Origin of the sequence: Borrelia sp. P9F1, from assembly GCF_030436115.1 — a bacterium.
In the GTDB taxonomy this organism is placed as follows: domain Bacteria; phylum Spirochaetota; class Spirochaetia; order Borreliales; family Borreliaceae; genus Borrelia.
Genome location: NZ_CP129407.1, coordinates 172,431 through 213,164, shown reverse-complemented (window position 1 = coordinate 213,164; position 40,734 = coordinate 172,431). Strand labels below are relative to the sequence as shown.

Genomic DNA, 40,734 nt, shown 5'->3' with positions numbered 1-40,734 from the left:
ACTATCTTTACTATCTTTACTATCTTTACTATCTTTACTATCTTTACTATCTTTAGGGATATGTTCATCTCTACTTTTTAGACTTTTGTCAAGTTCTTCTAGGTCTGCCTTTTTATCTCTTAAGAGGTTGATCATATAGAGAATATCGTCTTTTTTCTCGGTCTCGTATCTCAGGGTAATAAATTGTGAATAGTCGTGAATCGCCATAGTGTAGGAATCCCATGCATTTTTGTAATCTTTTTCCCTAAAATTGACTTTTCCTTGTTCAACATAAGAGTTCGCTCTGTTAAGCAGTGCCCTGTCGTAATTAGGCATATTTTTAACTGAATTGGAATAGTATTTGATTGCTAGATTGTAGTATCCCGCGCCCCTTTTAAACATTATGTTTCCAAGTTCAAAATATAGCTTATAGTCAATACTTCCTCCAACTGCAATTCCATCAAGCAAAGCACCCTCTGCCTCTGTTAATTGATTATTTTCTCTATAGGCTATCGCTAGAAAATAATATCCGTTTTGTGCTTTTGGATACTTCTTGATAGCATCACTGAGAATTTTTATTGCTGTTGAGTAGTTTTTATTTTTGATTTCTTCCTGCCCAATTCTAATCAACCTCTGAGCGTGTGCAAAGTTCGGGCTTAACAATGAGACTAGAAACAAAGCAAATATTATCGAGTCTTTGAGCAGTAAAAAATGAGTCTTCATATCTTTTATCATTAACATTGTATTATGTTAGTGTAAATATTGCTATATTTTATTTTGTTCCTGAGATAAATTTATTCTGACCTTTAGTTAAAAATGCAATGAATTTCATTATGTCTTCTTTTTGTACAGAAGGAATTACTTTCTCTTCTTTTAATTCATTTGGGTTTAAGTAATGGGCAACATAGCACAATGCGGGCAGTAATTTTTCATATCTAAACTCTTCTGAATTTAACAGTACTTCTAGTTGAATATTCTTACTTAAAATTTTAAATACTCTTGTTCTTAAAATTAATGATTTAATGAAAATGTATGATTTATAGTAGTCCAATTCCTGGTCAAGGGTCTTCTGCATTTTTATTATTTCATTAGGTATGGTAATTTTATTCTCATCAAGATGGATTAGCATTTCTGATATGAATTCAAAATGATTCTTATCAATATTTGGATAAAAAGATAAAAAGTATACAAGTATTTGATTCTGAATTTCAAAATCCTTGCTCCTAAAGAATGTTTTTATATCGTTTGAGAAATTTTTCTTGTCATCTTTATCTGCATAGATGTAGAACGCTATCCATCCATATGTGTCCATTTCTTTCGCATTGTCTTTTATGTAATCGATCACATTTTGCAAAAATATTCTCCTTATATTTTTATTTTGAAATGCTTTTGAGCTCTTGTAAGGGTTAAAGCCCATCTTTTCAAAAGATACAAAGAAGTCTTCTGCTTGAAATTTTGCTGTAATGATATCTTCTATTTTTTCATTTAAATTTAACAACCTATGTTTTGCTATGTATTCAATTGAAAAAATGAAATCTTCCCATTCGTTTGGTACTTTATCCTTAAAGAACCAATGCAAATATTTGTTTATTGCAATTTTTTTAAATGAATACAAATAAATTTTTAGTGTATTTTGAAAATCCTTGAGGGTATATTGTGCAAAATCGCTGAAAAAGTAATTGAAGTTGATATTTTTTCTAGACCCTTTATAAAAAATTTCATTAAGGCTTAAAGTTTTCATTGTAAGTAAGTATTTAAGAATCTCATCATACGTTAGGGTGAAAATTTCATCTATCGTGTGTCTATAATTTTTTGTTAAAATTTTGTTAAAAAGTGTTCTAGATAAGCATCCTACTGGCCAGTGTGTTAAGATGAGCAATTTTTGCAGCTTTATTACTCTACTTGCTTTTTTTGTTAGGCTAGACTTGAAGAGTCTTTGCTGTGTTTTGGTTTGCTTTAGGATGCGTTTAATTTTTTCTTTGTCTCTATTTCTTACAGCTACTAGTATATCTACTGTAGACTCTAAATTTTCTGCTTCTACGTTGCTTGAGAAGTTTAATATCAGTTGTTTGTATAATTCCCTTTTGCACGCTGTGTACTCTGGATTATTTTGTATTTCAATTAATTTGAAATAGTGAGTTGATTTTAATTTATATGTTATTCCAAGCCTTTTACTAATAAGATTTGTTTCTTTTCTTATTTGTAATGAATTTTTTTCCCTGATTATCCCTAACAACCAATCCTTAATTTTTGTGTTCTTATTTTCTTCATAGTAATATTCCTCAAGAGCACTGTCTATTTTGTCTTTTCCAAGTTCGTATTCTTTGCTTATTTTTATAAGACTTTTAATCTCTTCTTCACTTAACATGTAGAGCTTTGAAAAGATACTATACTTTAAAATCTTCTCTTCTATGTTTTCATCTATATATTTTCTTAATACACTGAGAGAGTCATAAAATTCTTGTCGTTTTGTTATTGCGCTCACTTAACCTCTACTAAATTCTTAATTATTTGTAGTAACTTGTCATCTCTTTTAGCAATTTTAATTATTGCCTCTAAATAACCTTCAATATCACCTGTATCAAGTCTCTCGCCTTCTATTTCTTTATACAGTACCTGCCCCTCAGACATCAGTTTTCTTAAAGCATAAATGTGATGATATTCTCCCCTTTGATGAATTTTAAATCCTTCTTCCAAGTATTTAAAAAAATCATGGGTATATAAAAATCTCCCAATGGAAGCTTTCTTGCTTGGTTCTTTTCCAATTTTTGGCTTTTCTATTATGTCTTTGACATGAATTTTGTCTTTGTCCAATGCTATTACCCCGTACCTGTTGATGTTTTTGGGATTTTCAATAATAGACAGTATATTTTTCCCAGTTTCTTTATGTAATTTTATGAGTTGCGCTGTTAGAGGAGGATTTCCAACGTGTAGATCATCGGGGTATGCAACTACTGTGGTTTCACCCCCAATCCAAGGTTTTGCATGCAGTAAAGCATGTCCTGTTCCCATCATCTCATTTTGCTTTACAAAGCTAATATTAACGTTCTTAAGTTCAATTATTTTTAGTAAGTCCTGTCTATTTTCTTTTTTAAATGTAGACTCAAGTTCAATTTCTCTGTCGAAATAATTATCTAAAACTTCCTTTCTTCTTGAAGTTATTATTAATATGTCTTTAATACCAGAATTAATAAATTCTTCAACAACGTAATCAATGGCCGGTCTGTTTAAAATGGGCAACATTTCCTTTGGAATAGTTTTTGTTATTGGTAAGAATCTTGTGCCATACCCAGCCGCTAAGATTACACCTTTCATACCATGTTCCTCTTAAAGGAAAATTATATCAAAATTCAAGTTTTAAATATTTAATATTTTTTTAAAATAATTTAGAATTAGTCCTCATGCATGTAAGTGCAGGCAAGTACAAGGGGAGAAAAGTTGCTTTTCCTAGGGCGGGCAGTGTGCGCCCTGTAATGGCTGTTGTTAGGGAGGCGCTGTTTTCCATTATTTTTAATCAGATTTTAGGTGCAAATTTTCTTGACGTGTTTGCGGGTACGGGCATAATGTCTCTTGAGGCTCTGAGTAGAGGTGCTCGGCTTGTTCACCTTGTCGATTGTAATAAGGCTTCTAGGAGCGTTTTGATTAAGAATTTTGGTTTCATAAGGGAACCTTACAAGTTTTTTTTTAATAAGGCCGAGTTTTTTATCAAAAGAAGCAATCTTTTCTATGACTTTATTTATCTCGATCCTCCTTTTAATTATATTTCTAAAGAAAATCTGCTTGAAGCAGTTTCAAGAAACGAGAGTTTAAATAAAAGTGTAAAGGTTATTATCCATTATCCTGCTAGGGAACACTTAAATGGCAGGGTTTTAAGTCTTTCCAGATACGATTCTAGGAGATACGGTGATTCAAAGATTGATTTTTTTAAGTTTGGTTCTTATTAATAATTTCAAGGTTGAATTGCAATATTGAAAAGATCAAATTCATGACTTCTGAGCTCCTCAATGTTGCGCCTTAATTCAAATTTATTGACGTTTTTGAGTGAACTTTTCTTCACTTCCCCTCTTCCTCCCTTAACGATTATCTCTTTGGAATCAAGGTTAAGCACCACATCTCCAATATCGTAACATTTATCCTTTTTTCTTATGACAGATAATATGGGCGTAACACCCACATTGTAATCGAAAACAACGACTTTAAATAAGGACTCATTGCAGTCTTTTGTGCATATGTCTAGAATTTCTCCATAGTCAAAGGGTGCAAGTATTTTCAGAAATATTTTCAACATCTCTATGTCAAATTTTTTGTTCTTCAAATATTCATCCGGTTTGCCAGTGTCCCAGTGATATTTTGAGCTATTTTGCAATAAAAATTCAACAGCTTCCAAAGGATTAACAGGTTCTTTTATTATAATAGGATTGACCATTTCATCATAAGTATCTATTAGACAAAAAATTCTAATAAGTTCATGAGTGAATCTTTTAATTTTTGTATCCAAATGATTTTTACTATCAAGATAGTTTCTTTGTCCGTTTATTATCATCTTTGTAATGGGAGAGATGTCTTCTCTCATTCTAAATAGATTTCTAGATACATTAATGCCTTTTTCTAAATTTTCCACTTTAAGCCTGTACTTTTCTTCTTCACCTTTATTTTTAAGGCTAATTTTGTCTTTCAAGTTTTGTAGTATGGTAGTATGCATGAGCCCCATTGGGTGCAAAAGCACACCAAGCGCGGCTTGTATTATTATGTTGTTATCATAGAAAAATTCTGTAAACTGTGTGTAGTGTCCTTTGTCGATAAAAAACTTTGTTGTTGAGCGAGGTGCATCTTTTGCTGCCCTCTCTTTATTTAAGAGTGCAATTGTCATTAAAAAATAGATCGTAGTATCAATCGCATGCAATAAAACAGAATCACCTGATGTTTTTACTTTTCCATTAAAAAATTTCCAATCTCTCCTGACTGAGTGTAGGTATAGTTTTTTGATCCTTTTCACATTAGAAAGACCATCTTTATTTCTAAACCTTTGAAGATCAAAGTAATCATATACCTCCAGCAGTAGTTTTTGAATGGATATTATTTTGTGTGTTGGTAAAATCTTAAAACTACCCTCAATGACTTCTTTAAAATAAATTGAATCGGGATCCTCTTCCATAAGAACATTCAGATTGATCAAACTCTTCTTGCCGGCAATCATGAACATCTTATCTTTTTCTGAGAAGGGTCTATATACGTCCTTTAAAGCTTGTACTAAATCTTCTTTTAAAAAATTTATTTCGTTTTCTAAGAGCTCCTCATTGACCATACTTACCAGTTTTTCATGTGGCATATTTGTATAGTTGTTAATTACGGGTATATGTGAAACACCCCCCTGTTTCAAAGCCTTAATGATCTTATCGTTTACCCGCGCACTCAGTTTAGACAAATTTCCGATATTCGAAAAAATAATATCGTCTTCCGTTAGGTCTTCTACCCTTTTTATTTCTTTGAGAATCATCCTGAGCCCTCTTAAGTAGAATTTAAATAGCAACCCCAAAAGAACAAACCCTCGAGGAACGATTTTAAGCTCCGCCGGCCCGTAGGCGACCCCGCACTACTGAAGAAAATCCAAAACTTCAAGACACAACCACTCTTATCTAACTACAATGTAACCAACAAAAGCAATGAGACATTGCCGCCGAGGAGAATCGAACTCCTGACACAAGGATTTTCAGTCCTATGCTCTACCAACTGAGCTACAGCGGCCACTCTTTTTACATAACATCACAATTTTTTCACAAACATTTTTTTTTGTCAATAAACACGAATAGGAAGGCTTAATTGCTATTTTTATGTTTAAAGTTGTATAATTGGCCCTATGTGTTTTGTTTAAGGATATAGGGTAGTTATTTGAGCAAGGTTTTTATTACGGATTTAGATGGTACGTTGCTTGATAGAAGGGGATCCTTATCAGATTTTTCTAGGAATAGTCTAAAGGAGCTTCTGAAGAGGGATGACTTTAATTTTACGGTTGCAACAGGTAGGGATTTTTATCTTATGAGGTCTCCTTTGAGGGGATTTGATTTTAAGATTCCTTTAATTAGTCATGATGGTGCTTATGTTACACTTGTTGATCAGGGTAGTCCTCTTTATGTAGAAGATATAAGTCGGGATTGTATCGATGATATTTATTCTTATTTTAAGCATAATGGGTTTTCTGTGTTTTTTAAAGTGATACAAAATGGAGAGGTGTTTAATGTTTATGATGGTATTAATAATTTCTTAGAGCATTGGTATGTTACATTTAAGCAAACTTTTTGTCGTTCAAATATTATCAAAATAGATAAGCTGAACGATATTGCTCTTTGTGATATTTTGTCTGTTACCATTATTGCTGCCCGAGAAAGAATTGAAGATATTTTTTTGAATATGAAGAATTATTCTGAACTTAAGGTATCTAGGTATGGAAGGATAGAATTTAATGACAAGATTAGTGTTATTGAAATACAAAGCGTTCATGCTGAGAAGATAAATGGGATTAAATTTTTAGCTGATTATTTGTCCATTTCTTACAAAGATATCGTTTATTTTGGGGATTCTGACAATGATATTTCTGTCTTTAACGAAAACGAAATTCACAAGGTAACACCTCAGAATGGTATTGAAGCACTCAAGGATAAGGCTTGTGAAGTAATAGATTACCATTATAATGATGCTGTATTGAAGTATATATTGAACAATTTTGAATAATGTGAGTTTTGTGATTGTTATTTAGGATGGATGAATTTTGTTTTTACGCCGTGGTCCTAAAATCGGGTGGGGTTTGTTTTGTCTCCTCCGTAGTGCTTGCGAAGTGACGGAGTGGCCATTGTCCGCTTTAGGCACAACACCCGAGGCACCTCCCGGCTATAGGCTTGAAGAGTTGCTGCAATAAGCTTTAATGTCTTTCTTAAATAAAACTTTTATTAAATCTAGTATATGTTTTACTTTCTGTTGTGCAAGTACCTGAAGAATTCCATATCTGTTGAAAATATTTTTCGTTTATCTTTAAGCACCATCTTGTAGCTTTCCAGTGCTTGCCAAAATCTGTAAAATTCAACGCTTTTTCCATATGCGTTTGCATAAATACGTGCAGCTTCACTATCGCCCTCGGCTTTAATTTTAGCTGCCTCAGCTTTTGCCTCACTTAATAATTTTAGTTTTTCTTTTTCAATGCTACCAAGTATTTCCGTTTTCTCAGCCATTCCCGTACTTCTTTGTTCCTCTGCAATCTGTTGCCTTTCTGAGATCATCCTGTTATGTACTGAATCGATTAAGCTTGGGTCGTAGCTAATCTTTCTAATAAGAACGTCAACAATTTCAATTCCAATATCTTGAGTATTTTTATTTGCAACTTGAATTATTTCATTTTCAATGGTTTTTCGTCCCTTTGTTATTTGATAGGTTGTGTCACTCTTGGCCTCTTGAGCCGTTAAAATTCCGTGAGATAATCGCTGAACTGGGTCATTTGAACTTCTAATCATTTCAAGTAAAGGATACTTAGCGATAACACCTCTAACAGCAGGTTCAATGGCAGCATCAATTCTTACATAAGCTCTATCCATTGTTTTAATGGATGTGTAGAATTTATTAATATCTGAAATTTTCCATCTAGCGGTTGTATCTATCCATATTAATTGCTTTTCCTCTCCACCCGTTGGGATTCTTTGGGGTTCTCCGTCCCATCTGAGTATGATTTTGGGAAATATTTGCACATGTTCAATAAATGGAATTTTATATTTAAGTCCTGCTGTGTTTTCGGTTCTATCGATTTTTCCAAGTCTTGTAGTGATTGAAATCTCGTTTTCTTTTAGAATATAAATCGGTTGCATTATGGAAAGTGATATTAAACCAAACAATAATGTAAATACAGCAGTTTTAGCAATAGAGAGTAAGAATTTTACCATATGTTTCATTTACTTTATCTCCTTGAATGGGAGGAAGTTTTTAAAATTTTTGTCGATTATTTCAATGTTATCTTTATTTTCAAGGATTTCCTTCATTGTTTCATTGTAGAGCCTCTCTCTTGTAATTTCTGGATCTTTAATATACGCATTTAAAATTGCGTTAAAGATTTCAGTATCGGCTAAGGCATTATTTATTCTGCTCTCTTTGTATCCTTTAGCTTCCTCTAGTACCTTAAGTGCTTCTCCTTTAATTTTTGGAACGATTTGATTAAATTCTTTCTTTCCCTCATTAATAAACTTATTTTTATCTTGTATCGCAATGTTAACGTCTTCAAATGCTTCATAAACCTTGCCCTTTGGTGGCATAGCATTTCTGATTTGTACCTGCACAATATCTATCCCTAAATTATACGTTTTAATAATTTCATTCATAGAGGATTTTACTCCTTCTGTAACACCAACTCTATTGTCATTAATTATCTCAAAAATAGTGTTGTCTCCAATTAACCTATTCATTGATGATTTCGCAATGTCTTTGATAGTTTCTTCCGGGTCCTGTACTTTAAACATGAAAGAATACGGATCGCTTATTTTATATTGTACCAGCCATTCAACATTTATTATGTTTAAATCCCCAGTAATAATTACTCCCTCATCCTCACCAACATTAATTCCTCTGTTATTGTCTGAATTAAATCCAAACTTAACCTCTTGTACTATCTTTACTGGTAAAATGAATTTTTCCTCAATTAGTGGAATTTTAATATGTATTCCCGATTCAAGCGTTCTGTTTAGTCTTCCAAGGCGAAGAACAATTGCTTCCTCCGATGGACCAACTAAGAAAACATTTGAGATGATTATTACTGCTATTATTATCAATATAATTAGTGCTACTGTATATTCGTATGTTTTATTGAAAAATTTTGGAATATTTAGCATTTTTATCCTCCTTTTATTTGTCTAGCAAGAAAAAAATCCACATCTTCTTCTTTATTTCTGTTTTTGATGTTAAGTGCTTAATAAAGCAAAGTTCACTATTTTCATTGAATTTTTGTTTTATTGGCAAATAAGCGACCTTTCCATTAAAGCCATGTTTCGTGTCTAATTCAGGTTTTGAAAAATCAAAAATCATTCTCCAAAGGTTTTTATGCACTTTCACTCCTTTTCAAATTTTTTAAAGGTTATTTTTTTAATCTTATGATTCCTTACTTCCTCTATTAAGTATTCTCCATGTTCTGTATTAACTTGTTCTCCCTCTTTAGGAATCTTGTCAAGTAAATCCATTATGTATCCACCAACTGTATTTATGTAGTCTTTGTGTTGAATTTTTATCCCAACAATTTCCTCAATCTCATCAAAGGTGGTCTCACCAAGTATTAGGTAAGTGTTTTCATCTTTTTTAATAATAAACTGTTTTTCTTCTTCTAAATCATATTCGTCAAATATTGCTCCAAATATTTTCTCTACTATATCCTCTATTGTAAGTATTCCCGAAAAACCTCCATATTCATCAATAACAATTGCCATTATTTTTTGTTTTTGTCTCATAATGGCTAGGGTATCTTTTATTCTCTTGTTTTGTTGTACAAAAACAGCGGGTTTTGCAAATTTTATGATGCTTTTCTCAAGTTCTTTTTTGCTTATCTCAATTAAATCTTTGGTTATTAAAATTCCTATTATTTGTTCTCTGTTATGGCCCCTATACACAGGAATTCTGGAATATCCTTCTTTTTTAATCATTTTAATCTTGTCTTTTAGTTTTGATGTGCTTGATAGGGAAAATACTTCTGTACGGTGAGTCATAACTTCCGATGCTCTGACCTCGCCTATGTTTAACATCTTTTGCATGAACATTCTAGCATCATTTTCTAGTATCCCTAAGTTTTCAGCTAAAGACAGCATGTTTTTTATGGTATCTTTATTCATTTTTTGACTTGTTTTTATTTTGCATAGGCTTAGTAAGATTTTAGTCATTTCGTTAATTACGTATATTATGGGTGTGAATACGAATGCCAATGTTTTAAGTAAGATTGAAGTCGACAAGGCTATGCCTTCGTTATTCAATATCGCAATCTGTTTAGGAAATATTTCAGAGAATATAAGGACTATTATTGTCACGATTCCCGTTGAAAAAGCGAGAGCATTGTCTCCGTACTTGTTAAGAACAAATTTTGTCGCAAGAACACTGGTTGTTATATTGGAAATATTGTTTCCAATCAAAATTGTTGTAACAAGTTTCGATGGAGTTTGAGCCAAGTGATACACAATTGCTCCTAACTTGCCTTTCTTCTTTATATCTTGGAGTTGCATTAAGCTCAATGAGGTATATGCCGTCTCTGATGCTGAGAAAACTGCTGAGAGTACTATAAATACGACTATTAATGATAAATCCAACATACCTGTTATTCTAGACTATCTCCGTGAAACACTGCATGGCTTTTATCGACTCTTAAAAGGCGCTGACCGGAATCGAACCGGCGAATCAAAGTTTTGCAGACTTCTCCCTTAGCCACTTGGGTACAGCGCCATTAAACACTAGTTAGTTTATTAAAAAATGGTTGAATTGTAAACAATATTTTTAGCCTGTATTAATAGGCTCAGCGGCTCTTAATATTTGTAAAGGCTTTCCTCTTGTGTTCTATATCAAAATGATTTTTATTCTTGTACAATCTAGAAGTATGAATAGAAAAAAGAGACTTCGTGGTATTTTATCTAGGTTGGATAAAAATTTGGTTAAAGAAATTAGAGGATCTTGTGATGTGGAAATAATGGGACTGGCATATGACTCAAGATGTGTGTTACCTAACTTTGTATTTTTTGCTCTCCCAGGGCTTCATTTTGATGGGCAGAAATTTATTGAGGCAGCGATTCAAAGGGGTAGTAATGTTATTGTGCATGCTAGTAATGTTGACTTTTGTGCTTCAAATGTAACATATATCAAAGTTGATTCTTGTAACATAAAGAGATTTATGTCAAATTTTTCCAGCATTTTTTATGATGAACCTTCAAAGAAGCTTAAGATTATTGGAGTGACAGGAACAGATGGCAAGAGTTCTGTTTGTTTTTATATATATACTCTTTTAAGGTCTATTGGGGCTAGGGTTGGATTTATTTCAACAGTATTTTTTGATGATGGAAGTGGAAGTTTGGTTAAAAATCCTTATAGGCAGTCGACTCCAGAATCAACAGAGATTCATTTTTTTCTCAGTAAGATGGTGGAGAATAATGTTCAGTATGCTATTGTCGAATCAACATCGCATGGACTTGATCTCAGAACGGCAAGGCTTATCGACGTTGAGTATTCTGTTGCTGTTTTAACTAATGTTAGTCACGAGCATCTTGAATTTCATGGCACGATGGAGAATTATTTGAGTGCTAAACTTAATCTTTTTTCTTCTGTTGCTGTTAGTAATGGGTTTGGTGTTGTCAATATTGATGATAAGAATTCTTCTCTATTTTTAAATTCTATTAAAAGATCTTATACGTACAGTTTAGAGAATGAAAGTGCTGATTTTTTTGTAAGTAAAATTATTGAGCAAATGGGTTTTACGGAGTTTGAATTTTTTAGTAAAAATATTAAATATGATGCCAGGGTTGATTTGACGGGTAGTTTCAACGTTGAGAATGTTATTGCTGCTCTAATTGTTGTAAGTCAGGTTGCAAGTGTTAGTGTATCAGAACTTATTGCTAGTCTTGTAAATATTAGGGGTCTTTGCGGTCGAATGGATAGTGTTGATTTTGGACAGAATTTTTCTTTAATTATTGATTATGCACATACTCCGGGTGCTTTTCTTAAACTTTTCCCTATATTTAAAAGACTTGCAAAAAATAGACTAATTGCTGTTTTTGGTTCTGCTGGAGAGAGAGATGTTTCAAAGAGAAAGTTGCAGGGAGAGATTGCAGATAGGCATGCGGATACAATAGTACTTTGTGATGAAGATCCAAGAGGTGAAGACAGCATGCAGATCATTAAAGATATTTCAGAAGGAATTCTAAATAAGACACAGGGTGAAAATTTATTTTTCATTCCTAATAGGAGAGATGCACTTAAGAAGGCAATAAGCCTTGCGTGTGCTGATGATTTGGTTGTTACTCTTGGGAAGGGGCATGAAGATTCGATAATATATGAGGATAAAAATATCCCTTGGGATGAAAAAGGTATCGTTAAAGATATTATTTTAAGTTTAATAAATAGGAGTTAATGTTGTGAAGAAAAATCTTATGTTGATATTTGGAGGAGTTTCTTTTGAACATGAAATTTCTTGTCGATCTGCATATGGAGTTTATACAGCTCTTAAGAGGTTAAATAAGTATAATATATTTTCAGTTTTTATTGATAAGAATACTGGAACTTGGTATTTATTGGACTTTGTACCCGATGCCCTTAAATTAATTAAAAAAGATAACTCTTCTGTTATTAGTTTAGTTCCTGGTAGTGGAATATTTGTAGGGGACAGAAACCTGGAAATTGATGTTGTATTTCCCATTATCCATGGGAGGACAGGTGAGGATGGCTCTATCCAGGGGCTTTTAAAAATAATGGATATTCCTTGTGTTGGGCCTGGTATTTTAGGAAGTGCTATTTCCAGTAATAAATATTTCTGTAAACTTTTTCTTAAAAGTTTTAATATTCCGCTAGTACCCTTTATTGGATTGAGAAAATATGATTATTTTCTAGATAAAGAAGAAGTTAAAAATAATATAAGACAAAATTTAAAATATCCTGTGATCATTAAGCCAGCTATACTGGGTTCTTCAATTGGAATTAATGTTGCATATGAAGATGATCAGATTGAGAAGTGTATAGAGGAAGCTTTCAAATATGATCTAACCATTATTATAGAGAAGTTTATGAGAGTTAGGGAGATTGAATGTTCTGTTATCGGGAATGATCAAATTAAGATATTTACTCCTGGAGAGGTTATTGTGCAGGATTTTGTATTTTATGACTATGATGCTAAGTATGCTACCATTCCTGGGAACTCTATTGTGTTTAATATCCCAGCTCATCTTGACACAAAGCATTTGCTAGACATTAAAGAGTATGCATTTTTGGTTTATAAATGTTTAGAACTCAGAGGGATGGCAAGGATTGATTTTTTTGTTGAAAAAGATACTGGGTTAATTTACGTCAATGAGATAAATACAATACCAGGATTTACGGATATTTCTATGTTTTCTAAAATGTGCGAACATGATGGAGTGGGTTATGAATGTTTGGTTGATAAACTAGTGGACTTTTCTTTTAATAGTTATGAAAAGAAAAAGAAAAGGATTGATTTTGAAAAGTTGGAAAACTAGTCTAGAATTTCAAGTTCTTCAAGCTTTCTATTTCTCTATCACCTTGGAGTTTAAAGAAAGTATCTGGATCGTGTTTTTCGGGTTTAGGAAGTGTACCTGAATACTTGATTGAATATGAGTAGTCTGCTTTTATGTTTTGATGCTCTTTTTTAGTTTCTTTGTCGTGGATCTTGACGTAATAATCGTTGGTGTCGAAATAGGCAAATGCGTCGTATTTAATGTCTTCTTGAGATTTGATTGTAAAAGCGATATTTATTGTATTTGATTTGATATTGCCTACTGTAAATATCACGTTATTAGACGCTATTTTATATGGTGTATTGCTTTGATATATGATAAGTTCGGACGCATTCTGTAAAGATAGATTGATTTGTTTTGCAACATTTTCAGTATTAATTTTTATTCCATATATACTTCTTTCAGCAATGTCTATCTTTTGAAAAGATACGTTTATCAAATCTTTTTGTATTTTAAATGCTTTTTCTACTTGTTTTTCGTCTTTATTTAGTTCTAGACTAAAACTCTTTGTTGATATTTGAATTGTATTTCTATTTTCTTTAAGATATTCTACATTAATTTTATTGATTTTTTCTGGAAAGCTTATTATTTGGTCTATCTTGATCGTTGAAATTGTACTTATGTTGTTTGAGATTATTATCGTAGCGATTATTAAGAAAAAGGTTATAGATACCATCTTTTCAGCCTTTTTAAATTCTTGTAGCATTGGTGGAGTCTTGTACTTTAAATGTTCTACGATATCAATAAGTATTGGTGAGAAAAGTGATATCGATATTAAGTAGCTCAGTGCCACGGGTCTTGAAATAAGAGAAGTTGTTTGTAAAGATGACGCTAGTATGAAGTTTAAGGTCCAAATAACAGCCACTATGACCTTTTTTGTAATGTTTCTTTTATTAGGGATAAGTAGTATTAATATATTTTTAAACAGTATAACTAAAATAAACTCTATCTTGATATATAGTAGCATAATAAGTTCAATAACAGAAATTGCTATTGCTAAATACTTAAGTTCTCTAAAATTTAGATATATTTTGAGTTTATATGTGAAGTAGGAAAGCAGGTTAAAACTAAATAAAGTTAGGAAAAAATTTACCAGATAGATCGGATTTATGATACTGTAATCTATTGCGCTTTCATATTCTGTGAGTATTCTATTTGTGATGGTGACCGAAATGTACGTGCTTAAGAATAATATAAAGAACAGCCTTATTATTTTGTAGTAGTTGTCTTTAATTCTTCTAATCATTACGCCATTTTTTGTAAATTTTCTGAGAAACATTAATATAATGGAATTGTAGATTGCGTATATCAGTACAATGAGAGCACTTTCGCTTATGATCAATTTTTTAACTGGAGTGTTTATGATAACATAGTGCAGGTGATTTACATTTTTGACATTTTGTTTGGATGTTATTGTTTCTTGAATTGATTTATAGATATCAGAAAGGTTATTATTCTTTGGGCGTGCTAATAAGGGGGCCTTTTCATTGTTGTTGATAATTAAAATCGGAATCTCTTCTTCTAGGTATAGGTTGTATATTTCGTTTATGTTCTTGTCACGGATTTTTGAAACAACAAAATTTGCTTTGTTGTTTTCAAATGCTCTAATGAGTACTTCTAGAAAATTTAGGTCTGTTTTTGAGTTTATTACGTTTGATTGATTCTTAAATTCTATTATATTGTTTTCTTTGGCGGCATTTAACATCAAGTATATTGTTCTTGTGTTTTTTGTAAGAGCATTGTTATTAAGAAGTAATCTACTGCTTATTGTCGACATTTCCTTATGTGAATCGTCTTCTATGAAGTATATGTTTAGGGTATTTTCAATCTTGATATTTTTTAGTTCGCTTAGCAATGTGATTGCAATTGCGATTGCAAGATTGTTTTGCAAATCATATTGTATTTCTAAGGGGACAATGATGTTATACATGATTTTACCACTTCCCTTTATTTGCGAGTGAATTGTTTTTTGCAAGTATCCAATAAATCCAATTTCTTGAAGTGAATGTTCTTTGTATCCAATCTTGTTTTCTGTTAAATGTTTTTTTATGTAGTCATAAGTACTTGTTATTTTTTCTGTAACTTCATTTAATTCATTGATTTTTTTAATATGTTCTTTTATTTGCTGACTATATGAATTTGTTTCGTTTGCTTTTATTGGTTTGTATGCAACAAACACGTGAAACAGAATTAAGAACAGTATCTTAATTCTCATAGTTTTTAATGTCTTCTTCTACTTGCATGATTTTAAGTATATTGGGGTTTCCTTTAAGAGATGAGAGAACCATTGCCACATTTTTTGCATTCGATGAGATAATTATGTTGCTTATGCCGTATCCGTTTCCGCAGTCTTCTATTTTTTCGCTAATAAGTCTTATATTAAAAGTCGTGAAAATATTATCTAGATAATTGAAAAGACCTTTTAAATTTTTTAAGAAAATTACAATATGATACACCTTCCTTGTTGGTGTTGCTTCCCATTCTACTTCAACAAGGTGGCTTTTTTTGTGATGTTTTGATGCTTGACAATTGTCGTTGTGTACTATGATTTCATCTTTTTGTATTATGCCAATAATATCTTCTCCTGTTGATGGATTGCATTCAGGAGATATGGTAATTCTTTTTATTCTAGATTTTGTTAAGGACTTAAAGAGACTAAAAAGTCTTTTCTGCTCTCTGGTCTCCCCAATAAGATATGCAATTATATTATTGTCTACAAATATTGTATCGTCATTCTTGTTAAGCCAAGATCGAATTTTTGAGCGTGCTTTTTTTGTTCTAACGCTAGTTAGCCAAATTACATCGGCTTTTGCTTCTGGCGAGGTGAATATTTCAACAATTTGCTCGTTTCTTAAAGGTTTTGTCAAAGAGCTAATCTTTCCGTTAATTTTTGCATAAAGTGCTTGGTTTCCAATATCTGTATGTATTGAGTATGCGAAGTCAATTGAATTTGATCCAAATGGAAGCTCTACTATTTCTCCTTCTGGTGTATATACATATATAAATGTGTTTAATAGTTCTTTGTGTATGTCATTCATTGAGTATTGATTTTTGTTTGCCGAATCTTGTTGCCATTTTTTTATGCGATTAATAAATGAAAGGTCATCAGCTTTAAGCTCAATTTGCTCTTTATAGATCCAGTGGGCGGCAACACCATATTTAGCAATTCTGTCCATTTCTTCTGTTCTGATTTGTATTTCAATCAATTGATTGTCCTCTGGTATTCTTACAGTGGTGTGCAAAGACTGATATTTATTATCTTTAGGTATTGCTATGTAATCTTTTAGTCTTCCGGGTATTGGTTTCCAGACTTTGTGTACAATCTCTAGTATTTCATAGCATTCTTTTTGTTGTCTACAGATTATCCTTATCCCCAAGGTATCGAAAATTTGAGAAAGGTTATTCGTTCTTGTTTTCATTTTTCTAAATATTGAATAAAAATGTTTAGATCGTACTGTAATCTCTGCTTCAATCCCAATTTTTTTAAGTTCCTTCTCGATTATCAATTTTCCTTTATATAATTTTTTTTCTCTCTCTATTTTTGTTTCAGCTAAAAAATTTTTTATCTCTTTATATTCTTTTGGATAAAGATATTTTAATGAAAGGTCTTCTAAATATACTTTAAGAGATGAAATGCCAAGCCTTTCTGCAATTGGCACATAAGTGGCAAGACAATCTTTTGCAATTCTCTCTCTTCTGTTTTTGGGTAAGTGGGAAAGGGTTGTCATGTTATGTAATTTATCTGCGAGTTTAATGATTATTATTCTAATGTCATGAGTCATTGCGAAAAACATTTTTGAAATTGTGTTCGCTTCTTTGATTGCCCTTGTTTTGTTGTGTAAATCATGAATTTTTGTTACACCATCAATTAAGCTTAAAATTTCTTCATCGAATTCTTTAATTATTTCTTCTTTAGAAACACTTGTATCTTCAAGTACATCGTGTAACAGTCCAGCTATTGTTGTTTTGAAATCCAATTGAAATTTTGCAAGAAATAATGCAACTGTTATTGGATGGATTACATAAGGAACTCCACTTTCTCTGTATTGTCCTTGGTGCAATTGTTCTGATATTTCAAGAGCCTTAAAAATTAATTTTTTTTGAATCTCATCCTTGTAGGCATCACTGATGGTATCTTTGAAGATGTTTTTTATTTTATCAAGATTATTGATTTTCATTAAATATGCAATTTCATAGGGTTGTATCATTTGTTATCCTCAGTACCAACGCTCTTTTCCTTGCTTCAATATCACGTAGAGTCTTGAGATATAAAAACCCTTCTCGTACCGCAAACTCTTTAATGGGTTCTATCTGCCATGGAGCTGATTCCATTATCAAGAGCCCATTCCTAGCAAGTCTATGTTTTGATTGTTGTATTATTTTTCTTGAAAGCTCAAGTCCATCCGTTCCAAAACCTAAAAGAGCCATTCTTGGTTCTCTTTCTGACTTTTCTTTTATCCTCAATTCATCTTCATTCAAATAAGGAGGGTTGGTAATTATTATTTCAAACCCTTTGCCTACACATTCTAGCAGATTTGAATGTATTATTTCTACATAATTCTTTAATTTTAGTCTTTTTGTATTTTTAAGTGCTACCTTTAGGGCCTCAATAGAGAAATCTGACAATGTTACCTTTTTCTTAAGACAATGCGCAAGTGTAAGACCAATGCATCCGCTTCCACAACATAGGTCTAGAATTTTATTTAAGTTATTCTTTTTAATTTGTATTAGGGCTTCTTCTACTAAACATTCTGTGTCTGCTCTAGGTATGAGTACATCTTTATTGATATAAAAATTTATCCCCATGAATTCTTTTATCTTAAGTATGTGGTGTATTGGAATTCCTGATTTTATATTATTTATTTGATTTAAAAATTTATATTCCGACTCCTTTGTTAAATTTTGATTTTTATTTGCAAGGATAACTTCCTTTCTAGTTTTTAAAATTTTTTCAAGTAGCAACAACGCCTCAAGAGTACTTACGTTATATTGCCTAGAACTCTTTATTGCTTCATTTATTGTCATTGAAAGGGGTTATATCGAATTGGCTTTTAATGCTCTTTCTTGAAGTTCCAAAGCTAGCATGTCAAGAAAAGAATCAAGATCTCCTTGCATAATTTCTTCCAATTTATAAAGACTAATATTTGCTCGGTGGTCTGTTACTCTGTTTTGTGGGAAATTATATGTTCTAATGCGTTCAGACCTATCACCTGAGCCTACTTGTTGCTTTCTCTCGCTTGAGCGCTGTTCTTGTTTCTTTATGTCTTCAAATTCGTAGAGTCTAGCCCTCAAAATTTTCATCGCTTGATCTTTATTTTTGTGTTGACTTCTCTCATTTTGGCATTGTACCACAATGTTTGTAGGTAGATGTGTAATCCTAACAGCAGAATCCGTTGTATTAACATGTTGGCCACCCGCACCAGAAGATCTGTAGACATCTATTCTCAAGTCTTTTTCATTAATTTCAATATCGGTGTCTTCAACCTCAGGAAGCACGGCAACGGTTGCAGCAGAGGTTTGAAGCCTCCCACTAGATTCGGTTATGGGTACTCTTTGAACTCTGTGGACTCCGCTTTCATGTTTGAGTTTTTTAAATACATCCTTACCCTTTATTTCAAAGCTTACTTCTTTAAATCCCCCAAGTTCTGTTTCATTAAAGTTAATAAGCTCTGTTTTCCATTTTTTCTTCTCAGAATACTTTGCATACATTTCGTAAAGATTGTTGGCAAAAAGAGCGGCCTCTTCCCCACCTGTACCAGCTCTAATCTCAATAATAATGTTTTTGCTGTCGTTTTCATCTTGAGGTAAGAGCAGTACTTTGATTTTATGCTCGGTCTCATCTTTTTCAAGATTTAAAGTGGTCAGTTCTTGTCTTACTAATTCCCTCATTTCTGAATTTTCTTCCTCAGAAAGGATTTTTTTATTTTCTTCAATGTGACGCAATATCTTTTTATATTTATCTTTTTGTTCTTTAATTTTTTCTAAATAGTTAAATTCTTTCACTACCTTTGCATATTCTTTTTGATTTTTAATTAAACTTGTATCTCGTAATCTATCTTCAAGCATTTTCATCCTGTTCTCAATCGAACCTAGTTTATTTAAAAACATCCCAATTTTTCTCCTAAGGGGGTAGTAACATTTTATCCTAATTTTAGATTTTTTGTTACAGCTGCCCCTAAATTTTATATAGGAGGGTTTTAGTTTAGATTTAGGTAAAATTTTTAGTGTGTAAATTTGAGTATATTTTTTTGATTTTTTATATAATGTGTATTATCAAGGTTTGGATATTAAAGATTTGATACCTTAGTGTTTATGTATAAATATTATGTGTAAATATGATTTGTGTGCTTTGGTAGCATACACGAAGTGAGTTGCATTATATCTTTAATAAACCAGTTGAAAGGGGTATTTATGTTGGAAAAGGAACTTCTAGGTGATCTTGAAGATATGTCGAAAGTTTCTGATAATAAGCTTCTTGATGTTACTGAGAAATCTAAGAGGGGATACCAGTTAATAAAGGAAGAGAGACTTGATGAGGCAGAGGCGTTGTTTAACGATATTTTAGAAAAGGATAATGATAACAATTATGCCCTTGTCGGCCTTGGGGATATTGAAAGGAAGAAAAGGAACTTTGATAAGGCGATAGCCTACTACCAAAGGTGCCTTTCTAAACACTTAAGTAATAATTATGCGCTTTTTGGTTTAGGGGATTGTTATAGAAGTTTAGATGACTATAAGAAGGCTACGGATATATGGGAAGAATATTTAAAGTACGATGCTGAAAATATTACTGTTTTAACGCGAGTTGCTGCCTCCTATCGAAAGTTAAAGAATTTTCAAAAATCTAGACAAGCATATTTAAGGGTAATAGAACTTGCTCCTGATAATGATTATGCTCTTGTTGGTATTGGGCATTTATATTACGACTTTAAAGAGTACAAGGAAGCATTGAAGTATTGGCTTAAGATGTATGAGATAAATCGGGTTAAGATTGATGTGCGTGTCTTAACTTCAATTGGTAATTGTTACAGAAAGTTAAAGGAATATAGCAAAGGAATTTATTTTTTTAAAAAAGCATTGGAAATTTCTCCAAATAATTTTTATGCTGTTTTTGGACTTGCTGATTGCTATAGGGGAAGTAAGGATTATAATGAGGCATTAAAATATTGGCTTGAAATAATAGAAAGAGATCCAAAGAACAACTTGGTTTTAACAAGAGTAGGGGACATATATCGATATTTGAAGGATTACGAAAAGTCACAGGAGTATTATAAAAAAGCTCTTGACGTTGATTTTGATATGTTTGCCATACTAGGGCTTGCTCTACTACAAAAGGAAAAGGGGCAATATGAAGAGGCATTGTCTGCTATTAAAAGTCTTATAAAAAATAATCCTAAAAATTCAATATTGTACGTTAATGCGGCCGAGTGCTATGAAGCAATGGGGCAAATTGAAAATGCTGTGGATATTTTATCAAAGTTTTTACAATTAGGAATGAAAAATGTTGCCATTATTGACTACATTGATAAGCTTAGAAAGAAGATGAACCTATGAATCTTGAGTTTGAAAGATCTATCTTTTTTAATAAGTTAGTAGATACGCATGTTCATTTTAATGAGCTTAGGAAGAATTCTGTAGACGTTCATTATGTTATTAATAAGTGCTTGAGTAGCGGGTTTTCTTATTTTCTTGATATCGGCCTACATCCTAGTGATTTTTATGAGAGAAAACAACTTTTAGATACTTATTCTAATATTTCGCTTACAGCTGGAATTCATCCTTTAAATGAGGCTTTAAAAGATGATTTTGAATTGCTTGATAATATTTTGGCAAATGAAAATGTTATTGCTGTTGGTGAGATTGGTCTTGATTATTTAAAATCAGATAATAAAAAAGAGCAGATTGAGACTTTAAATATTCAGTTAGATTTGGCTAGTAAATATAGAAAACCTGTTATTCTACATATTAGAGAGGCTTATGATGATGTTTACGACATTATTAAATCTTCCCAATTTTTAGGCAGGGGAATACTTCACTGTTATTCTGGTACTTATGAATATGCTGGTAAGTTTATTGATTTTGGGTTTAAAATATCTTTTGCGGGCAATTTAACTTTTAAAAACGCAGAACCTTTAAGGGAGGTTTTAAGAAAACTAAGCATTAATGATATTTTGATTGAAACAGACAGTCCATTTCTAGCGCCAGTACCTTTAAGGGGAAAGATGAATGCTCCTCTTTTTTTAGGATACATATGTTGTGAGGTCGCAAAAATTAAAAGTTGCGATGCAGAAAGTATTGCAACTATGTTGTATCACAACTTTGAAGATTTATTTAAAAATTCTTACCAATTGTCATCATAAGTAGTCGATGTATTTTGTTCATCAATCATTGCCTTTAGTTCGGATAGATATATGTATTGCGGTTCGTGGTTTATTCTGTGTTCAGGTATTATTTTTATTCTTATTAATTCCGAATCTTTAGTCTCTTTTTTAAATTTGTGTGTCTTTTGGACAAAACTTTTTGGCATATATGCGGTGAGTTTTTTCCATCCAAGAAAGTTAAGTTTAGAACTGCCGTCTTCTGCCTTAAATGGAATTGAGTGAAAAGTACCCGATGAGTCTTTTAATATTGCAAAAATTTCTGTGCTAGTTTCTCTTCCATCTACCCATAAAGAGATGCTTTTGACAATTCCAGGTATTATCATCTGCCTATCTGGTTCCAGATTCATTTCGCTATCGCTTCTAGAAGTAATGTACCTAAGCGCTACTACAAATTTTTTATCTTGAGTTGTACTGTTATTATTTTTAAACCTAACAAGCAGAGGATTAATCCTTTCAGTAAAAAATCTTAAATGAAAATCAAATGGATCTTCCATTGTAGAAAGAATATATTCTGTTTGTCCCTCTTTTTTATCGTTCTTTTGATCAGTATTTTGTGCGAATATGCAGGCACCACCCAAAGTAAGTAACACTACTAAAACCTTTATCATATTAAAACCCTTATAATTTGAAACTAAGTATTATTTGTTATATTAGGATAACAGATTTACATTATCTTTTGTATATGTTTAACTCATATTGAAAGTTTTTGTCGATTTTTTTTACAATGTCTGTCAGATCTAACTTATTAATTCCGATGATGTGTTTTAAATTAATTTTTTTAAAATCTTTCCCAGTATCTCCAATAAGCACAAATTCTATTTTTTTAAAAAAAGGTGAACTTGACAATCTTTTTAAGTAGATGTGACTATTTTTCATTGAAAATAGAATAACTATTTTTATTTCAGGAGTAATGAAATTTTTTAAGTACTGTATGTTTTCACTGTTGATTGTAGTGATGTTTATGCTTTGCTCTTTTGCACTTTTCTCTAGGTGTTCCGAGTCTTCGTTGCTTAAAGAGTTGTCTCTCATTATTAAAGAGGCTGTAGGGTGTGCTAGAGATTTGGTGAATATGAAATCAACAGCCTTTTTTAGTGAAAATTTGACATCAGAGAGCAAGAAAATTTTTTCCCTTATGCCATCTTTATTAAGAATTTCATTGGTTGTTTTGTGCGTTAATAGTATCTTCTCTACACTGACTAAGTTATCTTTAACCATTTCAATATCTTTTTCATTTATGAACAATATATCATCCTGTATGAATGGATCATCTTTAATTTTGAAGAAATGTGCAGTTGCATCTGAAAAAATGATTATATAGTCGAAATGTCCCCCTGAAATTTTATTTCCTTCACAGCAGAGAAATGAAAACAGAATGAATAATGTAATAAAAATAGTCTTTTTCTTTAGCATTTGTTTAAAGTTTCAGCGAGTTCTTGTTTAAAAATACAATTCCCATTAGTGCTATTGATATGACTAAAGAGTATAACTGCATATTAATCAAAATTAATACCTTCAAAAGCGTAATAGTTACTTCTAGCAATAGGAGGGGTATAAAAATAAGCTTATATCCGTTTATGTTACGCGTTACAGAAAGGCGTATTCCTTTCTCACATATTATCGCTGTAAACACTAATTCCACTATGTGTAAAGCAGGCATCTTGATGTACTCGTAGGTACCAAATATTTTACTATTCATAATAATTATTTCTAAATTTTTGGAAAATATAATTCCAAATGCAAAATATATTAAAAATATCGGGTTGTTCTTAATTTGTGAATTTGGATTAAATGTGGAGAAGAATACAAAAATTAATATTGGAAAGACATAATAATACAAATGTTCTTTGATAAATATTGAGATTGCTAAACTCAAGATTGTTCTATAGTTTATTTCCAATATTTTATACAAAATGAATTCTTCCGTCAGATATAGCGAGGAAAAAGCAGTCATGCCAAGTAAAGCTAGCATTGAATATGCATATTTTTGTTTAATTTTTCTCAACTGAGGATATTTTATTAACGTGTAAATTTTTAAAACCAAGGGTAGACTTACTAGTAAAAACACATTCATTACAAGTAAATTCTACTCTTAAATTATCCATTAATCAATTTAAATTATCCATTAATCAATTGATTTTGGATTGTTTGCAAAATACTTTTTGTTATTTTGTTTAAATGGAAATGTATTGTAATTTACTTTTTTATGAAGGTATATTAGAATTAATCAGTGATTAGTGTCATTTTAGGAGTATGTATTTTTAGATGATAAATAGGAGTTCCAATAGGGATAGAGTTAAAGCGGGAGATCGTGAGTTAAAAATTAACCATAAAATTAAGGCTAGTGAGGTGAGGGTTGTTTTTGAAGATGGGACTCAGTCTGTTTTACCAATTGATGAGGCCATTAGACGCGCTCGCGAGGCTGAGCTTGATTTGGTTGAAGTTTCTCCGAATGTGTTGCCTCCGGTGTGTAAGATAATTGATTATGGGAAGTATAAATTCCATCAGGAGAAGAGGCAAAAGGAACAGAAGAAGAGTCAAAGGGTAATTAAGCTTAAAGAGGTTAGGATGCAGCCGAAAATAGATACTCATGATCTTGATTTTAAGTCTAGGAATGTTTTGGGGTTTCTTAAAGAGGGTAATAAGGTAAAGGTTACTATAAGGTTTAGGGGTCGTGAGCTTGCACATACTCATTTGGGGTATGGGATTTTGGATAGTGTGCTTGAGAGGGTTGGGGATGTTAATTATAATTTAGAATCGCCAGCTAAGATGGAGGGCAAGACGATGTTTTTGGTTGTTGCACCTAAGTCTAGGAAGTAAGTGATAGGAGATATGAATGTCAAAGATGAAGACGCGTAAGAGTGCTAGTAAGAGATATTCTTTTACTGCTAAGGGAAAAGTGAAGTATAAGAAGCAAGATTTGAGGCATATCTTGACAAAGAAGTCCTCCAAGAGGAAGAGGCACTTGGGTAAATCGGGTGTGCTTTCGAGTTCTGAGGTTAAGAGGATTAAGACCTTGTTGCCTTATGCTTAATGTTTGATTTGAGGAGATTATATGGCTAGAGTTAAGAACGGGGCGGTTCATGTTGCCAGACGAAGGAGGATTCTAAAGCAAACCAAAGGGTTTTGGGGAACCAAGAAGAGTAATTACAAGAAGGCTAAGGATACTCTTCGCAAGGGGATGATGTATGCTACTAGGGATAGGAAGACTAGGAAGAGAGATTTTAGAAGTTTGTGGATTGCAAGAATTTCTGCTGCCCTGACAGGTATGGAGATTAGCTATTCTAGGTTTGTTGAAGGTTTAAGAAAGGCTGATATTAGGCTTAATAGAAAGATTTTGTCTAATTTGGCAATTGAGGATATGGAGACCTTTAAAAAGATAGTATACGAAGTAAAGAATTAAAGAAGTTCCTGAGGAGTTCAATTATAGGAATTAGAGTTATTTTTTGCGACATCTCACTAAAATTGGGAATTTGAGTATTTTTTTAATTGATGATCGCTTAATGCTAATCAGAGGTTAAGAATGAGAGTTCCATCTTGTAAAATAGCGCTAAATAAGATGTTTCTGTGTTGGCTTCTTGGGATTTAATTTGAAGGGTTGTTATTGTGCAATTTATTTCTCTTGAAAATATTGAAAAACAAGACAGTTATATCTATTACAGGAATGTGTATTTTGCTGATGTCCTTTATAAGTATAAGGGGTCTAGTGAGACTAAGCGGATTAAGTTTACGATAGAAACAACTCCTTTGGGTGAAAAACATATAACTATTGACTTCCTAGATCCTTTGGATTACCCTGTGCTCAGTTTAATGATTGCAATAAAAAGGCATATAATCGAGATTGATGTGGAGGGTGAGCTCCCTTGATTTTGTCTTTCAAGTCAGAGGAAAAAATGGTAGACTTTTCTAGGTCTTTTTTTAATCCTTTGCCTATTGGTAGGGTTTTTGCCCTTTGTGGTAGCATGGGGGCCGGGAAGACGACATTTTTAAAAGGGTTGGCTTTAAACCTTTCTGTTTCTTATTTCGCAAGTCCGACTTATAATGTTATTAATGTTTATGAGTTTGCGAATTTTAATTTTTATCATATTGATCTATATCGTCTAAATAGTTTAGAGGAGTTTGAACTTATTGGTGGGATGGAGCTTTTATTAGATATTTCGGCTATAATAGCTGTCGAGTGGCCAGATATTATTCTTGATATTTTGCCCAAAAGCAGATTAGTATTTTTAAAGTTTAAAATACAAGAAACTACTAGGGTTTTAGAAATTAGCGATGAATACTCTTGCGTTTGATTATTCATATAAGTCCTTGTTAGTTTATTTTAAAACGAATGATGAGGTTTTATATCTGCTTTTAGAAAAAGACAGGGACGGTTTTAACCTTAATGTTCCAAAAATATTCAACGACTTTATATTAAAGAATCAAGTTGATCTTGATAAACTTGATTTAATTATTAATTCTTCTGGTCCTGGTTCTTTTACGGGTTTAAGAGTTAGCTTGAGTTTTGTTAAGGGCCTCTCATTAGGGCTTGATATTCCTTTTGCGAATATTCCTACTTTTGATGTTTTTGCACACATGGTACGTGAAAGATCGGAAGTGGTGGTTACTTTGAGTTTTACTGCAGGTAGGTATTTTTTGGGCTATTATAGCTGTTCTAAATTGCGTGATGGGGTTTTTTGTTTCTCTGAAGAAGAATTATTTGAATATTTAGAAAAGTTTGATTCTAATTTAATTATCATTGGAAACGGAATTGAATTTGTTTATGAGAAGCTTAAAAGCAAATATAATATCGTTAGTGATATGGACTCTTTTGGTGCGGTCTTGACAGAGCTTGGTAGGTGTAAGTATATGGAAAGCAAACAAGGGGACGGTATCTTGTCAGGCCCTTTTTACGCAAGAAGGAGCGATGCAGAAATCAATCACTCTTTAATAAAATAATCAAATAAACTCTTGATTTTATGCATACTCTTACTTATACTGTGCTTGTCTTGCAGGAGTGACTTTCTGTTTTCCTCTTTAATGATATCGTAAACTTCAGATCTAAATATTTTAATCTCTTCGGGTGCTTTTATTGCTATTTTAACACTGTCTTTTTTTATTTCAAGTATTGAAACTTCAATATTAGAGTCTATTTTTATGCTTTCGTTTACCTTTCTTGACAAAACTAGCATGACTCTTCCTTAAAGACTCTGTATCTGAGATAATGCTCTTCATTTGTAGATATGGCTTGCTTCCCAATTAGTTTTTTTTTGTTTAATATGATGGGAGCTTTCAAGTTTGCTGTGATGTTCTTATAGTTTTCGACATACATATTTATTATACAAAGTATTACCCTTTCATCCTCATGCTCTGCCTCAATATCTTCCCAATCTTCCTCCTGTATATTGGGCGAATACCCCTCCAGAAAGTTAAAGGGAGATGTTACTAAAAAACTGATCTCGCCATCTACTGACTGCATAATCGAGAAGGGCTTGTGCTCAGAGTCTTTAATGATAAACTCCTTAATATCCTCAAACCCCAATATTCCTTCGGGAAATTTAAACTTTATATTATTTCCATCTGTCATTTTATTTTAGAAAGTCTAATAAAGTCGTTTGCATTATCCTCGCAGAAACCCCTAAAGATACTTGATAAGCTAGACTTGCCATATTAAGATCTGTTATTGCTTTTGTCACATCAAGGTCAGTATATTTAACCATATCGTCTTTCATATCCATTACTTCTTTGCTAATTCTTTCATAACTGGAATCAAGTCTATTCTCCTTAGCCCCAAGGTCGGCTATTGTCGTAAGGATTTTATTTAAACTTTCATCAATTTCGGCTAAGCTCCTGCTTCCAATAAGCTCTTCTCTGTTTTCTTCTAAATTATCTCTCAATTCAATTAAGGTATCAAAAATAGATCTGCTTCTAACTTCAGAATTCCCTGCAATATTGTAAGGAGGGGATTTAGTATCATTATTTGTGGTAATAATACCAAGATCTTGCAGTACAGTTGAGCCTTCTTCTGCCATCCATATTTGGTGTGGTGTAGTTGTTTGTATTGCAATCGAGTTTAAAATTCGATTAAGACTGGCTTCAACAGGAGCAGATGACTCATTAATTTTAGCAATAATATCAGCAGCTGTATCACCCGCCACTAAAGCTATCTCAACATTGTCAATATAAATTTTTGTATTTTCTTTTACAACAAATCCATTGATATTTGTTGATGATATTATATGGTGATTTTGTGAAAAAAACACTTCATTCCCAGGATAATTGGTTGAAATATAAACCCCATTATATATTTCCATTTCTTTTTCTGCTTGATTGCCATTGTAATCTATTCTTATTATTTGAGGAGCTTCTCTATCTTGAGTAAGATTATTCACCCTATTTTCTCTAGTTACTTTAAAAGCTTCAGCATCAATTTTAGTTCCTGCAAAAATACTATATCCGTCTGAACCCTTTACATTAGCGATTGCAATAACATCTTCAAGAATTGCATTTATTTCTTTAGCTATTATCCTCTTATCATCAGGACCATAAGTTCCACTGGCTCCTTGAACAGTTATCTCTTTCGCACGAGTTAAGATGTTTAACAAAGATTGCAAATATCCTTCCGTATATCTAAGCTTCCCTTTAGAGCTATTGATGTTTTTTATGTAAGTGTTAAGTTTGAAAACATCGCTATCTATTCTTATGGCATGAGTGACTCCTGTAGGATCATCTCTCAAGCTTCCAATTCTTTTCCCGCCTCTGTTCAAGCTTTCCAAAAGCTTCGTTATCTTTACTTCTTGCTCCGTCGAAGACGATTTTAAATTATCATATGTTAAAGGATGGCTTACCCTGTTGATCATGTCACACTCCCATTTTATTAATTATCGTGTCTATTAATTCTGTAGAAACAACAATAAACTTGCTCGCAGCAATGAAGGCTTGTTGAAATTCTATCATATTGGTCAGTTCCTCATTTTCATTAACGCCGGAAATTGATAGCCTTAGATCAGTTAGATCCTTAAGTATTTGTGTTTGACTAGTTTTTGTAACTTCCGCTATTTGTCCCTTTATTGCAATGTTAGACGCCGTATTTGCAAAATAGTCATTTAATGTTAAATTTTTTCCAATCATGATGGGCGAGCTTACAAAAGATGCGATACGTAATGCCGCCTCATTATCTCCAATAGCGATATCGTTCGTAGGGTTCCTAAGATTTGCTACAATCTTCGATGGATCCTCTACAAGTTCTTTAGCCACCTTAAGCCATGCCGATGGGTTTTTTAAAGGAGAGACAGAATACCCAGATGTATTCTTTAGCTGATCGGTCGTATTAATATTTTGATAATTATAAGCACCTCCAGCACCCGATGCGTTTAAAATCCCCGTGTATCCTGTTAAAAATAGTCCTGAATCTTCAATGTGCCTAATTCTAAACACAGCGTTTTCCTTGTCTTCCTCTTTGACGGCTTTAATTTCAAACTTTCCTTCTGTATTGATTCTTGCGGTGACTTGTGCATTAGAGTTGTTTATTTTATTTATTACGTCCTGAACAGTGTCTGTTGCATTATACGCTATCTCTACAAATTCGTTTTTGTTTGCTACTTCAAATCTCAAAATTCCTGAAAATCCAAGTTTTTCTTCTGGAAAGATTTCATTTGTACCGTTTATTTTAAAAAGATGCACAGAATCAAATTGACCATCCCCATTGCTGTCATAACGCCCACGCTCATCTGTTAATTCATATATTTGGTCAAAAAAAGCTCTCCCATTCCTTTTATCAAGTCCATGTCCTGAGATATGAATTTCATTAATGAGTTCCGTAACGTTAACTGCCATGTTGTCTAGCTCATTGATCTCATTTTTAATTTCGTTGTCCCTTGCATTAATGAGAGCGCCCAACTTTCCCGTGTCGATATTAGCTAACTCTCCATTTCTCCATAAGACATTCCATTTGGTTCTAGTAGGACCGTTAGAGGCTTCTAATGTGAATTCGTTCACAATCGTACCTTGAACAAGGTGTTTTCCTTCTGTGTGAATTAAGAATTCATCGGGGTCCTGTTTATTTCCTATTGATACACCAATAAGGCTGCTTAGCTTGTCAACTATCAAATCTCTAGCATCTAATAAATCATTGGGATGATCTTTCATTGCAATTGCTTTCTTAATCTGCCTATTAAGCTCACCAATGTTTCTGAGATAATTGTTTATTTCTTCGGTAGTAATCTTTACTTCATCATTCGCCATTATATATATGCGCTCAAGGGAATGAAATCTATTCTTGACTACTTCTGCAAAAGATTTCCCCCTTTCCAAGATAATATTTCTTTCAGCTAACCCTTGAGGTTGCCTTGACAAATCCTGCCAACCTTCCCAAAAGTCATTTAGTCTTCTTCTGATTGATTGCTCTTCCGGTTCGTTGTAAATATTCTCAAGCAAAGAAATGAATTTATTCCTTGAGGTCCAATACCCAAGTCGGTGCGATTCTTCAATTATTCGTACGTCTAGCAGCTCATCTCTCATTCTTTCAATAGATTGAACCATTATCCCTTGACCCAGTTGACCAGCTTTTTGCGCTCTATTTAGATGGGGGGCATAAATTGGCATCTCGGTTTTCATTATGATTCTCTGCTTTGAATATCCGGGTTTTGATGCGTTAGTCAAGTTATGTCCGGTTGTGTTCATAGCATCCCTGTGGGCGAACAAACCCCTCTTTCCAATTTCTATTCCTGAGAATGTCGAATCCATTCTAGACTCCTTAAAGTTTTTTATTTATTAAAATAGACGCTTCATTTAGGCTCCCGCTTCTAGGTCCATAAGGACTTCTGTAAGTGCTACTCCCGACACTTTCACGAGCATCTTTGAATATCAAATCCAGCATACCAAGCGATGTTTCCACATAACTCGATATTAAATAATTCAGGTTTTTAATATTTATCATCCCCATCCTCAATCGATGAGAGTAATTATATATCTCTTTTTTATAAACCACACACAACTTTTCTATTGCTATATAGGTTGATTCGAATTTTTCATGCCCTGTAAATTCTTTCCAAATTCTATCTCTCTTCCCCTCTATGTCCTTGAACTTGTTAAGGTAAACACTGGTCTTGTTCACCGATTCCCTAAGTAGTGCTTCATTTTTCTCATCAAGGTATTTCTTTATGTCTAGACACAAGGAATGAATACCTTCTACTAAAACAACCTGTTCCTCTAGAGTATCTTTTAACTCAGTTTCTAGTTTAATTTTCATCCTACAGGCTCAAATTGTAAACTAAATTAACAAGATTTACAAATTAATTTTAAGTTTAAAAGGTTTAATAATTTAAGAAGTATTACTATGGTTCGATGTTTTAGTTTTTTACGCTATGGTATAATTTGTCCTAAGTTTTATGAGCAAGCTTTTTCAAAGAGATGATGACATTGTTTCACTTGCCACACCTTTTATGAGCAGTGCTTTGTGTGTGATTCGTAGTAGTGGAATCTCTTCGATTGAGAAATTTTCTAAAATATTTTCGGCCCCTGATCGGCTTATTGGAGCGTGTGGTAATACCATCCACTATGGATACATAGTGGATAACGAGACCTGTGAAAAATTGGATGAAGTTATGGTTTGTCTTTACAGGGCACCAAAAAGTTTTACTGGACAAGATTCAATAGAGGTTATGGCTCATGGTTCTCCTATTGGAATAAGGAGAATTATAGATTTGTTTTTAAAAGTAGATTTCAGGTTGGCTGAACCTGGTGAGTTTACTCTTCGTTCTTTTTTGGCTGGTAAGCTTGATCTTACTAAAGCAGAGGCAGTCAATGAGCTAATTTTTGCTAAAACGAATAAGATTCATGCTCTTTCTGTTAATAAACTTTCAGGTTCTTTATTTTCTAAAATAGATTCAATAAAAGGAGATATTTTAAACTTTCTATCAGCACTTAGTGTTCATCTTGACTATGAAACAGGTGAGAACGAGGTTGTAATTCCTTTTGAGGTTGTTTTAAAAAGTAAAGACGAACTTAAGTTATTGATTGATTCTTATGATATTTCAAAGAAGATGGATCATGGAATTACGTTGGTTTTAGCTGGGTCTGTTAATGCGGGTAAATCTTCTCTTTTTAATCTATTGCTTAAAGAGGATCGGGCTATAGTTTCATCTTATGCAGGAACTACAAGAGATTATATTCAGGCAAGTTTTGAGCTTGATGGAATTTTATTTAATGTATTTGATACAGCGGGGTTTAGGGAGACTGGAGATTTTATCGAGAAACTGGGTATGGATAGGAGTAATTCTTTAATTGAGGAAGCGTCCCTAGTTCTTTATGTTATCGATTCAAGTATAAAGCTAACGAAAGATGATTTAGACTTCATTAATTCTTATGGAGATTGTTCAAAGGTTCTTTTTGTTATAAATAAGGCGGATTTAAGACAGGATAAACATACAGTTGAATTTCTTAACTCAGGTAGTATAAATACATTAAACTTAGTAAAAATTAGTACTAAGACTTTGTTTGGAATAGATTCTCTTTATGATAAAATAAGGGCGTTTACATGTTTTGGTTATGTTGATGTTAATTCTTATGACGTTGTGATTGCTTCAAGTCGTCAGGCAGAACTTCTAAAGAGTGCTTATAATCTGCTTATTGAATTGTTGGATAAAATTGAGAAACATGTAAGTTATGATATGTTGGCGTTTGATGTTTATGAGATTCTCAACCTTTTAGGTGAAGTAACGGGTGAGGTTACTAATGAGGATGTGCTTATCAATATGTTTAAGAATTTTTGTTTGGGGAAGTAGATATGGATTTCGATGCTATTGTGATTGGGGGGGGGCATGCTGGTATTGAGGCGTCTCTTGCGCTTTCGAGATTAAATTTTAAGACGCTTTTAATTACTCAGAATCTGGATACGATTGGAAAGCTTTCATGTAATCCAGCAATTGGTGGACTTGCTAAGGGAAATATGGTACGAGAGATTGATGCTCTTGGTGGAGAAATGGGACGCATTACTGATTTTAGCATGATTCAATTTAGAATTCTAAACAAGAGTAGGGGACCTGCGGTACAAGCTCCGCGTGCTCAGGCCGATAAATTAATGTATCAGGTTAAGGCAAAGGAAACATTGGAGGGCCAGAGTAATCTTGATCTTTTTCAAGATAATGTTAGTGACTTTTTGCTTAATTCTTTGAAAAATAAGATTGAAGGAGTCATTACAGAAAGAGGAAATAAATTTACATCTCGTGTTGTGGTGCTTACAACTGGAACTTTTCTTGGAGGCAAAATATTTATTGGTAATTACAAAGCTTCTATGGGAAGGCTATCTGAGCCTGCTACTTTTGGACTTAGGAATATTTTATCTGACCTTGGATTTGAAATGGGTAGACTCAAGACAGGGACTTCTGCAAGAATACAGAGAAGGAGTGTAGATTTTGCAAGAACGGAGATTCAATTTGGAGATTCTGATATTATTCCTTTTTCTTTTTCAAATGATTTAGTAGATAAGTCTCAACTCTCGTGTTACATTACTTATACCAATAGTAAAACCCATGAAATCATAAGCAATAATATGCATCTCTCACCGCTTCATTCTGGGGAGATTGTTGGAAATGGCCCTAGGTATTGTCCTTCAATTGAGGATAAGATATTAAAATTTAGAGATAAAGATAGGCACCAAATATTTATTGAACCTGAGGGGTTAAATACCGGGGAGATGTACCTTAACGGGTTAAGTACTTCGCTGCCCGAGGGTATTCAGTTAGAGTTAATTCGTAGTATTAACGGTCTTGAGGATGCTGTTATCACAAGGCCTGGATATGCGGTTGAGTATGATTATGTTAATCCTATTGAGCTTTATGCAAGTCTTGAAACTAAAAGAGTTGAGGGTCTCTTTATTGCTGGACAAACTAATGGTTCTTCGGGATATGAGGAAGCTGCAGCTCAGGGTTTGATGGCTGGAATTAATGCAGCCCTCAAAATTCAGAACAAAGAACCAGTTATACTTGCAAGAACGAGTTCTTATATTGGCGTACTCATTGATGATCTTGTTACTAAGGGGACTGGGGAACCTTACAGGATGTTTACTTCAAGGGCTGAGCATAGGCTTAATTTGCGACATGATACTAGTGATAAGCGGTTAATGAGATTAGGGTACGAGATTGGATTGGTTGAGGAGGAAAAGTATTCTGCATATCTTTTAAAGGAACAAAAAATAGAAGAAATTAAGGAACTTTTGCGTCAGAGGCGTCTTAGGGACAGAGAAACTAGTGATTTGAAGTTAAAGAAGCATATTCATAAAGATTTCTATCATATATTGAAAGATCCATGCATTAGTTTAAATGATCTTGTTAAGATAGATTCTAGGCTTGATTTTTCAAGAGTTATTCTTGAGCAGGTTGAGTTGGATATTAAGTATGAAGGTTATATTAATAGACAGAGGGACTTAATTAGGAAGATGGACAATCTTGAGCTTATTAGATTGCCTCTTGATTTCAGCTATGAAGTTGATGGCTTGTCAAGAGAAGCAAGGGAAAAATTTGCCAAAATAAAGCCATCGAACCTAGCTCAGGCCAGCAGAATTTCTGGTATTAGGAATACGGATATTCAAGTTTTACTTATATATTTCTCAAACCCTAAAAATAAGGTAGTACCTAAGTTGGCTCTGTGATGTGTTTTTTTGAATCTACTTTGAAAAATTTAGGGATTTCTTTTACTTCAGAAAGTATTGATAAGTTAAGGATTTATATCAAAAAAATATTATTGTATAGTGGCAGACTTAATTTAGTGTCAAGTAATGATAAAAATTTTGAAGCGGTGTTGTTTCATGCATTGGATTCTTTGTCTGGCCTGCCTGTTGTCATAGATAATAATCCTCATCAAGTATTTGATGTAGGTAGTGGTGCAGGGTTTCCGGGAATTGTTTTGGCTCTTTTTGATAAGCATAGAAGGTATTTTCTCCTTGATCGTAGCAATAAAAGAGCTACTTTTCTAAGAATGATGAAGATAGAGCTTGATATGAACAACGTAGAGATACTAGAGCATGATATTAAAGAAGAGAAGGGTAAGTATGAGTTTGTTACAGTTAGGGCTTTTAGGGATATAAGGGAATATGCAAATATTTTGAGATTAGTCTTAAAAGACAGAGGTTTGATTATGGCCTATAAGGGAAGGCTTAATAAGGTTAAGTTTGAAATTGAGACCATTGAATCCTTATTTAGAAAAATAGAGATAAAACCATCATTCATTAGTGGCGAAAAAGAAAGGAATTTACTTCTGCTTTATGCATAGTTTTATGTTTGTTTTTAATGAAAAATAAATTTTAGTAACATAGGAGTGGTATGAAAAGTAGTTTTCAAATAGATTCAGAGGTAGAGAATGCGTTAGGTTTAATAAACAAGTTTAGGAGAGAGGTTTCAAGCAGGATCCTTGGGCAAAAGGAGATGATTGATGCCATTTTAATGGGAATTTTGACCGAAGGGCATGTATTACTTGAGGGTGTTCCAGGGCTTGCGAAGACATTAACAATACAGACAGTCTCAGATGTTCTTGATCTTGGGTTTAAAAGGGTTCAATTTACGCCAGATCTTTTACCTTCAGATCTTACGGGAAATATGGTATACAAGAATACTACGGGGACTTTTAGGGTGAGAAAGGGCCCTATATTTTCAAATATTATTTTAGCGGATGAAATTAATAGGGCACCTGCAAAGGTTCAAGCGGCGCTTCTTGAGGCAATGGCTGAATGTCAAGTGACCCTTGGTGATGAAACACATAAACTGCCAGATCCATTCTTTGTTCTTGCAACTCAAAATCCAATTGAGCAAGAGGGAACTTATAACTTGCCAGAAGCTCAACTTGATAGGTTTTTACTGAAGGTTAATGTGAATTATCCTGCCATTCAGGATGAGATAAAACTTCTTAAGATATTCTCAGTTGGAGGAGGCCTTGATAATATTAAGGTTGCAAAGGTAATGAATTCGTACTCTTTGGCAGATCTTAAACGTATAGTCGGTAAGGTAAAGGTAGATGATAAGATAATGCTTTATATCGTTACTTTAATAGCAGCTTCTCGTGAGAATGACAAGAAAACTTATCCATTTACTAAATATATTGAATTTGGTGCATCTCCTAGGGCATCAATTAGTTTGCTCAAATGTGCTCGTGTTAATGCTCTTTATGAGGGTCGACTATTTGTTCTTCCAGAAGATGTTAAGGCTGTAGCTTATAATGTTTTAAGGCACAGAATTACCCCATCTTATGAAGCAGAAGTTGAAGAAATGAATACGGATGATATTATTAAGATACTCCTCTCAGCGGTGGCGCTTCCTTAGAGAATGGGATGTGATATGCACGAGAATAATGAATTAAATACTAGCACTAAGTCTAAAATAAAGGCTTTGAGATTTTTTTCAAGAAAAATGCTTTTAGAACTTAATTTTGGTGGGTATCGTTCAATCTTTAAAGGGCTTGGCCTTGAATTTCATGAATTTAGGCCTTATGAGGAGACTGATGATGCTAGGTTTATTGATTGGAATGTTAGTGCTAAAACCGATAGCATCTTTTCAAGGGTTTTTAAAGAAGATAAGGGGATGAATCTTCATCTTCTTGTTGATAATTCGCTTTCAATGAGTTTGGGCAGCGCTATTAACAAAAAGGAAATTCAGGATTTTTTAGTTTCTATTTTTGCTCATATGGCTTTTTTTAACAATGATAAAATAGGCATAACCTTTTTCTCAAATAAAACAGATAAATTCATTCCTTCTAGGAAAGGTCATTCACATTTGGGATTAATTTTAAATGAAACAATAAATAGGAAGCTTCAAAAGGGAAGTAACTTGACTTATATATTTAAAAATACAGCTGAGTATTACAAAAAAAGATCTTTAATTATCATTATTTCGGATTTTAAAGCAAGTGATTATTTCAGGTCTTTAACTGTTCTTAGCAAACGGCATAACATCATTGCAATAAGGCTTGCAGATTTTTTTGATGAAAATCTTCCTCAGTATGGATTTTTAACTTATGAAGATATTGAAACGGGTGAAGATTTTTTGGCTTCGGGTTTTAGTAAGGCGATAGTGAATAGTTATAAAAATTATTGGATACTAGATAAGATAAGGTGGAAGCAAGAGTGCGTAAAAAGAAGTATTAATTTTGTAGAAATTAGTACAAAGGATGATGTCTTTAGGAAAATAAAAGCCCTTTTGAAAAAGGATAGCAGAGTTTGAAGAATATAATGGTTGTTTTTTCATCTCTTTTATCTCTCAATTTATTCTCATATGAATTAAAAGACGAGATATTTATTCCAATCCGTTACTATGTGGGAGATACTGTTGAGCTTAAATTGTCTTTAGTTCTGAATGAAGATGAAAAATTTACTCCGGTTGATTTTAAGGAAGTTAAGAATGAGTTTGTTGAAGTTCATTCATTGATCTACAGACCCGAAAGGGGAGAGATCATCATACAATTTGTTTCATTTTATGTTGGGAGTAATAACTTGCCACCCATTTACGTCGGGGACGTTATTAAGGACAATAAATTGTTTAAGGTTATTCTTAAGAATATAAAAATAAACACCAGCAAGCTGATCTTTGCAGATGATTCTACCAGAATACAAAACATAGAAGGTGTTCTTTTCCTTCCGGGAACAAGCACCTATATTGTCGTTTTTGTTTTAGCACTTGTGGTAGTTCCTTATCTTTTTATTAAGTTCTTAAAGCTTATAAGGTATTTGTTAATATTTTTAATAATAAAACACAATTTGAGAAAGCCATATAGAATTTTTCAAAAACAGTTTGTTATCTTGTCTGATTATATTAAAAATGAGGAGGAGCAGATTGTTTTTTATAATTTACTAAATTCTACTTTAAGAGTTTATTTATCCAAAAAAACAGGCTTTGATTTTAATGCAATTACCACAACTGAAATTTCTGAAATTTTACAGAATCTTAATGTGCCATATGAAATTCGTTCAACTTTGATTAATATGCTTAGGATTTCTGATTTTAGTAAGTTTAGTGGGTCTAATTTGTTAGGTGGGAATCTGTCGATTGTTTTAGAGGATCTTAAAAGAGCAGCTCTGAGTTTTGAAGAATTTAATAGGAGTAATAGTGCTAACATTTAATTCTCCTCTATACTTATTTTTACTTATACTTCTTCCACCAATAATTTACTGTAGTCATTTTCTTAGGAATAGGGGGGGGAAAGTCAAATTTCCAATATCTCTTTATGGCAGTGTTGGTTCTCTAAAATTTAGGGATTATGGACTAGACCTGTTGTATTTTACAACTTACTCTTTTCTTTATCTGGCAATAACAGGTATGATTTTGACCTTATCAGGGCCTTCTATTTCAAAAAAGAAGATGGTTTATCTCAGTGATGGAGCAGATATCATTATTGTATTAGATATATCACCTAGTATGGGTGCTGTTGAGTTTTCTTCTAAAAATAGACTTGAATTTGCAAAGGAGTTAGTTAAGTATTTTTCTTTTCAAAGAGAGAATGACAATATTGGTTTAGTGGCTTTTGCAAAGGAGGCCTCGTTAATAGTTCCACTTACGGTTGACAGGGATTTTTTTTCCAAAAAGTTAGACGATATTTACATTATGGATCTTGGCAATGGTTCTGCTTTGGGTCTTGGAATTTCAATAGCTCTTTCTCATTTAAGGCATTCGGAGGCTCCTAGTAGGTCAGTTATTGTTCTAACAGATGGAGTAGTTAATTCGGATGAAGTGTACAAGGATCAAGTAATAAATCTTGCTAAGGGATTGAATGTTAAAATTTATTCCGTGGGAATTGGTAGTAGTGAGGAACTTAATGTTGAATTTAAAATGAGGTCTGGTAAATTTTATCAGGGTACTTTAAGAGAAGTTTACGATTCTAGCATGCTTTCTGAGATTTCAAATCAAACTGGAGGACTTTTTTATTCTGTAAACGATGATTTTTCATTTAAATTTGCAATTCAGGATTTTTCAAAAAAAGAAAACGTGGAAAGGAAGGTTAAAATTTCTGTTGAAAATAACGACATTTACAACGAATTTTTATTAGTAATATTTTGTTTACTCGTTCTTCATTTTGTATTTTCTAAGGTCCTTTTGCGAGAGGTATTATGAGCATAGGAAATTATTACGCTTTATACTTGTTTGTAGTTTTGTTTTTGATTCTTGTTGTCTATATCTACAATTTTAAGAAAGGTCTTCCGTTTTTTAAAAATTTAAGTCTTATGTATGTTAATAACGCATACATAAAAAACTATTACATAAAAAAAATACTTATGATGTTTTTTTTCATCTTGGGTTTGGGTTTTTTAATTCTTTCTATTTTAAATATTTCTTGGGGACATAAAGTTACTGAAGACGAGAGGGCAAATTTAAGAATATCTTTTGTTTTTGACATATCTCGTAGTATGTTGAGCCTAGATGAGGGCAGATCGATTAACAGACTGGAGAGTGCTAAGGATGTTATCAGTTTGATTTTGAATAACCTTGAGAGTGCTGAGTATTCGCTTACTATTTTTAAGGGCAGGCCGGTGCTAGTGTTACCCTTTTCTAAAGACAAGACTAGTCTACATAAAGTATTAAATTATATTGAACCTAATTTGATAAGTTCTCCTGGTAGTTTTTTAGGCGAAGGGGTTTTTAGTGCCATACAGGGAATAAAGGATGATTCTTATTATAATTTTTTGATAATTTTAACGGATGGGGATGAATGGGGCGAGAATAATTATTATAGATTTTCTAAATTGGTGGATAGTATGGGTATTAGGAGCTTTATAGTTGGTATTGGGAGTAAAAATCCATCTCCTTTAGTTTATAATGATTTGGTTGTTAAGGATAAAGAGGGAGGCGTGGTTAAGGCTTTGTTTAATGAGGATAATTTACATCTTCTTGCCTCTTCTCTTAAAGGGTCTTATTATGATTTGTATTTAAAAGGTACAAATTATGTTATCAATGAGATAAGAAATGATATAATGAAAAAAAGTTCAAGTGATATTATGATTGTTGGCATTCTGAGGTATAAAGTTTTCTTAGTTGGGTCTCTTTTGTGCGCGTTATTGTATATATTTGTTAGGGTTATTAAATGGGACGAAACTTTTTAGTCAGGTTGTTGCTGGGCATTGCGTTTGTGTCTTTTTTTTCTTGTACTAATGTTAGGTCTATGTCTCTTATGGCCGTTGGAAATTATGAATACATTAGAGGCAATTATCAAAGTGCGATCTCTACTTACTACAATCTTGTGGATGACGTTGAGAGTTCTTCTTGGGGCTATTATAACCTTGGTGTTGTATATTATTCTTTGGGTGAGTATGAGAGCTCTCTTCGAATGTTTTCATATGCAAGAAGAGAGGATGATGTTTTTCTGAATTTTAGCATAAATTATAATGAGGGAATAATATATTATAACCAAGGACTTTATCGAAAGGCGGAGATAGCCTTTAAGGAAGCTTTAAGAATTAATCCTGCAAGCTATAATGCTAAATACAATCTTGAGCTTGCAATAATTAAAAAGAGGAGCGTTTCGGATAATTTGGAAGCTTTAAGTGTTAATAAAGGTAAAGATTTTATTGAGAATAATGAGAATTTTTTAAGGTACATTGAGAATCTTGAGAGGATTTTATGGATAACAAGAACAGAGGAAGGTGTTGTGTCTCCAAAAGAAGATTGGTAGCATTAACATTTTTAGTTTTCTTTTTTATAAATTTTAAAATCTTAGCATTATCTGGTAGCGATTATTTGTTATCGGATAGGGTTCTTAAAGGGGATAAAGTTGTCCATGTTATTAGACTAGAGCTGTTTCATGGATTTGATGAGAATTTATTAAAGATGGAAGCAAGCGAGGATATAGATGGACAAACTAGACTTGCTTCGATATCTAGGGTTTCAGATGGGAGTGGTTTTGTTGCTGAGGTTAAGATTGAGTATTACCTTGAAAAGTTGGGGCTTGTTAAAATTCCTCCGTTAAAATTGAGCTATCGTGATGAGGTTTATTTGAGTTCAGAGTTTGAAGTGAGTGTCTTAAGAGAGGATGAGATGCAGTCTTTTGGTTTGCCGGTTGAACTGTATTGGGATTTTGGAGAGGAGGAAGTTTATGAGTATCAGAGTGTTGGAGTTGTTTTGCGTTCGAACTGGCTTACGAACAGCAACCTAAATTTTGTTATCGGTGCTTTTAGTGCC

Annotated in this window: 42 protein-coding genes and 2 tRNA genes (1 of these 44 cut by a window edge); 22 read left to right on the top strand and 22 right to left on the bottom strand. The window is 32.8% G+C overall.

What is annotated here, in order from left to right:
- The 3 genes from QYZ68_RS01050 to QYZ68_RS01040 form a co-directional block, all read right to left on the bottom strand.
- Positions 1-702: tetratricopeptide repeat protein (locus tag QYZ68_RS01050; protein WP_367317274.1), on the bottom strand; the 702-nt coding region annotated here is incomplete at its 3' end.
- A gap of 49 nt (positions 703-751) precedes the next feature.
- On the bottom strand, positions 752-2,464 hold the full coding sequence (locus QYZ68_RS01045) for a BB_0208 family protein (protein ID WP_301383739.1): 1,713 nt from the start codon (positions 2,462-2,464) through the stop codon (positions 752-754).
- On the bottom strand, positions 2,461-3,294 hold the full coding sequence (locus QYZ68_RS01040) for a sugar phosphate nucleotidyltransferase (protein ID WP_301383737.1): 834 nt from the start codon (positions 3,292-3,294) through the stop codon (positions 2,461-2,463). The genes QYZ68_RS01045 and QYZ68_RS01040 overlap by 4 nt, the downstream gene beginning before the upstream one ends.
- 86 nt (positions 3,295-3,380) lie before the next feature.
- Between QYZ68_RS01040 and rsmD the strand changes: the two genes are divergently transcribed.
- A complete protein-coding gene (gene rsmD / locus QYZ68_RS01035; RefSeq protein ID WP_301383735.1) occupies positions 3,381-3,923 on the top strand; it encodes a 16S rRNA (guanine(966)-N(2))-methyltransferase RsmD in 543 nt (180 codons plus the stop codon).
- 5 nt (positions 3,924-3,928) lie between these two features.
- Here the strand turns inward: rsmD and QYZ68_RS01030 are convergent, their stop codons facing one another.
- Together QYZ68_RS01030 and QYZ68_RS01025 are read right to left on the bottom strand one after the other, a co-directional pair.
- Positions 3,929-5,476, bottom strand: coding sequence for a hypothetical protein (locus QYZ68_RS01030; protein ID WP_301383733.1), 1,548 nt, complete (start codon positions 5,474-5,476; stop codon positions 3,929-3,931).
- A 175-nt stretch (positions 5,477-5,651) separates the two neighbouring features.
- Positions 5,652-5,724 (bottom strand) — tRNA-Phe (locus QYZ68_RS01025).
- 144 nt (positions 5,725-5,868) lie between these two features.
- On the opposite strand from QYZ68_RS01025, the gene QYZ68_RS01020 reads away from it, so the two are divergent.
- Positions 5,869-6,708, top strand: a complete 840-nt coding sequence (locus QYZ68_RS01020; protein ID WP_301383732.1) for an HAD-IIB family hydrolase — start codon at positions 5,869-5,871, stop codon at positions 6,706-6,708.
- Positions 6,709-6,941: 233 nt separating this feature from the next.
- Here the strand turns inward: QYZ68_RS01020 and hflC are convergent, their stop codons facing one another.
- From hflC to QYZ68_RS00995, 5 genes are all read right to left on the bottom strand, one after another.
- Positions 6,942-7,913, bottom strand: coding sequence for a protease modulator HflC (gene hflC, locus QYZ68_RS01015; RefSeq protein WP_301383730.1), 972 nt, complete (start codon positions 7,911-7,913; stop codon positions 6,942-6,944).
- Positions 7,914-8,843: an FtsH protease activity modulator HflK gene (hflK, locus tag QYZ68_RS01010; RefSeq protein ID WP_301383728.1), complete on the bottom strand. Its 930-nt coding sequence runs from the start codon at positions 8,841-8,843 to the stop codon at positions 7,914-7,916.
- Positions 8,844-8,856: 13 nt separating this feature from the next.
- Positions 8,857-9,057, bottom strand: a complete 201-nt coding sequence (locus QYZ68_RS01005; protein ID WP_301383726.1) for a hypothetical protein — start codon at positions 9,055-9,057, stop codon at positions 8,857-8,859.
- A gap of 2 nt (positions 9,058-9,059) precedes the next feature.
- Positions 9,060-10,301 (bottom strand): hemolysin family protein, encoded by a 1,242-nt coding sequence (locus tag QYZ68_RS01000; protein ID WP_301383724.1) that lies wholly within the window; start codon positions 10,299-10,301, stop codon positions 9,060-9,062.
- A gap of 57 nt (positions 10,302-10,358) precedes the next feature.
- Positions 10,359-10,431: transfer RNA gene (locus tag QYZ68_RS00995), tRNA-Cys, on the bottom strand.
- Between the two features lie 151 nt (positions 10,432-10,582).
- On the opposite strand from QYZ68_RS00995, the gene QYZ68_RS00990 reads away from it, so the two are divergent.
- On the top strand, positions 10,583-12,106 hold the full coding sequence (locus QYZ68_RS00990) for a UDP-N-acetylmuramoyl-L-alanyl-D-glutamate--2,6-diaminopimelate ligase (protein WP_301383722.1): 1,524 nt from the start codon (positions 10,583-10,585) through the stop codon (positions 12,104-12,106).
- A 4-nt stretch (positions 12,107-12,110) separates the two neighbouring features.
- The gene (locus tag QYZ68_RS00985) at positions 12,111-13,205 is read left to right on the top strand and encodes a D-alanine--D-alanine ligase (protein WP_301383720.1); all 1,095 of its coding nucleotides are present in this window, start codon (positions 12,111-12,113) and stop codon (positions 13,203-13,205) included.
- A gap of 1 nt (position 13,206) precedes the next feature.
- On the opposite strand, the gene QYZ68_RS00980 is transcribed toward QYZ68_RS00985, so the two are convergent.
- Genes QYZ68_RS00980 through prfA form a run of 4 tightly spaced genes read right to left on the bottom strand, consistent with a single transcriptional unit; the run spans position 13,207 to position 19,331 of the window.
- A complete protein-coding gene (locus tag QYZ68_RS00980) occupies positions 13,207-15,438 on the bottom strand; it encodes a ligand-binding sensor domain-containing protein (RefSeq protein ID WP_301383718.1) in 2,232 nt (743 codons plus the stop codon).
- Positions 15,428-17,431: a RelA/SpoT family protein gene (locus tag QYZ68_RS00975; RefSeq protein ID WP_301383716.1), complete on the bottom strand. Its 2,004-nt coding sequence runs from the start codon at positions 17,429-17,431 to the stop codon at positions 15,428-15,430. The genes QYZ68_RS00980 and QYZ68_RS00975 overlap by 11 nt, the downstream gene beginning before the upstream one ends.
- Positions 17,415-18,248, bottom strand: coding sequence for a peptide chain release factor N(5)-glutamine methyltransferase (gene prmC, locus QYZ68_RS00970; protein WP_301383714.1), 834 nt, complete (start codon positions 18,246-18,248; stop codon positions 17,415-17,417). The genes QYZ68_RS00975 and prmC overlap by 17 nt, the downstream gene beginning before the upstream one ends.
- Positions 18,249-18,257: 9 nt before the next feature.
- The gene (gene prfA / locus QYZ68_RS00965; RefSeq protein ID WP_301383712.1) at positions 18,258-19,331 is read right to left on the bottom strand and encodes a peptide chain release factor 1; all 1,074 of its coding nucleotides are present in this window, start codon (positions 19,329-19,331) and stop codon (positions 18,258-18,260) included.
- A gap of 303 nt (positions 19,332-19,634) precedes the next feature.
- Here prfA and QYZ68_RS00960 point away from each other — a divergent pair, with 303 nt between their 5' ends.
- Positions 19,635-20,777, top strand: a complete 1,143-nt coding sequence (locus QYZ68_RS00960; protein ID WP_301383711.1) for a tetratricopeptide repeat protein — start codon at positions 19,635-19,637, stop codon at positions 20,775-20,777.
- A complete protein-coding gene (locus QYZ68_RS00955; RefSeq protein WP_301383709.1) occupies positions 20,774-21,583 on the top strand; it encodes a TatD family hydrolase in 810 nt (269 codons plus the stop codon). Before QYZ68_RS00960 ends, QYZ68_RS00955 begins: the two co-directional genes overlap by 4 nt.
- On the opposite strand, the gene QYZ68_RS00950 is transcribed toward QYZ68_RS00955, so the two are convergent.
- The 3 genes from QYZ68_RS00950 to QYZ68_RS00940 form a co-directional block, all read right to left on the bottom strand.
- Positions 21,565-22,212: a flagellar filament outer layer protein FlaA gene (locus QYZ68_RS00950; RefSeq protein ID WP_301383707.1), complete on the bottom strand. Its 648-nt coding sequence runs from the start codon at positions 22,210-22,212 to the stop codon at positions 21,565-21,567. The two genes, QYZ68_RS00955 and QYZ68_RS00950, sit on opposite strands and share 19 nt — an antisense overlap.
- A 61-nt stretch (positions 22,213-22,273) precedes the next feature.
- Positions 22,274-23,014 carry a hypothetical protein gene (locus QYZ68_RS00945; protein WP_301383705.1) on the bottom strand — a complete coding sequence of 247 codons (741 nt, stop codon included), beginning with the start codon at positions 23,012-23,014 and terminating at the stop codon, positions 22,274-22,276.
- 4 nt (positions 23,015-23,018) lie between these two features.
- Positions 23,019-23,675: a hypothetical protein gene (locus tag QYZ68_RS00940; RefSeq protein WP_301383703.1), complete on the bottom strand. Its 657-nt coding sequence runs from the start codon at positions 23,673-23,675 to the stop codon at positions 23,019-23,021.
- Between the two features lie 191 nt (positions 23,676-23,866).
- Between QYZ68_RS00940 and infC the strand changes: the two genes are divergently transcribed.
- The 6 genes from infC to tsaB all read left to right on the top strand — a co-directional run bounded on the left by infC (position 23,867) and on the right by tsaB (position 26,539).
- On the top strand, positions 23,867-24,421 hold the full coding sequence (gene infC, locus QYZ68_RS00935) for a translation initiation factor IF-3 (protein ID WP_301383701.1): 555 nt from the start codon (positions 23,867-23,869) through the stop codon (positions 24,419-24,421).
- A gap of 16 nt (positions 24,422-24,437) precedes the next feature.
- Positions 24,438-24,635 carry a 50S ribosomal protein L35 gene (rpmI, locus tag QYZ68_RS00930; protein ID WP_301383699.1) on the top strand — a complete coding sequence of 66 codons (198 nt, stop codon included), beginning with the start codon at positions 24,438-24,440 and terminating at the stop codon, positions 24,633-24,635.
- Between the two features lie 21 nt (positions 24,636-24,656).
- A complete protein-coding gene (gene rplT / locus QYZ68_RS00925) occupies positions 24,657-25,004 on the top strand; it encodes a 50S ribosomal protein L20 (RefSeq protein ID WP_301383697.1) in 348 nt (115 codons plus the stop codon).
- Positions 25,005-25,207: 203 nt separating this feature from the next.
- Positions 25,208-25,468 carry a hypothetical protein gene (locus QYZ68_RS00920; protein WP_301383695.1) on the top strand — a complete coding sequence of 87 codons (261 nt, stop codon included), beginning with the start codon at positions 25,208-25,210 and terminating at the stop codon, positions 25,466-25,468.
- Positions 25,465-25,893, top strand: a complete 429-nt coding sequence (gene tsaE / locus QYZ68_RS00915; RefSeq protein WP_301383693.1) for a tRNA (adenosine(37)-N6)-threonylcarbamoyltransferase complex ATPase subunit type 1 TsaE — start codon at positions 25,465-25,467, stop codon at positions 25,891-25,893. The genes QYZ68_RS00920 and tsaE overlap by 4 nt, the downstream gene beginning before the upstream one ends.
- A complete protein-coding gene (gene tsaB, locus QYZ68_RS00910; RefSeq protein WP_301383691.1) occupies positions 25,874-26,539 on the top strand; it encodes a tRNA (adenosine(37)-N6)-threonylcarbamoyltransferase complex dimerization subunit type 1 TsaB in 666 nt (221 codons plus the stop codon). Before tsaE ends, tsaB begins: the two co-directional genes overlap by 20 nt.
- Here the strand turns inward: tsaB and csrA are convergent.
- Genes csrA through QYZ68_RS00885 form a run of 5 tightly spaced genes read right to left on the bottom strand, consistent with a single transcriptional unit; the run spans position 26,521 to position 30,830 of the window.
- Positions 26,521-26,772, bottom strand: a complete 252-nt coding sequence (gene csrA / locus QYZ68_RS00905; RefSeq protein WP_301383689.1) for a carbon storage regulator CsrA — start codon at positions 26,770-26,772, stop codon at positions 26,521-26,523. The two genes, tsaB and csrA, sit on opposite strands and share 19 nt — an antisense overlap.
- Complete coding sequence (gene fliW / locus QYZ68_RS00900) at positions 26,766-27,167, bottom strand: flagellar assembly protein FliW (RefSeq protein WP_301383687.1); 402 nt, start codon at positions 27,165-27,167, stop codon at positions 26,766-26,768. Before fliW ends, csrA begins: the two co-directional genes overlap by 7 nt.
- A gap of 1 nt (position 27,168) precedes the next feature.
- Positions 27,169-28,440: a flagellar hook-associated protein 3 gene (locus QYZ68_RS00895; protein ID WP_301383685.1), complete on the bottom strand. Its 1,272-nt coding sequence runs from the start codon at positions 28,438-28,440 to the stop codon at positions 27,169-27,171.
- Position 28,441: 1 nt separating this feature from the next.
- Positions 28,442-30,325, bottom strand: a complete 1,884-nt coding sequence (gene flgK / locus QYZ68_RS00890; protein WP_301383683.1) for a flagellar hook-associated protein FlgK — start codon at positions 30,323-30,325, stop codon at positions 28,442-28,444.
- Positions 30,326-30,335: 10 nt separating this feature from the next.
- Complete coding sequence (locus QYZ68_RS00885; RefSeq protein ID WP_301383681.1) at positions 30,336-30,830, bottom strand: flagellar protein FlbF; 495 nt, start codon at positions 30,828-30,830, stop codon at positions 30,336-30,338.
- 139 nt (positions 30,831-30,969) lie between these two features.
- Here QYZ68_RS00885 and mnmE point away from each other — a divergent pair, with 139 nt between their 5' ends.
- The 10 genes in view from mnmE to QYZ68_RS00835 are tightly spaced (at most 50 nt apart) and all read left to right on the top strand, a layout consistent with a single transcriptional unit that may run on beyond the window.
- Positions 30,970-32,364 (top strand): tRNA uridine-5-carboxymethylaminomethyl(34) synthesis GTPase MnmE, encoded by a 1,395-nt coding sequence (mnmE, locus tag QYZ68_RS00880; RefSeq protein ID WP_301383680.1) that lies wholly within the window; start codon positions 30,970-30,972, stop codon positions 32,362-32,364.
- A 2-nt stretch (positions 32,365-32,366) separates the two neighbouring features.
- On the top strand, positions 32,367-34,229 hold the full coding sequence (gene mnmG, locus QYZ68_RS00875) for a tRNA uridine-5-carboxymethylaminomethyl(34) synthesis enzyme MnmG (protein ID WP_301383678.1): 1,863 nt from the start codon (positions 32,367-32,369) through the stop codon (positions 34,227-34,229).
- Complete coding sequence (rsmG, locus tag QYZ68_RS00870) at positions 34,226-34,849, top strand: 16S rRNA (guanine(527)-N(7))-methyltransferase RsmG (protein ID WP_476390617.1); 624 nt, start codon at positions 34,226-34,228, stop codon at positions 34,847-34,849. The genes mnmG and rsmG overlap by 4 nt, the downstream gene beginning before the upstream one ends.
- A 50-nt stretch (positions 34,850-34,899) precedes the next feature.
- On the top strand, positions 34,900-35,892 hold the full coding sequence (locus QYZ68_RS00865; RefSeq protein ID WP_301383675.1) for an AAA family ATPase: 993 nt from the start codon (positions 34,900-34,902) through the stop codon (positions 35,890-35,892).
- A gap of 15 nt (positions 35,893-35,907) precedes the next feature.
- Positions 35,908-36,789 (top strand): DUF58 domain-containing protein, encoded by an 882-nt coding sequence (locus QYZ68_RS00860; RefSeq protein ID WP_301383673.1) that lies wholly within the window; start codon positions 35,908-35,910, stop codon positions 36,787-36,789.
- Complete coding sequence (locus tag QYZ68_RS00855; protein ID WP_476390616.1) at positions 36,786-37,685, top strand: hypothetical protein; 900 nt, start codon at positions 36,786-36,788, stop codon at positions 37,683-37,685. Before QYZ68_RS00860 ends, QYZ68_RS00855 begins: the two co-directional genes overlap by 4 nt.
- Complete coding sequence (locus QYZ68_RS00850; protein ID WP_301383671.1) at positions 37,672-38,673, top strand: vWA domain-containing protein; 1,002 nt, start codon at positions 37,672-37,674, stop codon at positions 38,671-38,673. The genes QYZ68_RS00855 and QYZ68_RS00850 overlap by 14 nt, the downstream gene beginning before the upstream one ends.
- Positions 38,670-39,659: a vWA domain-containing protein gene (locus tag QYZ68_RS00845; protein ID WP_301383670.1), complete on the top strand. Its 990-nt coding sequence runs from the start codon at positions 38,670-38,672 to the stop codon at positions 39,657-39,659. Before QYZ68_RS00850 ends, QYZ68_RS00845 begins: the two co-directional genes overlap by 4 nt.
- Entirely contained in the window at positions 39,641-40,228 is a 588-nt protein-coding gene (locus QYZ68_RS00840; protein WP_301383668.1) for a tetratricopeptide repeat protein, read from the top strand. The genes QYZ68_RS00845 and QYZ68_RS00840 overlap by 19 nt, the downstream gene beginning before the upstream one ends.
- A protein-coding gene (locus tag QYZ68_RS00835; protein ID WP_301383666.1) for an SH3 domain-containing protein crosses the window boundary here: on the top strand, positions 40,177-40,734 show its 5' portion. Its footprint extends 1,497 nt past the window's final position; the window shows 558 of its 2,055 coding nt (coding positions 1-558); the start codon lies at positions 40,177-40,179; its stop codon lies off the right edge, out of view. The genes QYZ68_RS00840 and QYZ68_RS00835 overlap by 52 nt, the downstream gene beginning before the upstream one ends.

Coding starts and splice junctions, on each gene's coding strand:
- infC (WP_301383701.1), top strand. CDS start 23,867: ATGATAAATAGGAGTTCCAATAGGGATAGAGTTAAAGCGGGAGATCGT.
- QYZ68_RS01030 (WP_301383733.1), bottom strand. CDS start 5,476: ATGATTCTCAAAGAAATAAAAAGGGTAGAAGACCTAACGGAAGACGAT.
- QYZ68_RS00980 (WP_301383718.1), bottom strand. CDS start 15,438: ATGAGAATTAAGATACTGTTCTTAATTCTGTTTCACGTGTTTGTTGCA.
- QYZ68_RS00975 (WP_301383716.1), bottom strand. CDS start 17,431: ATGATACAACCCTATGAAATTGCATATTTAATGAAAATCAATAATCTT.
- prfA (WP_301383712.1), bottom strand. CDS start 19,331: ATGTTTTTAAATAAACTAGGTTCGATTGAGAACAGGATGAAAATGCTT.
- QYZ68_RS00990 (WP_301383722.1), top strand. CDS start 10,583: ATGAATAGAAAAAAGAGACTTCGTGGTATTTTATCTAGGTTGGATAAA.
- QYZ68_RS01040 (WP_301383737.1), bottom strand. CDS start 3,294: ATGAAAGGTGTAATCTTAGCGGCTGGGTATGGCACAAGATTCTTACCA.
- hflK (WP_301383728.1), bottom strand. CDS start 8,843: ATGCTAAATATTCCAAAATTTTTCAATAAAACATACGAATATACAGTA.
- mnmE (WP_301383680.1), top strand. CDS start 30,970: ATGAGCAAGCTTTTTCAAAGAGATGATGACATTGTTTCACTTGCCACA.
- QYZ68_RS01000 (WP_301383724.1), bottom strand. CDS start 10,301: ATGTTGGATTTATCATTAATAGTCGTATTTATAGTACTCTCAGCAGTT.
- fliW (WP_301383687.1), bottom strand. CDS start 27,167: ATGACAGATGGAAATAATATAAAGTTTAAATTTCCCGAAGGAATATTG.
- QYZ68_RS00940 (WP_301383703.1), bottom strand. CDS start 23,675: ATGAATGTGTTTTTACTAGTAAGTCTACCCTTGGTTTTAAAAATTTAC.
- flgK (WP_301383683.1), bottom strand. CDS start 30,325: ATGGATTCGACATTCTCAGGAATAGAAATTGGAAAGAGGGGTTTGTTC.
- QYZ68_RS00840 (WP_301383668.1), top strand. CDS start 39,641: ATGGGACGAAACTTTTTAGTCAGGTTGTTGCTGGGCATTGCGTTTGTG.
- prmC (WP_301383714.1), bottom strand. CDS start 18,248: ATGACAATAAATGAAGCAATAAAGAGTTCTAGGCAATATAACGTAAGT.
- rsmD (WP_301383735.1), top strand. CDS start 3,381: ATGCATGTAAGTGCAGGCAAGTACAAGGGGAGAAAAGTTGCTTTTCCT.
- mnmG (WP_301383678.1), top strand. CDS start 32,367: ATGGATTTCGATGCTATTGTGATTGGGGGGGGGCATGCTGGTATTGAG.
- csrA (WP_301383689.1), bottom strand. CDS start 26,772: ATGCTAGTTTTGTCAAGAAAGGTAAACGAAAGCATAAAAATAGACTCT.
- QYZ68_RS00885 (WP_301383681.1), bottom strand. CDS start 30,830: ATGAAAATTAAACTAGAAACTGAGTTAAAAGATACTCTAGAGGAACAG.
- QYZ68_RS00955 (WP_301383709.1), top strand. CDS start 20,774: ATGAATCTTGAGTTTGAAAGATCTATCTTTTTTAATAAGTTAGTAGAT.
- QYZ68_RS00865 (WP_301383675.1), top strand. CDS start 34,900: ATGAAAAGTAGTTTTCAAATAGATTCAGAGGTAGAGAATGCGTTAGGT.
- QYZ68_RS00860 (WP_301383673.1), top strand. CDS start 35,908: ATGCACGAGAATAATGAATTAAATACTAGCACTAAGTCTAAAATAAAG.
- hflC (WP_301383730.1), bottom strand. CDS start 7,913: ATGAAACATATGGTAAAATTCTTACTCTCTATTGCTAAAACTGCTGTA.
- QYZ68_RS00950 (WP_301383707.1), bottom strand. CDS start 22,212: ATGATAAAGGTTTTAGTAGTGTTACTTACTTTGGGTGGTGCCTGCATA.
- QYZ68_RS00945 (WP_301383705.1), bottom strand. CDS start 23,014: ATGCTAAAGAAAAAGACTATTTTTATTACATTATTCATTCTGTTTTCA.
- rpmI (WP_301383699.1), top strand. CDS start 24,438: ATGTCAAAGATGAAGACGCGTAAGAGTGCTAGTAAGAGATATTCTTTT.
- QYZ68_RS00845 (WP_301383670.1), top strand. CDS start 38,670: ATGAGCATAGGAAATTATTACGCTTTATACTTGTTTGTAGTTTTGTTT.
- QYZ68_RS00960 (WP_301383711.1), top strand. CDS start 19,635: ATGTTGGAAAAGGAACTTCTAGGTGATCTTGAAGATATGTCGAAAGTT.
- tsaB (WP_301383691.1), top strand. CDS start 25,874: ATGAATACTCTTGCGTTTGATTATTCATATAAGTCCTTGTTAGTTTAT.
- QYZ68_RS00895 (WP_301383685.1), bottom strand. CDS start 28,440: ATGATCAACAGGGTAAGCCATCCTTTAACATATGATAATTTAAAATCG.
- rplT (WP_301383697.1), top strand. CDS start 24,657: ATGGCTAGAGTTAAGAACGGGGCGGTTCATGTTGCCAGACGAAGGAGG.